Below are 57,671 nucleotides of genomic sequence, written 5' to 3'. Positions count from 1 at the left end.
TAACTGACCGGGGCCTAATGAAATAACCGGATTATTACGAACCGAAAGAAAAGTGGAAAAACGATCCGGCAAATGCAGACTATCGTTAAACTGCTCCGACATAAGAACGAATACAGCTTCAAAATCAGATGTATTGGATTCATATTCCAATATTTGCCCCGGTAAAGTGATAGAAATAGCAGGTGCTTTCACACAATAAGGCATCAAGTCTATCCTTCCCCTTATTTCTCCTTTCAGACAAATACAACAAATTGTCTTATTTGCTTTGAAAGGATGGTTGAGCGGATTTATCAACGTATTCTTATACATATAAAAATCGTCATTTATAAAATCAGCCTGTTCTATTTCTCCAGGCTTAGCATGCCAATCCAAAGAGGTCACATTTCCCATATCCGTAAATTAGAACAACAAAGATAAATATTTCAACTGCATAAATTCATAAATCGGCATTTTCGTCCAACTTTCAATCTAAAAGACCTTTTGCCATCCTATCCCCCGCTCTACTTTTGCACAAGTTTAAAAACGAATAAATAAAACAAAAATGAGAAGACAGAAAATGTTAATGCTCGCGTTACTCCTGGCCGGAATAAACATGATATCCGGCAGTGCGCAAACTACGAACAATCAAAAGCCTGAAGAGGGAACACAAGAAGGCAAACAGAATAAAAAGATCGAAATATCCGGCGGAGTCCTGGTAGAAAGCAACTATTCCAGCTTCGTCCATTCCGGAATAGGGGGTGGAAAAAGCGTAATGAAGCCGGGCGTAACGACAGGAGGATTTCTGAATCTGGGAATTTCCAAACATTTCTCAATCCAACCGGAACTTTTACTCCACTACAAAGAATCTGAATTCGACCGTAACAACCAAAACGGCATTTATCGCTATTGGGGAATGGAAATTCCTATTTATGCGATGTATCACACTAAATTAAAGAATGGGCACCGCATCCACATCGGGATTGGCCCTTATACGGAGTTCGGCCTCGACGCTTCATTAAAAAGAGAAGGGGAAAAAATCGACCTCTACGAAAAAAATACAGAAAGCGGAACACCTGTCATGCGGGATTCAAACTCAGGCTTCGGTATTATAAACAGTTACGAGTTTCCTTTCGGACTTCTGATAAATGTAAGTTACAAGATAAGCATATCCAATCTGCTGGATGCGAATGAAAGTTCTGCGGCATTGCACCCACAAACATTTAGCCTGGGCTTCGCCTACTGTTTCCGGAAATAAAAGTAAACCAACATCCAAACACACAAAAGATGAAACTTAAGTTTTTATTTCTTTTTATTTTCTCCGCTTCTATGGCCATGCCTCTTTATTCACAACAAGATAGTATCTATATAGAGAAAAAGGACGGCGCTTTGAAAAAATACTGGAATAGCTTTATATATGGTAATGTAGACCGCACTTTTGAAAGAAAGATAGATATGAGTTATGCCGTAGCTCCCTCCTATACCCGCGAAGGCAGCTTTGGAGTCGGAGGAATGGCTACCGGATTATATCGTCTGGACCGTAAGGATTCGATCATGCAGCCTTCCGACATTACCCTGACAGGCAATATTTCTATAAACGGCTTCTATACACTTACAGCGACAGGCAACAACCATTTCAAAGGAAACAGGTCGCGCTTATCCTATAGTCTTGAATTTGCCCGTAAAACGCTTAACTTCTGGGGAGTTTCTTATGAAGGGTGTGCCATGAATCCTTTATCCGAATATACCCGGCAACAGATAAGATGGGAATCCGATTATGTTTATAAACTAAGTAAACAATTCTATATCGGAGCCGCCTTCAATCTCAATTATGCAGATTTATCCGATATAAAAGACATCTCTTACCTGGAAGGGCAAAAGCAGAGTTATTTTTTCACAGGTCTGGGTATTTCACTTCAGTATGATACCCGCGATTTTATACTAAATCCGAAAAGGGGCATTTATATCATGTTCAAAGAAGTGATATATCCTGAGTTCTTAGGCAGTTTCAATAAAACACTGTTCAGTACCAACTTTATATTCGATATCTATCAGAAAGTATGGCCCGGAGGTATAATAGCCGGAGATATTTACGGACAATTCAATAAAAAGAACACACCCTGGCCTTTACGGGAAGAACTAGGTAGCGGCGGTTTCCGTATGCGTGGTTATTACGGGGGACGTTACATCGATTGTAATCAGCTGACTGCCCAAGTGGAATTACGCCAACACATATTCAATCGCCTGGGTTGTGTGGCGTGGATTGGAACCGGCAGCGTATTTCCTGAACTGAAAAAATTCAACTGTAAGAATATCTTACCCAACTACGGGCTGGGATTACGAATCGAATTTAAACATAATGTAAATGCCCGTATAGATTACGGTTTTGGGAAAGATACAGGAGGATTTGTATTCAACTTCGCAGAAGCTTTTTAAGAGTTTTATAAACTTAAAAAAGTCACCACAAATCACAAACACTCAAAAAGTAAGAGCCAGGCATGCATCTGTGCTTGGCTTATTCTCTATTGTCATACACCAAAGCGACAATTAACAAAATCAGGAAACATTTATTAACTAAACCGACACACAAACATCATTTTTAAGACCAAAGAAGCAATAAAAATCAAAAGGAATAACTCAGATCGAAAAAAAGATTATATTTGCCCAGTTTTTTAAAAATTTCATATTGTATTGTTATGAAATCTAATATGCGCCTCAACACGATTTTAGCAATTTTTGCAGGCTTACAGCTTGCCTGCGCTATAAATTTAGTTGCCCAAAATTCAGATTCCAATAAAGATTATTTATTGGTTCTGAACAGTTACACATCCGATGCTACCTGGAGTAATGCACTCATTACCCCTATACAACAGGAATTGGTAGCAGGTTCAAATCTTGATTTTTATGTCGAGAATATGAACATGTTAATGATCGATGATTCTACTAAACTGAATAAATTTAAAGAATCTTTTTTCCCCAGATACACACATGCGCCCAAAGCCATTTTACTGCTGGGAAACAGTTCGTTCATAATGTGTGACGATTGCAAAAAACATTGGGGCGATGATATCCCTCTGGTTCTGTGTGCTGAATTGCCTTATTTAAGCCCAATCGAAAACTACATAAAAAAACGTCCGGTAGAAATCACCATGCAAGTACCATTGGAACAATTAACGGAAAGTTACAACCTTACAATGCTGGAAACCAAAAACTACTTGCCTGAAAATGTAGACCTGATGCAAAAAATAATCCCCGGTATGAAAACATTGACTTTTATCGGAGACGGACGTTATATCAATCAGCAACTAGATCACGATCTGCGTCTTTTATTAAAAAAATCATATCCGGATTTAAAGTACGAATTCCTCTCTGCTGCACAAATGACGACAGATTCTTTGCTACATAAGCTTAACTCTGCTGATATAAACACTACAGGAGTCCTCTTTTCTTCCTGGTTCACCCGCCAAACCTTTGCCGGAGGAGACCTGTTAATGGCAAATACATTTCAGGTAATCTCCAATACGACCATTCCGATCTTTGCATTAGGAGATGCAATCATGCCCAACAGCAGGATGATCGGCGGCTATTTTTATCAGCAACAAACATTCAACAAGCAGTTAAAAGCGACATTGAATGCTGTCCTATCCGGCAAAGCACCCAGAGACATACCTTTTTATATCCCCGACGGAGAACCTATATTTGATTATCCGGCACTTTTGCAAAAAGAAGTGAATACATATTTGTGTCCTGCCGGTTCTATTTTTCTGAACCTTCCAAAAACAGCACTGGAAAAGTACAAGTATCACCTGGCAGCCCTCGGTATCTTATTTATTATATTGATATTGTATACACTATATCAGTTCAGCCGCATAAAATCTCTTAAAGCGTTGAAGACTGCCCAGCAAAAAGAGATTGAAGCCAATGCGGAATTAAGCAATCTTTTTGAGAATATGCCGGTACTTTATTGTAAAGTACGCTTGATACGTAATCAGACAGGAGAAGTGGTTGACGCCATCATTCATAAAGTGAACAACCGATATCTGAATGCAATGCACCAGGGCAAAGATATTATCGGTCAAAAGATGAGCAATCTCCCCGACGATGAGTTGACAATGTTTATACGTTATTTTCAACTCATGGAGACAGAGAAAAAAACAATCAGTTTCACTTACTATCTCAAGCAATCTTCCACCTATTTCAACATAATACTAACTTTCTCTATCCAGTCTGACTACGTGGATATTTTTGGTGTCGATTGCACCGACCTTCATCACACGCAAGTGAAACTGGATTCAATCAACCATAAACTTGCAATGGCACTCGACATTGCAAATATCGTTCCCTGGAAATGGGACCTGCGTGAACATACGATCCTGTGTGACGTAAATCGCCAGGTTGAACTCGCGATTACAGATAATGAACAGAGTGAAAAGCTGTTGTCTGTTCCCGAGTCGCAATACTTCGCAAAGATATATAAAGAAGACCGCCAGCGGGTACAACATTCCTACAATGACCTGATAGAAGGTAAATGCACAAAGGTAAAAGAAGAGTATCGTGTAGTCAGCCACACAGATCGGGGCATTCAAGTGGATTGGGTCGAGGCTCAGGCTGCAGTAGACAGCCGCGATGAAAATGGACTCCCTATTACATTGGTCGGATCGTCCCTGGTAATTACCCAACGTAAAAAAATGGAGAACAGTCTGCTCGATGCGAAAAACAAAGCCGAAGAATCAAACAGATTGAAATCTGCCTTCTTAGCCAATATGAGCCACGAAATCCGTACGCCGTTAAACGCGATCGTAGGTTTCTCCACATTACTCCCTTCGGTCAAAGAACCTTCCGAACAAGAAGAATATATCAACATTATCGAGAACAATAATACACTGCTGCTACAACTTATCGGAGATATACTTGACCTATCAAAGATAGAGGCAGGTACTATGGAGTTCAATTATACAGAATTCGAACTGAACCAGTTAATGCAGGATTTAGAGAACAGTTTAAGATTAAAACTCCATAACGACAAAGTACACCTGGTTTTTGAACCCGGAAATCCTCAATGTTGTATCCATGGAGAAAAAAACAGAATTTCCCAGTTAGTGATTAATATGGTAAACAATGCAATCAAGTTTACAAAAGAGGGATATATCCGCTTTGGCTATGAGATCAGAGATAAAAGACTGTATTTCTTTATCAAAGATACTGGAATAGGAATTCCTGCAGAAAAAAAGAATGATATCTTCGAACGATTTGTTAAATTAAACAGTTTCGCTCAGGGAACAGGACTGGGATTATCTATTTGCCGGATGCTCGTAGAAAATATGAACGGACAGATAGGTGTTGAAAGTGAGGAAGGTAAAGGTTCCATCTTCTGGTTCACATTACCTTATGAACCAGTCAAGCAAACAATAAAGATTGAAGAAAAACAAAAACAGGTCAAATCCAAAACAAAACATCTTACAATCCTTATAGCAGAGGATAATGACAGTAACTACAAATTATTCCAGACTATACTCAAAGATGACTATTACCTCATACACGCATGGAATGGAAAAGAAGCAGTAGATATGTTTAAAAACGAATCTCCTGATATCGTACTGATGGATTTGAACATGCCTGTCATGAATGGATACGATGCCACTTTGGAAATACGAAAAATAGATCCTCTTGCCCCGATAATCGCTATTACGGCCTTTGCCTATGCATCGGATGAACAGAGAGTCATGACAAACGGATTTGATGGCTATATGGCTAAACCTGTACAAGCGAATAAATTAAAGGAACAGCTATCCGATATCATACAATCGAGAATGATCCTGCTGTAATCGGCCTGTCAGACCGGTATGTATAAAACGCAAAAAAGGCTATCCATCACGGACAGCCAATCTTCATTGTTAACCTTAAATCTAATACCATGAAAAACACAGTGCAAATATAGAGGTTTTATGTTATGCAGCATAATGTTTTGCTTGTTTTTCTCATCTATTTAATACAGTTTAACAAAAACCTGCTGCAAAACATATTTTATAAGCATAAAGCATGAGCATAAGACAAGGAACCCTATAAACGCAAAAAAGGCTATCCATCACGGACAGCCAATCTTCATTGTTAACCTTAAATCTAATACCATGAAAAACACGATGCAAATATAGAGGTTTTATGTTATGCAGCATAACGTTTCACTTGGAAATCTCATTTATTTAACCACGTTTAACAAATACATGCTGTAAAACATCTTTTTAGAGCAGTCTTACGCCCTATATCCCTATTTCATTCGTGCATCGGCTCCCCACATCAACTTCTCGCGAAGTGTCTGATAGAAGGTATGATTATATCTTTTTATCACTTTCGTGGTATAATCGGCTTTCGTTATCGTCAACTGGATGCCTGTCGGAAAGATTTCCGAACGGCCGTCCAAGGAGATCAGAAAAGATTTGTTCCGGCTTTCCACCCCTAGCGTGATCGTATAATTATCCGGAATGATCAGTGGGCGCACATTCAGAGAATGAGGCGCGACCGGACTCAATACCAGATTCTTGCTTTGAGGAATGATGATCGGGCCGTTCACACTCATGGAATATGCCGTCGAGCCAGTCGGCGTTGCGATCAGCAGACCGTCGGCCTGATAAGAAGCCAGGTATTCATCATTCAGAGAAGTATGGATCGTGATCATCGAAGAGGTATCGCGCTTTAAGATCGCAATCTCATTCAGGGCATAATTATAACCGCGAAACACCCGCCCTTCCGTATGAAGCCGCAACAAGGTGCGCTCTTCTATCTTATAATAGTTCTTGAACAATTCGTCCAGTGTATCCTCGATGTCATTTCCTCCCACATCGGCAAGAAACCCCAACCGTCCGGTATTAATACCCAGGATAGGGATATCCTGACGGTTCACACGGGCAGCCGTCCGCAGGAACGTACCGTCGCCACCTACACTCAGGGCAACATCGAGATCAAAATGATCGTCCGTCAGCAATCCCGCAACGGGAGGTTCATAATTCAGACCATCAGCCAGAAAATTATAAAAACGGACATCCACATAGATCTCCGCCTCCTGCGATATCAACTTTTCAAACAGCCGTTTTATCTGGCTTTGTTTCTCAACCTGATACTCGCTGCCAAAAATACCTACCTTCATAAAACAGTCTTTTAAGTTGACAGTTGACAGTTGACAGTTGACAGTTTTATATTGTTCTTCTAATAAACTGTCAACTGTCACTTGTCAACTGTCAACTGATTAAATGTTCATATAATGCAACAACTCGTTCATCCGCTGCTGCAACAGATCATCCACCATCCCTTTTTCCATAAAATAATACAGGACGGTATAATTGAAACGCTCGAAACTACGGATCACCGGCGAAGCATCCTCCAGGTCGATCTTAATAATAAGATGCAACCTTCCGGTATCTTTATCCGTGTACGAAAGCAGATTCAATACATGTGCATTGTTCGATTCGACCAAACGCGCAATATCCGTCAGCGAATAATCCTGCGGCATCACCTCGAGGACAAACACACTGCCTGAAGTCTCGGCATTACACAATTCCGAAAGAATATCGATCAGTTTCTCTCTCGTAATCGCTCCCCGGTATTCACCCTCCGGACTGACCACCGGCAGCAGGCTCAACTGATAGCGGGCGATCAGTGCAAGCGCCTCATGGATATGTGTATTCTCCATCACACTGGGAGCAAACAGAACCGGCTCGCCAATCGTTGCCGCAAGATCAGGCATAGCCATCAGATCCTTTTCCGAGATCAGGCAACGGTATATCCCTTCGCTCAACAAAGGCAGATGTTTTAACTTAAAATCATCCATCAATGCTAATGCGTATTCCCCTGTGTCAAAACTTTTTAACACGGGAAGTTCCTTCGTTATGAAATCTTTCACCAACATTATTCTGTTAATTCCCTTAATTCTGCTAAATTTGCCGATACTTTTGTGCAAATGTAATGAAAGAAAAAAGATATAACGATATACGATGACAAATTTAAGTGTAAACATTAACAAGGTTGCAACCATCCGTAACGCACGCGGAGGTAACATGCCTGACATTTTAAAAGTAGCTCAGGATTGCGAAAATTTCGGTGCACAAGGAATTACGGTCCATCCACGTCCGGACGAACGACATATCAAATACAGTGACGTGTACGCGTTGAAACCTCTTATCAGGACAGAATTTAACATTGAAGGGTATCCCTGTAACAATTTTATAGACCTGGTATTAAAGGTGAAGCCGACACAGGTAACACTGGTTCCGGATGCACCCGATGCCGTCACCTCCAATGCCGGCTGGGATGTAAAGGCAAACTTCGACCTGCTGAGTGAACTGGTCGATACGTTCACCGCACAGGGAATCCGCACCTCTATCTTCGTAGGAACCGACCTGGCCAACATCGAACTGGCGGCAAAAACAGGCACCGACCGCATCGAGCTGTATACAGAGCCTTATGCAACCAATTACCCGGTGAACAAGGAAGAAGCCGTCGCTCCTTTCGTTGCTGCCGCACAACTGGCAAAGAATCTGGGAATGGGAGTCAATGCAGGCCATGACCTGAGCCTGGAAAATCTGGCCTGGTTCAGTCAGAACATACCTTGGCTGGAAGAAGTATCCATCGGCCATGCCCTGATCTGCGATGCGTTGTATCACGGATTACAGGAAACCATTTCATTATACAAAGCATGCTTGCAACAATAATAACGAACTAATATTAACGAATAAGTATACAAATCTATGAGCATTTTACTTTCCCTACAAGCAGTAGGGGCACAGACAGCAGAGCAGATGCCGGATCTGACGGCAGTAACAGTCCCCACTGAAGCAGAGATCAATGTAATAGACCTTGCGTTCAAAGGAGGGTGGATCATGATTGTACTATTGCTGTTATCCTTAATGGCAGGTTACATCTTTATCCAGCGTTTATTAGTTATCCGCCGTGCGGGTAAAGAAGATCAGAATTTCATGAACCGTATCAAAGACTATATCCACGAAGGGAAAGTCGATTCGGCACTGAATCTGTGCCGCAGCACCAACACCCCTTCCGCCCGTATGATCGAAAAGGGTATCACCCGCCTGGGCCGCCCGATGAACGATGTACTCGTTGCTATCGAAAACGTGGGTAACCTGGAAATTGCGAAACTCGAAAAAGGCTTCCCGCTGATCGCTACGACAGCTGCCGGAGCTCCTATGTTGGGTTTCCTCGGAACGGTAACCGGTATGGTACGTGCCTTCTTCGATATGGCGAATGCCGGAACGAACGTAGACGTTTCCTTACTGTCAGGAGGTATTTATGAAGCACTTGTAACAACCGTCGGTGGTCTGGTAGTCGGTATCATCACCCTGTTCGCTTACAACTACCTGGTTTCTCAGGTCGACAACGTGGTGAACAAGATGGAAGCCCGCACCATGGAATTTATGGATTTATTGAACGAACCGGCTAATTAACAAAGCGAATGGCACTAAAACGAAGAACAAAAGTAAACGAAGCCTTCAGCATGGCATCCATGACCGACGTCATATTCCTGCTGTTGATCTTCTTTATGGTCACCTCTACGGTAGTCATTCCGAATGCCATCAAGGTAACATTGCCGCAGGCGAAGAAGCAGACGGCAGCCAAACCGCTCACGCGGGTTACCATCGATGCCAACCTGAATTACTACGTAGCATTCGGTAACCAGCGGGAAACGCAGGTCACGTTCGACGAGATCACCCCGTTCCTGCAAGACAGTTACGCAAAAGAGCCCGAAATGTTCGTCGCCCTTTATGCAGACGAGACAGTTCCTTATAAAGAAATCGTAAAGATCCTGAACATAGCGAACGAAAATAAATTCAAGATGGTGCTTGCCACCCGTGCGCAGAAATAACAGATATGAAATTCAACAAAGATGACATATACAGTATAACCGGTTCGGTCGCATTCCACCTGGCGATCTTCCTGATCCTGTTGTTCACGGTACTACGTACAGAAATTCCAGAAGAAGACGGGGGTGTCCTTGTCAACTTCGGGAATGTAAACTCCGCCGCCGGTACCTTCGAACCGAAATACACCGGACAGGAACTGCCCCAGGAGACGACCACTCCTCCACCTCCACCCACTCCGCCGGTAGAAACACCGAAAGAGGAAGTGATCACGCAGGACATCGAAGAAAGTGTTGCCATAGCAGACGCTAAGAAAAAAGAAGAGCAACGCAAGAAAGAAGAAGAGCGTAAACGGAAAGAGGAAGAAGATCGCCGCAAACGGGAAGAGGCCGAAAAGAAACGCCTGGAAGAAGAACGTCGCAAGAAAGAGCAGGCCATCAGCAACCGTGTAGCCGGAGCATTCGGCATCGGCGGCGCTGAAGGGAACAGCCAGGGCGATGCAGAAAGCGGTACAGGTAACCAGGGAAGTCCGTTCGGCAACTCCGACCACGGAGCCAACGAAGGCGTAGGCGGTTACGGTTCATTCAACCTGAACGGTCGTTCTATCGGAGCCGGAGGCTTGCCCCGTCCCGCTTACACGATCCAGGAAGAAGGAAAGATCGTGATCAACATTACGGTAGACCCGAAAGGGAATGTGATATTTGCAGAAATAGGAAGAGGTACCAACATCGACAACGCTTCCATGCGTAAGAGTGCCCTGGATGCCGCCAAACGTGCGAAGTTCAATAGCATCAGCGGAGCGAACAACCAGAGCGGTACGATCACCTATGTATATAAACTTAAATAAAGGAAGTAATATGAAGAAAGCAATTGTATTTTTAGCCAACGGCTTCGAAGAAATGGAAGCCCTGGGCACAGTCGATATCCTGCGCCGCGGAGGTATCGAAGTAACAACTGTTTCCATCACAGACAATCCTGTTGTAACGGGGGCACACAATGTTCCGGTTACTGCCGATACGACGCTGGGAAAAGCAGACCTGGCCGGAGCCGATGCACTTGTACTGCCCGGTGGCATGCCCGGAGCATCCAACCTGAACGACTCGGAACCGGTAAAAGAAGCCTTATTGCAGCAATACCGTGAAGGCCGCACCATAGCCGCCATCTGTGCAGCTCCGATGGTACTGGGTGGACTGGGCCTGTTGAAAGGTCGTAACGCTACCTGCTACCCCGGATTCGAACCGAAGCTGATCGGCGCCAATGCGACCGGCGAGATCGTGGAAGTTTCCGACAACGTCATCACCGGCAAAGGCCCGGGACTGGTCATGGATTTTGCCCTGGCTATCGTTACAGCCCTCAAAGGAGAAGCCGTAGCCGAAGAGGTTGCCGCAGGACTATTGATTTAATCATCTGAAATAATATTTAAGAGCCGTGATATTTCTATACATATCACGGCTTTTTTGTATGTTTGCAGCCGTTTTAGCAAAAGGTAAAAAGATGAACAATAATTTGAAAGGATTCGTATACGGCATTGCCACTTCGGCAACATTCGGTTTGATACCATTATTTACTTTGCCGCTTATGGCAAAGGGGATGCAGTTCGATTCGATCCTGTTCTATCGTTTTCTTTTTGCGTCGATAGCCCTTATCGGTATTATGGCAGTGAAAAAAGAATCCATGCGCATCGATAAAAGAGATATTCCCGTACTGATCCTGCTCGGCTTCTTTTACACGGCATCCGCCATGTTCCTTTTCTGGGGATATAATTTCATGTCGGCAGGGATAGCCACAACATTACATTTCACCTATCCGATATTCGTCACCCTTGTCATGCTGGTGTTTTTCCGCGAAAAGACATCGTGGGTCACGCTGCTGGCGATCTGCCTAGCGATCTGCGGGGTCGCACGCCTGTCTATCAACGAGGGGGAAATGAAGCTCAGCGCATTGGGGGTCTTTATCGTACTGCTGTCGGCTGTCGGTTACGCCCTTTATATCACTACGGTCAATAAATCGAGAGTACACAATATGACAGGGAGGAAACTGACATTCTATGTATTCATTGTCAGCACCCTCCTGTTTGCCGTTAAAGCAAGTACCAACGAAGGCATCCAGCCCATCCCCGACGCCGTGTCGGTCGTCAACCTGATATTGCTGGCCGTTGTCCCGACCGTCATCTCCAATATCACACTCGTACTCGCCGTCCATAATATCGGTGGGACACTCACAGCCGTACTGGGGGCAATGGAGCCCGTCACCGCCGTTTTCGTCGGCGTGCTGGTGTTCGGCGAGCCGTTCACATTCAATCTGGCTACCGGTATTCTGCTTATTATCATCGCCGTAACGATGATCATCCTCTCCAAAACAATACAAAAAACCTTGCGTAGTTTACGCAGGACGCTGATCCGTTAAAGACAACTTCCGGTCGTCTATAAAAAAATAAAAAGGGCAGTGTCATATAAAAGACGCTGCCCTTTTTATTTTATCTGTTTTTATCAGATTACCCTTTCACGATCTCTTCTTTTTCCTTATCCCAGTACATCGTACGTCCTTCCAGATAAGCATGTGTACCCATGTGGGCAGTCATGGCTTCCTGGAATGCAGCATCGATGTTACAGCTGGGTTGTTTTCCCTGGCGGATACATTCCAGCCATTCGCGGATATGGAGGTGAGTCGTGTCGTAACGCTTACCGCTTACATATGTATAAAGCAGACCGCGTTGAGCGAAGTACAACTCCGTAGGCGACGTAATGGCATCCACCGAATTTTGTCCCGGTATATAGGTATAGAACGGTTCGTTCGGTTTGATGATCCCCTTGTCGATCTTGTCTTTATAAATCTCGGAAGCAGGATCAGCCTTTAATGTGATCGTATTGGACAATTCCATCTGGGCATCGTGTCCCATGATCACTTTTCCACGCGGACGGTTGCTTGCCAACGTGGCACTATACAACATCGTCATATCGCGGTCGGGAAATTCAAAGGTGGTCTGCAATACATCCGGCACGGTACGTCCGTCCTTGAAGAAATAGACACCACCGGAAGAGGTAGCCGAATGAGGGATACCTACACCGAATATCTGGTTGATCGCATCATATTCGTGTGTCAGCAAGTCACCGCTCAGTCCCGTACTGTAATCCCACCAGCAACGCCAGCGGAAGAAACGTTCCAGGCTGAACCTGTCGCGGGGATCAGGACCGATATACCGCTGCAGGTTGTTCGATGTCATATAGTCGGTATATTCCTTGATACGTTCTTCCGGTCCCTCGAACTGTTTCCAGTCGATCGTATCGGGAGAAGCACCTTCTATCAGCGGATAGACCCAGGCTCCGTTCGGATCGTTACGGTTGGTACAAACCTCGATCAACGAAACTTTACCGATCAGCCCCTTGTCGATGATCTCCTTGGCACGGATATAACTGTCGGTCTGTCGTCCCTGATGGCCTAACTGGAACACGATACCGGTCTCCTTCACCACCTGACGAACCGCATACGTTTCAGGAACCGTCCATGAAAGCGGTTTCTCTACATAGACATGCTTACCGGCTTTGGCTGCTTCCATCGCCATCGTACTGTGCCAATGGTCGGGAGTAGCAATGATCACGGCATCGATATCGTCTGCCGCCAACAATTCTTTATAGGTTCTGTAACGTGTCGGACGTTTACCGAACTTGCCGTTCGAACCTTCCCTGTGAATATTAGAAGCCGTCAGTGCAGCCGCTTCGCCATACACATCGAAGATATCGCATACGCCGGTCACTTCGATATTCAGGTCGTCCTGTTCCAGGAACTGCTCGTAACGTTTATCTTTACTATCATTTTTAGCCCCTTCGATCAATCCGTCGATCCAGGAAGGTTCGGCAAAACCTGCCGCACGCATCAACTGTTTACCGCGGATACCGAAACCGATCATCCCGATACGTATCTTTTTCCCATCCGGCTGGGCGGGAATCATACGATGTTCCTGATCGAAACGGAAAGCGCTACCCAGGCTCTTCGCTTCCTTATCGTGTTTCTGTTTCCTGTAGACGCCATAACCCAACGCCCCCAGCACAGGGATGGTTGCCAATGTTTTCAGGGCATTACGACGGCCTTCCGATTCAGGCCCTTTATTATCTTTCGGAGTATTGTTATTGTTCTCTGTTGCCATGATATTACATTAATTTGAGTTTAGACAATAAGGGGATCGCCTTTTTCAGGTAACGGTCCAGCCCGATAATATGAGAGGTGGGGAAAGCCAACAGTACCGCCAGCGCAGCCATCTCGACCAGATTCTTGTCTATCCACAGATACGAACCTTCAAACGGCATCATATATTGTGCACCGATAAAAGAAGGGTGGGAAAGGTAATAAAACGCAAGCAATATCATTGCTCCGATAGAAGAGAGTTTGCTGAAAGCACCTGTTATCAGTCCGAGACCGATTAACAGCAGCGCCCATTCGTTCAGCGCATTAACCATGTTCATCATAGCCGGATCACTAGCCAATCCAGCAAAAAAGTCAGACATAAAACCTTTGGAATCCAGGAGGTAAGGAAGCGATGTCCATTTAGGATTCAGGATCTTCACCAGTCCTTCGTAGGCAAAATGCCAGCCAATGAATAATCGCAGGACAACCATCGCGGTCAGCTGCGCAGAAGTGTAAGAATCTTTCTGTATCATTTCATGTATTTGATTTAACCTCGCAAATATAGGGATAAAATCCGGAGATAAAAGAAATGAAAAGATTTATGATACTACAACTTGCTACATTTAACCAAAATTTTGCTGCTATCGGCTAGTGTCGTAGCAAAAAGATACACATTTCCCCCATCCGTTATCTTTGTTCGTTTGCGTAATTCTTCGACGGACAACGGAAAATTGCGGACAGTCATATTCGCCTGAGGGATGTCTTTGGATAAACTTTTACATAGTTTTCCGGAAAAAGGATAGACCTCCTCGACAACGAAACATCTGCCGGGAAAGTCTTCGACCACGGTATCCGAGGTGTAGAGATGGCTGCTTACATGCAGTTTCGCCAATCCAAAACGGACAGCCACACTCTTAAAAGCTCCGGCTTTCAGTAAAGAAGCATTGGGTTCGTAAAAGAAACGACCGATCTGATCCGCCAACTGTAAAACCTCGGAACGTTCATCCTGTAATGTAAAAGCAAAAGCCTCTTCCCTCCCGCTGCTATCATAATTAATACAATGGATAACCGGTAACGTAACAGCAGTCTCGCATTCCATAACAAATAAAAGTTCCTTACATTCATTCTTTACGGACAGGACATGTACCTCTGTCGTCCCAGGCAGCAATTCGAGGGTTTGCTGAATATCGGCCATGGGGGATAACTTCGCTATTACTTTGGGAGCATGCCGGAAGAGTTCGGGTAAAAGTGCCGGTAAATCCGGTTCGCAATCCTGCAAGGCATAAACACGCTTATTGCCTTCACCGCGACGGGCCGGATCAATATAAAAGGCATCGACCCGGGGTAAACGGGAAGCCAATTCCGAACTGTCGCCTTCCACAACAGTGATATTATCAACCCCAAGGGCGGAAAAATTATTGCGAGCCGCATCACAGTAGGCAGGGAAACGTTCTATATAGGTGATCTGGCGGGCTTTTCGGGAGAAATAATAACTGTCGATTCCCAAACCGCCGGTCAGATCGCATAAGGTATCGCTTTCAGCAACCAACCGTTGTTTATACAAAGCCGTCTGCTCGGACGAACACTGTTCGGCGGATATCTTCGAAGGAAACAACAAGGCATCGTTGGCATACCATGAAGGCAACTTCTCCCTGATCTGGCGGCGGGCAGCAATCTGGTCTGCCGCAAAAGGAACATCGATCGAGGGATAGCGGGAAGCACTCAACAAGAGACGAGTCAGATCATCCCCTGCATGCTCTTTTACAAATTTCCGGAACTCTTCAGTCTGTTTCATTCCGCAAAGATAAGAAGAATTACCGTATGTAGATTTTTTCAAAAAAAAGTAGCGAATCATTTGCAGTTTGTCAGAGAATATCTATATTTGCTGCCGTAATAACAAAAAAAGCAATGAGAACATTTATAGTAAATACATTTTGGTGGTGGCGCTCTTTACTCCTCAAACGGTCGTAAGGAACGCAGTCCTGTGTATATACTAAATCAAGATATCATAGAAAGGTCTGTCGCACTTGCGACAGGCCTTTTTTCTTTTAAAGCATTTTACGGAATACAATTAAAACAACATAGCAAAAAGATGAAAACGTATCAAGTTGACAAAAACGGTTATTATGGAGAGTTCGGCGGAGCGTATATCCCCGAGATACTTCACCAGTGTGTCGAAAAGTTACAGAACACATATCTGGAAGTACTGGAAAGTGAAAGTTTCAAACAGGAGTTCAATCTGTTACTCCGCGATTATGTAGGCCGCCCCTCTCCCCTTTACCTGGCCAAACGGTTAAGCGAAAAGTACGGCTGCAAGATCTATCTGAAACGGGAAGACCTGAATCATACGGGTGCCCATAAGATCAATAACACGATCGGGCAGATCTTGCTGGCACGCCGCATGGGTAAAACACGTATCATCGCAGAAACAGGCGCCGGACAGCATGGAGTAGCAACTGCTACCGTCTGCGCCCTGATGAACATGGAGTGTATTGTCTATATGGGTAAAACGGACGTGGAACGCCAGCATGCCAATGTACAGAAGATGGAGATGCTCGGTGCAACGGTCGTTCCGGTCACTTCCGGTAACATGACCCTGAAAGATGCGACGAACGAAGCGATCCGCGACTGGTGTTGTCATCCTTCCGATACGTATTATATCATCGGTTCTACCGTAGGTCCTCATCCTTATCCCGATATGGTTGCACGCCTGCAATCCGTTATCAGCGAAGAGATAAAAAAACAATTACAGGAAAAAGAAGGACGGGATCATCCGGATTATCTGATCGCTTGTGTAGGGGGAGGCAGTAATGCTGCCGGGACTATTTACCATTTTGTCGATGACGAACGAGTGAAGCTCGTGCTGGCGGAAGCCGGAGGAAAAGGGATTTGTTCGGGTCAGAGTGCTGCTACCATCCAATTGGGAAAGAAAGGTATTATCCACGGGGCACGGACCCTGGTGATGCAAAACGAAGACGGACAGATAGAAGAACCTTATTCGATCTCCGCCGGACTGGATTATCCGGGCATCGGTCCGATCCATGCGAATCTTTCCGTTACTCACCGGGCTTCTATCCTGGCAGTCGACGACGATGAAGCGTTGGAAGCGGCTTTCGAGCTGACACGGCTGGAAGGGATCATTCCTGCATTGGAAAGTGCGCATGCGCTGGGAGCGCTCAGTAAGGTGAACTTCAAACCGGAAGACGTAGTGGTATTGACCGTTTCCGGACGTGGAGATAAGGATATGGATACGTATATTGAATACAAAAACAGAAAGTAACCGATGAAAAATTATCATTTCAAAACTATAAGCAAGCAGGTATTAGGCGACCTGCATACCCCCGTAAGTATTTATCTGAAAGTACGGGATATCTACCCGGAGTCGGCATTACTGGAAAGTTCCGACTTTCATGGAAATGAGAACAGCCTTTCTTTCATTGCTCTCTGTCCGCTAGCCAGTATCGGTATCAACAACGGTGAGAGTACAGCGGTTTTCCCCGACGGAAGCCGGGAGGTTACCCCTCTTACCGAAAATTACAATGTGGCAGATGCGATGAATGCCTTCCTTAGCCGTTACAGCATTGAAGGGGCGGATAAAAAAGTTTGCGGATTATTCGGTTACACGGCATTCGATGCAGTCCGTTACTTTGAAAATATCCCGGTGATGGAAGCTCACCACGAAGAGAACGATGCTCCCGATATGCTATACATTTTATATAAATACATCCTCGTATTCAACCATTTCAAAAACGAACTGACACTGGTCGAACTGTTGCAGGAAAACGAACAAAGCAACCTGCAGGAAATAGAGACACTGATCGAAAACCGTAACTATGCCTCCTATAACTTCCAGACTTCCGGACCGGAGACGTCTCCCATCACCGACGAAGAATACAGAGCATCGGTTCGCGAAGGGATCAAACATTGCCTGCGCGGCGATGTCTTCCAGATCGTACTCAGCCGTCGTTTCGAACAACCGTTCAAAGGGGATGATTTCAAAGTATATCGTGCATTGAGAAGTATCAACCCTTCGCCTTACCTGTTCTATTTCGACTTCGGCGGCTTCCGTATCTTTGGTTCCTCTCCTGAAACGCATTGCAAAGTAACGGATAGTCATGCTAGTATCGACCCGATCGCCGGAACAGCTTTCCGTACCGGAAATGTAGCCCTGGATAAACAGCGTACCGAAGCACTGCTTGCAGACCCGAAAGAGAATGCCGAACATGTGATGCTGGTAGACCTCGCCCGCAACGACCTGAGCCGTAATGCTCACAACGTACAGGTCGATTTCTATAAAGAAGTACAATACTACAGCCATGTGATCCATTTAGTTTCCCGTGTCAGCGGTGAAATAAACATCGACAGCAATCCGGTGAAAACATATATCGACACCTTTCCGGCAGGAACCCTCAGCGGCGCCCCGAAAGTACGTGCCATGCAACTGATCACGGATATCGAGAAACACAACCGGGGAGCCTACGGCGGTTGTATCGGATTTATCGGCCTGAACGGCGATCTCAATCAGGCGATCACCATCCGTACATTCGTAAGCCGCGGCAACGTATTATATTACCAGGCAGGTGCCGGTATCGTAGCCAAAAGCAACGACGAACGGGAATTGCAGGAAGTGAACAACAAGCTGGGCGCTTTGAAAAAGGCAATCGACCTGGCAGAAAAACTGAAGAATTGAAAACAAACAACATTATGAGCAAGATATTATTATTCGATAATTACGATTCCTTCACTTATAATTTATTACACATTCTGAAGGAACTAGGTGCAGATGTTGAAGTACACCGCAATGATAAAATATCACTGGAAGAAGTGGACCGTTTCGACAAGATACTCCTTTCACCCGGTCCCGGCATTCCCGAAGAGGCAGGTATCCTGCTTCCTCTGATCCGCAGATATGCCCCGACAAAAAGCATCCTGGGTGTTTGCCTGGGTGAACAAGCCATCGGCGAAGCTTTCGGAGCAACCCTGATCAATCTGACAGACGTACACCACGGTGTTTGTTCCGATATAAAAGTAATAGCTAAAGAACCGCTGTTCGCCGGACTGGAACCCGGATTCCGTGCCGGACGTTATCACTCATGGGTCGTATCACGCGAGAATTTCCCTGATTGCCTGGAAATAACAGCCGAGGATATGGAAGAGAAACAGATCATGGCTTTACGCCACCGTACTTACGACGTAAGGGGTATTCAGTTCCATCCGGAATCCGTACTGACTCCCAAAGGAAAAACTATTATAGAAAATTGGTTGAACACATAATAAACGGAATCAACGGATAAAGTATTCCCCCCATTTTCTATGCTAGAACAAATTGTTTCACTATGAAGAAACACTTGTTTCTACAATATGAAACAGTTGTTTCATTAAGGTGAAACAAACAACACCTCTAGAGATAATTTATAAAAGAAGAAGAGTTATGAAAGATATATTATACAGATTATTCGAACATCAGTATCTGGGACGGGATGAAGCACGGCAGATACTTCAAAATATGGCGGCCGGACAATATAACGATTCACAGATTGCCAGCCTGATCACCGTCTATCTGATGCGTAACATCGCCGTAGAGGAATTGAGCGGATTCCGCGAAGCACTGCTCGAAATGCGGGTTCCGGTCGATCTGTCGGATTACAAGCCTATCGACATTGTCGGGACAGGCGGCGACGGTAAAAACACGTTCAATATAAGTACAGCCTCCTGCTTTGTTGTTGCGGGAGCGGGTTACAATGTGGTAAAACATGGTAACTACGGAGCAACTTCCGTCAGTGGGGCAAGTAACGTCATGGAGCAACATGGCGTGAAGTTCACGAACGATATCGACAAACTGCGTCAGAGCATGGACGCCTGCCATATCGCTTATCTGCATGCTCCGCTGTTCAACCCGGCATTAAAGGCTGTAGCTCCGGTACGTAAAAGCCTGGGAGTACGTAGTTTCTTCAATATGCTCGGCCCGCTGGTAAATCCGGTAATGCCTGCTTATCAGCTGCTAGGTGTATATAACCTGCCGTTACTCCGCCTGTACAGCTATACTTATCAGGAAAGCGGAACACGCTTTGCAGTCGTTCATAGCCTGGACGGGTTCGATGAAATATCGCTGACGACAGAGTTTAAGGTTGCTATGCCGGAGAAAGAAAAGCTTTATACACCGGAAATGCTGGGCTTCACCCGTTGTACGGAAGCGGACCTCGACGGAGGCCAGACTGTCGAAGATGCCGCCCGCATTTTCGATAGTGTAATGCACAACACGGCAACCCCGGCACAAAAGAATTGCGTGATCGCTAATTCCGCTTTTGCCATCCAGGTAATCTGCCCTGAAAAGAAGATAGAAACCTGTATCGACGAAGCCCGCGAATCGTTGGAAAGCGGTAAGGCTCTAGCAACATTAAAGAAGTTTATTTCATTAAACAATTAACTATGAAAGATATATTACAAGATATCATAGCCAACAAACGTATTGAAGTAGACCGCCAGAAACAAGCCGTCCGTCTTCAAACTCTGCTGGCATTGGGCGGTGAGCGTCTGGAACGTACCACCTACTCGATGCGTGCGTCACTGGCGGCTTCCTCATCCGGTATCATCGCCGAGTTCAAACGCAAAAGTCCGTCAAAGGGGTGGTTACATCCTGATGCAGCCGTTGCAGAGGTAATCCCTGCCTATAAGGAAGCCGGGGCATCGGCCTGTTCTATCCTCACCGACCCGCAGTTCTTCGGCGGTTCGCTGGGCGACCTGTGCGCGGCACGTAAACTGGTCGATATCCCACTGTTGCGGAAAGATTTTATCATCGATGAATACCAGCTTTATCAAGCCCGCGTCATGGGGGCCGATGCTGTTCTGCTGATCGCCGCCTGCCTCACACCGGACCAATGTCTGGAGCTGGCAGAACTGGCACACACACTGCAACTGGAGACCCTGCTGGAAATCCACAGCGAAGCAGAGTTGGATTATCTGAATCCGCATATCGACATGCTGGGGGTGAATAACCGTAACCTCGGAACCTTCCACACGGATGTAGCGAACTCTTTCCGCCTGGCAGAGAAAATGCAGGAGATAGTCAAAGAAAAGGACCTTGCTCCTCTTCTGGTCTCAGAAAGTGGTATTTCATCTACAGAGACAGTCTCTCAATTACGTGAAGCCGGTTTCCGAGGCTTCCTGATCGGCGAAACATTTATGAAAACCGAGCAACCGGGCGAAACCCTGGCTGCCTTTATCGGAGGTCTGCCATGCTGATCAAAGTCTGTGGCATGAGGGATCCGGAAAATATCCGGCAGGTGGCAATGACAGGGATCGATTGGATGGGATTCATCTTTTACGCTCGCTCCGCTCGCTCAATTGACAGTAGACAGTGGACAGTGGACAGTTTAAAGAAAACTGACAGCCCCTCCAACTGTCATCTGTCAACTATCATCTGTCAACTGCCTACTGTCAACCGTCAACTTAAAAGAGTCGGTGTCTTCGTCAATGCGACTCCCGAATACATGATGGAAACAGCCAATCTGTATAAACTCGACTATTTACAGTTGCATGGTAATGAATCACCTGACACATGTTACGCACTGCAAAAGCGGGGTTATGCAATCATCAAAGCATTCTCTATCGCTTCGGCCGATGACCTGACTTCCACGACCGAATATGAAGGACGTGCCGACTATTTCCTGTTCGATACCAAATGCAACAGTTATGGTGGTTCCGGTAAACAATTCGACTGGTCGATACTCGCTTCCTACAAAGGAAACACACCGTTCCTGCTCAGCGGTGGCATCGCTCCTGACAGTGTAGATGCCGTCAGGAATTTCCGGCATCCCCAACTGGCAGGCATCGACCTGAACAGTGGGTTTGAGACCGAACCGGGCATGAAGGATGCAGAAAAGATAAAAACGTTTATAGATAAGATAAAGAAATAATAAAAAGATAAGGATATGAATCGTATTACAAACTTATTCGAAACAAAAAAGAACGGCATCCTGTCCGTTTATTTTACAGCCGGTTATCCGCAGTTGAACGATACGGTAACCATTCTGAAAGAGTTGGAAGCAAAAGGCATTAATATGGTTGAAGTGGGTATCCCCTTCTCCGACCCGATGGCTGATGGTCCTGTGATCCAGGAAGCTGCAACCCAGGCTTTGTGCAACGGCATGTCACTCCACCGCCTGTTCGACCAGTTGAAGGATATACGGAAAGAAGTTCAAATGCCACTGGTATTGATGGGATACCTCAATCCTATTATGCAATTCGGCTTCGAGGCGTTCTGTAAGAAGTGTGTGGAAGTTGGTATAGACGGTGTGATCATCCCCGACCTCCCATTCGCCGATTATATGTCCGACTACAAAGAAACAGCCGATCACTACGACCTGAAACTGATCATGCTGATCACTCCGGAAACTTCCGAAGACCGTATCTGCCTGATCGACGAACATACTTCCGGCTTTATTTATATGGTATCGAGTGCCGCCACTACCGGAGCACAACAGAGTTTCGACGATCAGAAGCAAGCATACTTCCGCCGTATCAACGCAATGAACCTGCAGAACCCCCGTTTAGTTGGTTTCGGCATCTCCAACAAAGCAACTTTCGATGCAGCATCCTCCAACTCTTCCGGTGCCATCATCGGCAGTAAGTTTATTCAATTGCTGAAAAGTGAAAAGACTATTCCCGACGCGGTAGATAAATTGCTGGAAGCATTAAAGAAATGATAAGACAGTCACCAAACATGAAACCGACAGAAATCGCTTTATAAACGATAATCTGTCGGTTTTTATCTTCTACGGTTATTTTAATCTCTACCTTCCACAACCTTTTCAATCCTTGTTCTACAGTTTTTAATTTTTCCCGTCATGAACTCCGGAATATTATATGACCGATCCTGGAAAAGATAATAAGAACTGCTTTTCTGAGGTAATAAAAAAGGCTTTCCGGCAATACCATTCGTATCGATATGAGCAATATAAGGACGGGTATATAATCCATCTCCTCTACGGCTACTAAAAATAATCCATCTGCCGTTAGAAGACCAGGAGTGATAACTTTCGGCTTCCGAGGAGTTCACAATTTCAATATCGACAGGATGTTTTTTTTCCAAATCATACATTTTTAAATCGGCCTCTCTGTGCCAAATGGAAAAGTTTCCATACTTATGCCAGGTATAGAGTAAAAAACGACCATCCGGAGACAATCGGGGAAAAGAAATACTATAATCATCCTCTGATGCTTTTATAACAGTATCTACTCGTTGCCCAAATATCAAATTATCCATATCGACTTCAATCGAACAAAGATCGTATTTAAGCCTTAAAAGAGAATCCGGCAATTGCATCGAACGAGCCGAACAAAAATAAAGAGTCTTCCCATCCGGAGAAAAAGACGGAAATGTTTCAAAAGATTCTTCAGACATCAAAGAAGGAGTAGTAATCAATGTATTGTTTCTAATATCCACTATCACAATATCAGAATATGCATCCCAAACTTCAATACGATTCGCATCTGCCGAATGAATACTTTGCACAGTTTTATTAACCGAAAAAGCAATATAATTACCCGATGGGTGCCAGGACGGATACACTAAAGCCGGTATTTTCTCACTGTAACAAGTATTTAATTTTTGTACAGTTCCCCCTTTGACCAATATCGTACCACTGGGTTTCGGACGTTGATGGAAAATAAACTCTTCCGGATTTCCCTTATTAGCCGTATGGCAATTCACACAAAAATGACTCATCGTGTTGTTTTCGTAAACTGGTGATTCTTCAAAGGAAGACAGGCTACGTTGATAAATACCCATGCAATTCCACACTTCATAGCCGGGCGCTATCAACCGATAAGTTATATACGGATCAATTTCATCAGCAGATATATGGAGCAAAAAAGAATAAAAAGGCTCCCATTTCGCTCTTTCTTTAACTAAAATATCGACCTGTACCTTTTCTTCGGAACGCAAAAGTTTTTTCCATTTACGGGTAGGAACAACCACCTCTTTACCCTTTACGGTAACTGAATAATCTTTTGTATGAAATATCGTCTTCACCTCCTTTTTCTCCGTACCGACCCGGAATGAAAGCGAAGCAATATTCCGAGGAATAGTTACCCCGGAATAATCCGGATAAATAAATGAGTTTGAAAGATATACAGGCATACAGGCCGGTGCATAATCGCATGCATATACAACCATTAACAAAATAACGGATAGTAACAGGCTTAATTTATTCATTGTTTATTTACATAATGGAAGTAAAACCAATAACTATCGGCATGGTACAAAGAAAGCCTGTATTTCCGTTCCTTCAGGTCTTTCGCACTCCGATAGATCAAATTGTACATCTCAAAATCGTTCTTGACAGAATCCGGTATCCGGTAACGATCCAACACTTCAGGTATATCAATAGAACATACCATCAGGGCTTCATAATATACATCGGGTATATCTTCATATTCCGAACTTGCATAATAATAGTTAAACCATTCGAGGAATCCTGCCAGATCTTTCTCCAATAAATAAAAGCATAATACAAAATTCCTTAATTGCCGGTCATCTTTATTTCTGCTTGCCAGCATCCGAAACTCATTCGAGAGAACAAAATGATTCTTTTGCCACAAAAATTGCCGTTTTCCTGCATATTGAGGATCCTCTTCTACAGCGTCCGGGACCGACAAATAACGACACTGACGGTCAGCCCAATCTTTATAAAAACTCGTCTGCTGTAAGTAATAGATATATTTCGCTGCCACACGATATTCTTTTTGAAGAAGATTTGTACGTACAAGCATTTTCATTGTTTCCGGAAATCCCCTTGATGTAGAACACACATTTCCTTCAAAAGCATATTTCTGAGCAAAAGCTATATTACCGTAGTAATAACAAACTTTCTGTAAAACAAAAGCTGTATACACAGTTCTATCCCAGGGAGCAAACAAACCTTTTCCACCTTTTTGGTTGTATGCAAACAAAGAATCAGTCAATATACCTTTTTTTGCAAGAGCCAGATTCTGATAATTCAAACACCTAAAATCTTCCGGGGGATATTTTTTGCAGTAATCGAGTATTTCATCCCATTTTTCGTTAACAGCATAATGATTCAGTCGTTTATACGGGAGAGATCCTCCATCGTCATACTTCGGCAGAACAAATATAAAAATCACCATTAACATAGACATTTGTATGATCCTTATATGATAAATATTTCCAATCTTCCCTACCAACTTATTAAACAACGGCATTAAAAGTACGGCAACCGGCAATAGTACCCATGATACATATTTTGTCCAACCGAGAATAATCTGGAAAGAACAAATCCCATCCGGAAGCATATAGATCCGGCATACTCCATTCCCTCCCCAATAATAAACGGAACAGACTATTACTCCGGTACATATAGGCCATATTAAACTCCTCCCTTTATTAAAACCATGTTCCTTCAATTCCAGACAACCAGCCGTAATCAAAAACAATGTTTGAAAAGGCGCCGCAATCCAGAATAAAGCGCATCCCAACCCTATTCCCCATAGGAGTCGAACAGAAAATAAACGGTTTTGTATCTGTCTATAAACATAAAGACAAGCTATACAAAACAAATAACCTACCATCCCCCGCAAAAAGAAAGCAATATCCAAAATATTCAACAACAAAAAGAACACGATAATGCCTTCAAATAAGAAATAAATATCCTGCTCCCTTTTCTCCTTCAGTAAACAATGAAGAAGCCATCCTATCAACAACAGAATAACCGCAATACTGACACATCCGACAAAATCAATGTGAAAGAACTGAACACAATATTCACTTATATATTCTATAAATCCTCCCGGTCTGGACAATAATTCTGCAGCATATTCTTTTCCTTCTAAAAATAATTGATATTGTTCAAGGAAGAACAGATGAAAAACATATCGATATTGTAACAAACCGACAATAAAACATCCTTCCGTAATGATTAAGATCAACCCGAATGGTACATGTATATCTAATTTCTTCATTACTTCGTATAAAAGAATTACCCAGACAGTTACCAGCTGCCTGGGTAAAGCATTTACTCTAATTCTTCTTTCTTAAAACGCAACATGTTTTCACGAACAGTCTTCCATTCACCCCATTCCTCATCCGGTGTCGTACGTACCCGGTAACGATAGGCGTAATAAAAACGACTCTCTCCAGCTACATCCCTACGGTATTGGTTGTTGTATTCTTCATCATCAAACATTTCCAATTCCATATAATCCGGATCATAGGCAGATAAAACCAATGAATTATCCGCCTTTATTTTAATGACCATACAGCGGGTAGCGATAGAAGCAATAGTCGCTTCGAATGTTTCAGTACCAACCGTCGTGCGAATTTCATCTTTAGAAAGAGGTAACACGGTCTTATCGAGAACATACGGCATCGATTCATCGAATGTTACACTTGCTGAATATCTCGTTGCCTCCTCCTGATCCGCAAAACGATTTTTGATGTATATACGATACATGACATGATCGTTCTCAACACTTATACTGTCAAGCGAAGAACTCTTGATCTTCAGCGGAACATAATAGGTGGAATCAGGTGATAACCCTTCCGGTTTGACATTGATCGTTAGAAATCCCCGAGGAGGATTGTCAGCCGGATCGATTGTCGTGATCATCGAAGGTATTTCGATATGTGGGTTTGTCAGATCCATATAAACATTCGGTGTGGTCGCACCTTCCTTTTTCCGGTATTCCTCCACCGTTTCCGCATCATATTCGAACTCAACGGTAACCAGCTCTGTCACAGGTTCCGTGCCAGAAACCGCAACAACGACGCGCCCTGTCGAAACGAGGCTATCCAATGAATGCACTTCATAAAATTCATCGTTTTCAGCCAACACATATACAATCTTCTCATATAATTCTTTCTCAAAAATTTCGTAACCTTCACAGGATGTCAGCAAGAGACATAAGAAGGCAGCTGCTATCTTTATTAATTTCATACCTTTTCGTTTTATAAGTTATTATCTTGTCCAACCCGGATTCTGGTCCAACAGAGGCATTTTCCTCAACTCATTTTTCCAGATAGGAAGTAGAACCAGTTTTGGTGCAGTGATACGTGTCCTTACATTCACGTGGCGAGGCTGAACCCGACGGAAATAAGCGTCGCCTGCACCTTCGATGTTCATACCCATTATCGGTTCCGCATCCACTTTATCATAAATACCCCAACGCCGTACATCATAATAACGACGGTTTTCCAGGAAGAATTCGACCATCCGCTCCCGCTGTATCAATTTATTGATTGCATCTTTCGACAAACCTTGTGGAATGCCTGGTAGTCCGGCACGATAACGAACCTGGTTAAAACACCGGGCGATTTCATTGTAATCACGTGTATAGCTACCTGACTGTCCAAGGGTATCGGTCACCGTATAAGATCCTTCGATGTTATTAAGTGCTTCCGCATAAGAAAGCAGAATCTCTGCATAACGAATAATCGGAAAATACTTTTGTGTCTGGGTTGCGCCATTTCCCGTATAGGCATCATCATCATGGGTATATTTTACTGACAGATAGCCGGTCAGCGGAAAATCGGTAGGCGACGGTAATGCTTGTAATTTACCACAATTTCCATCCAGAGCGAAATTAGCTACAAAATTTCTCTTTCCATTATCTGTCGTAGAATTACATATCCATAGGCGGTTCTGAAAACCAATGCTTGCATAAAAACGCATTTCTCTATTATTATACATTTCCGATGTACCCGCCAATAACTGATAACCGGAGAATGCTTTACCGGCTCCTATCTTCGCCTGTTCATCGACCCCGGCAGCCGTATATTCTGTGCCATCAGCCATATAATAAGCATCCACGACCTTCTGAGTGATACCCAGTCCACCCCATCCGCTAAGCGTTCCTACCGGAAAGCTATGACGGACATAATTCCTGACACTCGCAGAAGTCATCGCCCAGATAAATTCTGGATTTTTATAGCCGATAGCTTCACCCGAAAACATGTCTTTATAGGATTTATACGGATCGATATCCCCGGCGCCATCCGGAAAATTAGCATTCGAAACGTTAGACGGTAACTCGGGTGTCAACTCGTCGCGTGGCACTGTATGAAGTGTATATCCTTTATCAATCAATCGTTTGGCTGCATGGGCAGCAACAGCCCATCGTTTATTGTCTTCAGTTTGCGAAACATAGTCCACCCCGTCTGTCTGTCGTTTCCAACCCGAAAAATAACGTCGTGCAGCTTCTCCTCCGTTATATGCTTCGCTGGCATGTAGCAGGCGCAAACGTGCCACCAAGGCATAAGCGGCATCGCGGTGAGGGCGTCCGAACTGGTTAACGGCCAAACTACCCCGATCCGGCAGATACCTCGCTGCTCTTTCAAATTCAGTACATACATATTCGACCGATTCGTCAAATGTAGACCGTGCCCGGTCGTAATATCCCATTTCCTCATTCATCGCAAGCACATCGTCGTCGAGAATCAGCAACGGCCCGTAATCCACCAGTATCTGATAATAGGCATATGCCCGCATGAAGTAGGCATACCCCAACATTTCCGATTTCTTCTGTGTCGACAAGTCAGGAACCTGCCCGATGTTCGCCAGGATCACATTGACTTTACGGACCACCCTGTACATATTGATCCATGTATCAAAAAAACGAGTCTGGTTATCTGCGGTAATCAGTCCACGGGCATATTTAGTACCCAGAAACTCATCTGTATCCCAGGTCGGTATACATTCATCGGTAGCTCCGACACCGGGAGTGCGACAATTACCGAAAACTGCTCCCTCATCATCAAAATAGGTAGGGATTGTCCATAAGTAACGTTCCACATTGACCTCACTGGCGAAAATAGAATCATAGCTAAACGTATCCAGGAAATAATCGTCGACGTTCAGATAATTACAGGAACTGAAACATCCCCATACGGCAACTATAATGGTCAGTAATACATGCTTTATATATTTCATATTCGAATCTCCTCTTTTTTAAAAGTTTACATAGATTTGAGCGGCATACCGTGCCGGAATAGGATACGATTGTCCGTTTCTTTCGGTCTGTTCAGGATCGAATATATTTACCTTTTGTTTATCCCATACGAACAGGTTATATCCGATTAACTGAAAATCCATTGAACTTACCCCCAACGACTTGAGAAACCGTCCCGATTTCAAACGATAGGTCAGGCTGACCTCTTCCAGGCGCAGATAGCGGGCGTTGTCCATCCAAAAAGTGGATAACTTTGTATTGTTCTCATTTCTTCCGTAACTCAGGCGAGGAAACATGGCATTGGGATTTTCGGTAGAAGGATCGCCTGAATAAGAAGCGGGAGTCCAACGATTAGCCTGATCATTCACGATGCTCAGAACATTCCCCGTTTTCCCTTCATTAAAAGGAACCCATCCCTGATCGTTCAACCTGCCGTTGCCATCAGCCACTCCCGTCCGGAAAATATCGACACGTCCCGTCCCTTTGAAGAGTACATTGAGACTCCAATTCTTATAACCGAACTCGCCACCGAAACCGTACATAAACCGCGGATAGTTAGAAAAAGAAAGAGGCACCTTATCATCGTCATTGATCACACCATTACCGTCCACATCTTTGTATTTAATATCTCCAGGACGCACTTCACCGAACTGCTTAGGACTATACTTCACATCGGCCTCATCTTTGAACAATCCCAAAGAGATAAAACCGCGCGTTACATTATGAGGCCATCCTTTTCGGAACAAATAATCGTAAGGAAGATTCGTTTCCTCCCATTCTTTCACCTTATTATTGGAGTAGGTATAATTGCCACGGAGCGTAAAATAGAAATCTTTTCCTACAGATTGAGTAAAGGAGATATTGCCATCGGAACCATAGCTCTTCATCTTTCCAACGTTACCATAAGGAAATCCGACCGGAATACCGACATAATCGGGGATATTAGTGCGTTGTTGGAAAATACCGTTACGTTTATCCTGAAAGATATCGACAACGAAAGAAACCTTTTCATTGAAAAGTCTCCCCTCAATACCCAGGTCAGCCTTAGTGGCACGCTCCCACTCCAGATTGTCGGCTCCCATTACACTTTCTGAAACACCGATCATATTGGCTCCCCATCCGGTACCAGCCAATGGATTCATCTGTGTCAGATACGGGAAGCGTTTATCCGAAATACGGTCATTCCCCACACTACCGTAAGAGGCTCGTATCTTGAGGAAGTCCAGCCAAGGAAGTGCTTTCTTTACGAATTTGTACTGTGAGGGTGCCCAACCGACAGAGACGGAAGGGAAGAAACCGAACTGCCTGCCCGGCTCGAAGTTTTCGGAACCAGTATATCCGAAATTACCATCCAGGAAATAGGTATCCTTCAACCCATAAGTAATTCGTGCAGAAATCCCCTGATAACGGCGCGGGATGGCTTTCAGGGATTCTTCCATTTTATATCCTGTATCAGTTTCATCACTCATATAATAATAAAGCAATCCTGTGAAACGATGGTCATTGGCTACCAGCCGTTCATAATTGACCATAGTCTCAAAATGTAATTTCCTGTAGAAATATTTTTCTTCTCCATACACGACAGGCTGTGCTTCGATAGTTTTGACTAACACCAGATCACCATTCACATCACGTTCGCTCGCATTGTACATTTCGGGCCATAACCGGCGATATTCCTCCTTGTTCGCAGTCGTATTCAATGCCCCTTGCACACAGACTTTCAAGCCGGGAGTAATCATCGACAAATCCTGGTTCAATGCCAGGGTCACCATATTCTTATACTCTTCCTTTTTTCCGAACCCGGTATGGTTCAACACGATATAAGGAGAATACATATTTTTGTCATATGACGGGAAAATACCTCCGGAATACATTGTCGGGATTGTCAACGGGGTAAGAGAAGATTGTGCATACCAGATATAATCAGTATTCGCACCTCCCGGATAGCCTGTAGAAGAGATGAAGCCGTCTACACCCAAATATAAATCGGTTGTTTTGGTCACACTGATATCCAGATTCGAACGATAACCATAGGTTTGATAAGCCACATTACTCTTGTATTTTGAACTCGGATCCTGCTTATAAGCCGATCCTTCATTCGAAGCATTCAAACTGATAAAATACTTGGCTACATTACCTCCCCCCTGCGCGCTGACATAATAAGTCTGCTGCAAGGATGTCTTATTCAATATCTCGTCCTGCCAGTTTACATCCGGATAGAGGTCTGGATCCAACCCGTACTGGATCAGGTTCAAGGCTGTTTCATCGTACAACGGAGTCATTCCCGAAACCACGCGTGCTTCGTTAGCCAGCTTCGCATAATCATAAGCTCCCAGGTATTCGGGCAGATGCTTCAATTGAGAAACGGTAAAGTTGACACGTGCCGTAACACGTAAACGGTCGCTCTTTCCGCGCTTGGTAGTCACCAGCACAACCCCATTAGCTCCACGCACACCATATACTGCTGTAGCAGAAGCATCCTTCAGGATGGAGAAACTCTCCACATCCGCCGGATCGATATCGCTCAAACGGCCTTCCAGTCCGTCAATCAGTACCAAGGCACTGCTGTTGGCACCAAATGTACCGATACCGCGTACCCAAAACTCGGAGATATTCTTCCCTGGCTCGCCACTACTTTGCATGGAAATCACACCGGCAACACGGCCTCCCAGCATATTGTTGAGGGATGTGGCAGGCGTCTGGAGCTGGTTCACATCCACAGCCGTGATAGCACCCGAAACACTGATTTTTCGTTGTTTACCCATACCGACAACTACAGCTTCCTCCAGTTGCACGGAAGAGGTCTGCATCTTCACGACCAGATTCCCTTCACTTTTCATGACAATATGTTCGTAATTGTCGTAACCCAGATATTTAAACACAATCACATCGCCTTTTTTTGCCTTTATATTAAAACGTCCGTCTGTATCGGTAGAAGTACCGACACCCGGTTCGTCACGCAGGTATACGTTTACCCCGATCATCGGTTCATCATCCAAGGAGGTATCCAGTACAATACCCGAAAGAGTCAGCGTCTTACCACCTGACTGAGCATGCAACGACATGCCCACACACAACATTATCAGCTGTATTATTATAAATTGTTTCTTCATAATCAATGCATAAAAAATAAATACTTCATTTATTCGATCGAAAGTTTGCGGATACAATTATTATCGCGATCGGCTACGTAAACCGTGCCTTCGCTGTCTACCGCAACTCCGGAGGGCCACTTGAACAGGGCCTCGGAAGGATCTCCGTCTTTATAACCGGCATCTTCGTTAGGCAGGCCGACAACCGTGGTGACAATCCCATCGGGAGAAATTCTCCGGATGCATCGGTTTCCAGCGTCCGCTACATACAGATTGCCGTCTGCATCAAAAGTGATCTGTTGCAATTCTTTGAAACGTGCATCCTTTATGTCGCCGTCCTGATAACCGTAGATACCATTCGAATACTGTTTATATTCTTTCGTCTGCACATTGAAGATTCCGATTTTCTTACTGTTGTACAATGAGATATACAATAGTTCCGGCTTTGACGGATGGAATGCCAGGAAGGAATCATTACCAGTTTCGATATCTTTAGACACCAGCCAGGCTTTTTTAGTTTTTGGATCGAACTTTATAATTTCGCCTGCATGCGACCGGGTATACATCATGCCGTCTATCTGGCAAGAAGCGACTCCATGTTTCCATTCACATGTAAAATTATCCGAATCATCAGCCTTTAACATTTCAAACTTCTTAGCTTCCCACAAGCGTTCCGGATCGAATTCATAAAAGGTAAATTTAGAGTCCATCGGCACAATCACGACTTTGCCGTCAGAGTCAACGTCCGGGGCATTCGGCGATCCGCCAATCATGCCTCCTTCCCCTATCAAGGTCGTAACTTCTCCCTTTTCCATATTAATGCGCCGTATCGCTTGGTTACTCCATTCGCATACAAAAATATTATCCTGTGCATCAATGGTTAAAAAACGCGGATCTTTGAATGCTGCAGAAATCAGCAACCCGTTGGCTACGGAATCACGATCGGGATGACCGCTGATAGTGGTCACACGAGTAGTTGTAAAATACCTGAAACGATCATCCAGGGAAACTGAATCTTTCCCTATTACCACTGAAATCACACAAGTATCTCCCGGCAGACGTGGAGTTATGGCATACAACATATCCCCACGGGTAGAAACTACGGCTGCCTGTTTTTTATTGAAATAAACTTTAACAGCTTTCGGATCGTTACCCAGATTTTCACCTCTGATAATCATTTCCGTGGTCATTCCTCCCGAGTCGGGAGTAAAAGATGTGATTTTCACAGGAAGACTCGGATCGTATGGCTTATCCCATTTGTTTCCGCCATTACCATCATCCGAACAAGCAAAAATAAGGCCCAACACACCCCCTATAACACAGGGGAAACACAACCTTTGCAATAAGGCAAGGATTTTCATCCGTTTTTTCATGTTTGAAAGATTTAAATTATTAACTATGATACATTGGAAAATTAGAATTCAGATAATAAGGTTAACCAGGAACAGACTCCACCTCTTCCCTAGTACAGACTCCGGTGCGGAGTCAATACTAAGGAATGTCCGGAGTCTTCTTGGTCTAAAAAAGTTATTCGATTTCAGGTCTGTCACCACCTCCGTTACCGATACGACCTGCGAGATCAAGGAGCAGTATTTTACCATTAAAGTCCTCTGTAACACAGTTTGGGATAATCCAACCTTTTAATTTGTTTTGCATAAGTATTAATTTATTAGATGAGAACTTTCATTCTCCAGGTTAATTATGTGCTTTTTTATAATGACTAGAAAAAAGGATCGTTTTTTCTAGTCATTTTTATAGATCATCAGGTGTGTTAATTTATTTAACACACCTGCTTATATAATCTTATTACTTAATGGATAAGTGAGTTTTTATAAATAGAAAAAAATTATCATATTTGTTTTGAAATGCAAATTTTTTAGTTACTTTTACGGCGAGAAAAAACGATCCTTTTTTTTAGTCATTTATATCTATCATAAATATCTATATATAAACACATTACAAACAAAAATATATTATTTACTAATAATAACGACTCGCCTCCTAACTGCCATACAACAATTCCGATATCCTATAAATATCAGAGCCGGACAAGCTTTAGAGGATAATTTATTTTAACTGTTAATAAAAAAAAGCTCCAGTTTATAATAAACTGGAGCTTTTTTATTCTAAATTCTATTCTCACAATATTGCCATCATTTGGCTAAGACAAGCGGAAAGCGAGGGATTCGAACCCCCGGTACAGTTACCCGTACACCGCATTTCGAGTGCGGCCCATTCGACCACTCTGGCAGCTTTCCCGGTCGTTTGCGTGACAAATGTATGAAAAATTTCATACCGTTATCCTCCGGAAGCTCTTTTTTTCAATAAGAATACTACTGTGCTGACTGGTGCAACACTATAATACTATGAATACTAGCCTTATAGTGTCAAGGGGCATAACACTACTGACCTAAAAAGACAGATACTATAATGCAAAAAGGGAGTAGCCTCCCGGTACTCCCCTCCTATCGTGTTAACGAATTATACGTTATTATTTGAAATAACGATTATATAAACCTTCGAAGCCTTTACCATGGCGAGCTTCGTCCTTACACATTTCATGTACAGTATCGTGGATAGCATCCAGGTTCTGCTGTTTAGCTAACGTTGCAATACGTTTTTTGTCTTCGCATGCACCAGCTTCAGCTTCCATACGTTTTTTCAGGTTCGTTTTTGTATCCCAAACAACGTCACCCAGCAATTCTGCGAACTTAGCTGCATGTTCTGCTTCTTCCCATGCGTAACGCTTGAATGCTTCTGCTACTTCCGGATAACCTTCACGATCAGCCTGACGACTCATAGCCAGATACATACCAACCTCAGTACATTCACCCATAAAGTGAGCGTTCAGCCCTTCAAGGATAACAGGGTCAACACCTTTAGCTACGCCTAATACATGTTCGTCAACAAACTGCAAAGCACCTGTTGTTTCTACCAGTTCTTTGAACTTGCTTTTCGGTTGTTTACATTGCGGACAGAATTCAGGAGCTTCATCACCTTCATGAACATAACCACATACTGTGCAGATCCATTTCTTTTTCATCTTTGTAAAATTTTATTGGTTGTAAAACTATTAGTATATATAATCATTGTTATTTGCTGCGACAAAATTAACCAAACAAATCTAAAAGGCAAATGATCGCCGATAGATATATTCTATCTGTTAATTGATAAAAACTATGGAACTTATTTCAAACGGGAAGTGTTAGATTATAAAACTTACATATATTATGGATACATCAAAGATTAAAAGCCTGTTAGGCGACAAAGCGGAGTATTTACTTGGTCATACCTGCAAAACGATTGACAAATCGCTGATACATATTCCATCTCCTTCAACAGTGGATGATATCTGGATCAATACCGACAGAAATATTCAGACATTAAATAATTTACAGAGGATGTTGGGAAGCGGACGCCTGGCCAATACCGGCTATTTGTCCATTCTTCCGGTAGATCAGGATATAGAACATACGGCAGGTGCTTCATTTGCCCCCAACCCCATCTACTTCGACCCGGAAAATATCGTGAAGCTGGCTATCGAAGGTGGTTGCAATGCAGTAGCTTCCACATTCGGAAACTTAGGAGTAGTGGCACGTAAATATGCACACAAAATCCCGTTCCTCGTAAAGCTCAATCATAACGAATTGCTTACCTATCCGAACAGTTACAATCAGGTGATGTTCGGCACGGTCAAGGAGGCCTGGAATATGGGTGCCGCCGCCGTTGGTGCTACGATCTATTTCGGTTCTGCCGAAAGCCGTGACCAATTGGTTGAAATTGCAGATGCATTCGAATATGCCCATGAGTTGGGTATGGCAACTGTCCTCTGGTGCTATTTAAGAAACAATGATTTCAAGAAAGAGGGTGTCGATTATCATGCGGCAGCCGACCTTACCGGACAGGCAAACCATCTGGGCGTTACCATCAAAGCCGATATCGTAAAACAGAAACTGCCGACAAACAACGGAGGTTTTACTGCCATCAACTTCGGCAAAGTGGATAAAAAGATGTACACCGAACTGGCAACCGAACATCCGATCGACCTTTGCCGCTACCAGGTTGCAAACGGTTATATGGGACGTGTCGGACTGATCAACTCCGGCGGCGAATCACACGGAGCTTCCGACCTAAAGGATGCCGTTACTACAGCCGTCATCAATAAACGTGCCGGCGGTATGGGCCTGATCAGCGGACGTAAGGCATTCCAACGCTCCATGAAAGATGGCGTCGAACTGCTACACACCATTCAGGACGTATATCTGGACCCGGAAATTACAATCGCATAAGTAATAACGATTAAATAGAACACCCGGAAAACTCACCATTGATAATGGAATGTTTTTCGGGTGTTTTTTTATTACCTTTGCCCATGTTTTAATGAAGGCAAAATGAAATCAGCAGCTTATAAAGGACACCTGGCCATGCTGGGAGCCAATATTTTGTGGGGATTGATGTCACCGGTATCAAAAGCCGTATTATCAGCAGGTCCTATCAGTGCATTATCGCTTACTACCTTTCGCATGGTAGGGGCGGCAATCGTATTCTGGCTCGCTTCCCTCTTTACGAAAAAGGAACATGTCAATCATCAGGACCTGATGAAGCTATTCTTTGCAGCGCTACTGGGGATCGTACTGAACCAGGGGTCATTCATCTTCGGAGTCTCCCTGACTTCACCGATCAATGCCTCTATCGTCACGACCACAACACCCATCATCACAATGATCATTGCAGCCTTCTACCTGAAAGAACCTGTGACAGGGAAAAAGGTTATCGGTATATTTATAGGAGCTGCCGGAGCGTTATTGCTTATCCTAAGCAGCCAGGGCACCGGTACCGGCGGAGGGAAAAGCAGTAATATATGGGGAGACCTGCTCTGCCTGCTCGCACAGTTCAGTTTCTCATTCTACTTCGTGCTATTCAAAGGATTGATCGGCAAATATTCTCCGATCACATTGATGAAATGGATGTTCACATATGCAACTATCTGTACGATACCGTTCTCCTACAACCACATTGCAGGCATCGACTTCCTGCATCTTCCTACTGAATTATATATGGGTATCATCTATGTCGTACTGGGAGGAACATTCCTGCCCTACTTATTTATCCCTATCGGACAAAACCTGTTGCGCCCGACAGTAGCCTGCATGTATAACTATGTACAACCGATCGTGGCATCCCTGATAGCCGTACTTTGGGGAATGGATACGTTCGGGGTAATGAAAGGTATCGCCGTTGCTCTGGTATTTTCCGGCGTATATATCGTGACACAGAGCAAATCGAGAGCACAACTGGAAGGTTATCAGGCCGCACAGGGCAAGCCTGAATAACCATACCTTATTTATTCGTTCAGCAACCGGCAATAACCATAAATTGCCGGTTTATTTATATCTCCCTGCTGATATAATCCCGGACGGGAAATACGGTCCCAACGGACAAGAGACCTTACAGCCTCCGGCGAAAGCGAGTACTCCAATTCTTTCCATTTCCTGCCGTCTTCACTATAGGAGAACGAACAATGGACACCGTCTTTCACACTCATCCGGAGATACAAAGAAGAGGCAGGTTGTTTCATATCCGCCAGAACCATCTCCTTTCCGTCATTCACAGCTTTCAACTTCAGACGGTCCGCTTCACAGCCAAGTGTAAGCATGTTCTTGTCATCTCCATACATAACAACCCCTTTCCAACTCTCATTCCGGTTTACAACAGCCGTCTCCAACGTATAATCGGCTGTCACCGGACGAAGGCAAAGTGCATTCCCCGTACCTACACCCTGTTTAGGAGAACCGCTCAAAAACAAATTTCCCGCTTTCAGTTCCGCTTTCACATCTGCATACGGATAATTCCAACTCCATTCGGGACGAAGAGCGGTCGCAGTAAAATCATCGGCAAAATCAAAAACCGGTTTTTGTACACAATCGGTAAACGGCATCGGTTGTACCATGCTGGCATATTCACCCGTAACAAAGTAAGGCCAGTTGTCGCCCCCCATCCTCATTTCCTGCAGATGCGGCTGACGTCCCTGATAAAAATTATTCCCATTGCTGTATGCATGGCAAAGATAAAACATACGCCCGTCAGGAGTTGTCGTCAGCGTACCATGTCCGATAGACAGGATATCTTTTCCTCCATGCAGAATGGGATTACCTTCATACTTCTCATACGGGCCAGCCAGCTTTTTGGAACGTGCCACCGCTACCGCATAATCACTATCCGGACCGCAACATCCGTTCACGGAATATATAATGTAATAATACCCGTTCATTTTAAACCAGTGCTGTCCTTCCATACCCCGTCTTTCGTCATCCCGGAGCAAACAGAAAGGTTCCCCATCCAAACGCAGACCGTCGTCGGTCAGTTTACAGGCGAGCAACTCAATCGGACGCTGGTCCAGCCCGTATGCCTTCCAACTGATATAAAGCTGCCCGTTATCTTCCAGGATAAAAGCGTCGATCGCTTCCTTGCCGAACTCGACAACCGGACCGAAATCTTTGAACTCTCCCGTCGGAGAATCGGCTACAGCCACCCCGATACACGATATATTATCAGACTCTTTACGGGCTGTATAATAAACATACACTTTCCCTTTGTGGTAATACCACTCCGGAGCCCAGAAAGAAGATTTGGTCCAGTCCGGCTTCCGGTCGAATACATGTCCCTCCGGTTTCCAGTTGACCAGATCGGAAGAAGAGAATACCGGATAATAAGGAGCCCATTCCGAGGAAGTTCCGGTTGCATAATAAGTCTCCCCGATCCGCATGACAGATGGGTCTGCCAGATCTCCGTGAATAACAGGGTTGGAAAAATAAGTCTGCTGCTGTGCCAGCCCGAAAGTAGCGGATGCCGAGCACAATAGTATTGTCAATAGCTTTTTCATGGTCTATTCATTAATTAATAACACATAACGGAAAACAAAGATAAAAAAAGAAGCCGTATTCAAATGAGTAAATTCATATTGAATACGGCTTTTTTTTATTTTATCTCTTTTTATTCCGCTATAACCTCTCGGATATACTTTTCCATAAATTATCGTCAGGCACGGGAGCTATGATCTGTATGTTTTGTTTAGATACCGGATGGATAAATTCGGCACTACGGGAATGCAAGCTGATACCACCGTCTTTATTCGAACGGTCCGCCCCATATTTAAGATCCCCTTTGATCGGACATCCCATTTTAGCCAGCTGGCAACGTATCTGGTGATGGCGTCCTGTTTTCAGGTCTATCTCCAGCAGGAAATAATTATCCGAACGGGCAATCACCTTATAATGCAAAATCGCTTTCTTGGAATCCGGACGTTCGGTATCGTAAGCGTAACTCTTGTTCTGTTTCTCGTTACGGACCAGCCAGTCTACCAACTCGCCTTCTTCCGCAGGAGGACAGTTTTTTACGATTGCCCAGTACGTCTTTTTCACCTCTCCCAGCCGGAACATTTCATTCAGACGGGGCAATGCCTTACTTGTCTTGGCAAACAGAACGACCCCGCTAACGGGACGGTCCAACCGGTGAGTTACACCGATATAAACGTTTCCCGGTTTACAATACTTCTCTTTCAGCCATGCCTTGAGCATTTCCGAAAGAGGAGTATCACCGGTTTTATCTCCTTGTACAATCTCACGGCACGTTTTATTTACCGCGATGATATGATTGTCTTCGTAGATAACTTCCATATTACATATTCATGCCGCCATCTACCTGGATCACCTGGCCCGATACATAAGCAGACAGGTCAGAAGCAAGGAATGTAGCCACATTTGCCACATCTTCGGTAGTACCGCCACGACGCAAAGGAATCTTCTTGTTCCATTCTTCTCTCACTTCTTCCGGCAGTTTTGCTGTCATATCCGTAATGATGAAGCCCGGAGCGATCGCATTCGCACGGATACCGCGTGAACCCAGTTCCTGAGCGACCGATTTAGCCAGACCGATCATACCGGCCTTTGAGGCAGAATAGTTGCTCTGGCCTGCGTTACCATGAACACCGACAACAGAAGACATATTGATAATGTTACCTGCACGTTGTTTCATCATGATCGGAGTACAGGCATGGATGAAGTTGAAAGCAGATTTCAGGTTCACATTCAGAACAGCATCCCACTGGCCTTCGCTCATACGCATCATCAGACCGTCTTTCGTGATACCGGCGTTGTTTACCAGAATATCGATACGACCGAAGTCTTTCGCGATCTCTGCCACTACATTATGAGTATCTTCAAAATTGGCTGCGTTAGAAGCATAACCTTTTGCCTTTACACCTAAAGCTTCGATTTCTTTCTGTGTTGCTTCACCGTTTTCATCGATAACCAGGTCTGTAAATGCAATATTAGCACCTTCAGAGGCAAACTTCAAAGCGATGGCTTTACCGATTCCGCGTGCAGCACCGGTTACAATAGCTACTTTTCCTTCTAATAATTTCATACTATTTCTTTTTACGTTTATATTAACACTGTATCAGACAAGCACCGGCAGAATAACCGCCACCGAATACCGTCAGGCAAACCAGGTCGCCTTTCTTGAATGAATGATCGTTCTGGGCATACACCAAAGCAGAACTTACAGAACCGGTATTACCCAACTCTTCGATATTATGCAGGAACTTTTCTTCCGGCAACCCCAGTTGTTTGGCAATATTCGACATGATGCGCATATTTGCCTGGTGACCGATGAAGTAAGTCAGGTCATCCAGCTTAAACCCGTTCTTTTCCAGCAGATACAACGCATTCTTAGGCATATAGGTACAAGCCTGGATAAAGACGTCGCGACCTTCCGGCATCAGGATACCACCGTCGCGGGGACGTAGCTGGACACCTTCCGGACCTTTACTCAAATGTCCCAGGCCCTGTGTAAATATCTCAATGATATGAGGATCATTCTCAGTCACACGCTCTTTAGAGATAAAGAATGCCGCTGCCGCATCTCCCCAGAGGTGACCGGCTTTCGGATCTGTCTCGTTATAATAAGCTGAATTCTTATCTGCCGAAAGGATCAAAGCCTTTGTCGCCTTGCCCATAGCAAAATAACCTTCCACAACTTCCAGCGCATTCAAAAAAGAGGAACATGCGGAAGACAAATACAGCGCTTTCGCCTCTGTAATATTGAACTCACGCTGCGTATAATGAGCCGCTGTAGCAACTGTATCGTACGGAGAATAGGATGCCGAAATAATCAAGTCGACTTCCGTAATATCATACGGCAATTTTGGCAGTGCATTACGTACGGCTTCTATACCCATTGTACAAATATTCTCTTCCGGTTTGGCCTTGGACCGGGTTTTAATACCCGTACGCTGTTCAATCCACTCACTTGTCAACCCGTTTAATTCCAAAAAATGTTGGTTGTGCACCCGCTCTTCAGGCACATAAAACCCTGTTGCATTAATAAACATCTCTGGTTTACTTTATCTTTATTCCGTTGAATATTAAATTCATTACATTATCTCTCCGCTTAATCCGCTGGCTGATATTATCTCCCATAATACCCCTTATATAAGGAACTTCCAGTCCCTTCAAGGCATGATGTAGCACAACTGCTGTAATTTCCGTATCCGGCATTGCAAAAATGCCTTCCTTTACTCCTGCATCCAAAATTCCCTTCAATAATTCTGTCTCACGTATATCGAAGCTCTTACGAACCTTCTCTACCCGCCATATATCACGGAAAAAGTTTGCTTTCAGTGTACCGTTACGAAACACGAGTGCCTTGATAGCATCCAATCTGGAATAGATGAATGTCATCAACTTCTCATCAGCTGGCAAATCCTTTCCGGCAACATCAAGCAGCATTTTATATAATTGATCCAGCTCCGATTCTACCACGGCCAGATAAATCTCATTCTTACTCTTGAAATACGTATATAACGTACGTCTGCCTTTCTTGGAAGCCTGTGCAATATCGTTCATTGTCGTATTATCAACCCCCATGCGGGCAAACAATTGCCTGGCCACATCCACCAACATATCGCGTGTTTTAGAAACTGTCATCGGCATTGTATTGCACATTTTGATTAAAACTGTGCGCAAAGTACCTAAAAAAGATTGGTTTTACCAAGTATATTAAAAAAAACTTGCAATAAATTTGTTTTGTAAGAGAAAATCCATACCTTTGCACTCGCAATCACGAAATAATTGTAAACAATATCGCGGAGTGGAGCAGTGGTAGCTCGTTGGGCTCATAACCCAAAGGTCGTAAGTTCGAGTCTTGCCTCCGCAACTATCCAAAAAGGCTTTCAGTAAAAACTGAAGGCCTTTTTCTATTTTTCATCTTCTCTAATCTTTATTAGCCAAAATTAAAAGATCAAATTACCCCCCGGCATGTTTATTGTAATGTAGATGTATGGATATCAACCGACAAAAGATTTAACAATATAAATAATATGGCTTATATAGACTATTACAACATTCTTGGGGTGAACAAAGGCGCTTCGCAGGACGATATCAAAAAGGCGTATAAGAAGCTAGCCCGTAAATATCATCCGGACCTGAACCCGAATGACCCGGATGCCCACCGGAAATTTCAGGAGATCAACGAAGCCAATGAAGTTTTGAGCGATCCGGAAAAACGAAAGAAATACGATCAATACGGTGAAAACTGGAAACATGCCGATCAATTCGAGGCTCAACAGAATCAGTACGGGCAGTACCAGGGTGGCTTCGGAGGTTTTGGCGGTAACGGCGGAGGTGCCCAGTGGAGCGCTTCAGACGACGGAAGCGGTTTCTCTGACTTCTTTGAGTCCATGTTCGGCGGAGGCGGTCGAAGCGGCGGCAGAGGCAACTATGCATTCCGTGGCCAGGACTATAATGCAGAATTGCATGTCTCTTTGGCAGATGCTGCCAAAACGCACAAACAGGTCATTACCGTTAACGGCAAGAACCTGCGTATCACCGTACCGGCCGGTATAGCCGACGGACAAACCATCAAGCTGAAAGGCCAGGGTGGTCCGGGCGTAAACGGCGGACCGGCAGGTGACTTATACATCACGTTCAGCATAGGTGAAGACGGCCGCTTCAAACGGGTTGGCGACGACCTGTACGTAACAGCTCCGCTGAACCTGTACACCGCCATCCTGGGTGGCGAACAGATCATCGAAACGATGGAAAGTAAGGTCAAACTGAAAGTGGCTCCCGGTACGCAGAACAACAGCAAGGTACGGCTGAAAGGCAAAGGATTCCCCGTCTATAAAAAAGACGGACAATTCGGCGACCTGATCGTCACCTACTCTATCGAGATACCGACGAATCTGACGGAAAAACAGAAAGAGTTGTTCCGCGAAATACAGAGTCTTAATCAATAAAACACGAGTACTATGCAAACAGATTTAATTATAGTCAACGAATATTGCCGGATATGCCATATCGAACCTTCTTTCATCTTCAGGCTGGAAGAAGGCGGACTAATTGAAATCCGCATCGTCGAAGGTGAGAAATATTTGAAAGCGGAACAATTGTACGACATCGAAAGGTATACGCGTATGTATTACGACCTGGCGATCAACTTCGAGGGAATCGATGCTATCCACCATCTACTGAACCGTATCGAGTCCATGCAGCAGCAGATCGGTCATCTGAAGAAGATGCTCCATGTATATGAGGCAAAAGATTTTGAAGAAAATGAATTATAAAACAAAAACGACACATCTACCTTACATTCAACCTGGTAGATGTGTCATTTTGTTACCAAAATCATCCTCATTCCTCAGTTTTCAACCGAAAAGGAAAAACTTTTTGTAAAATAATTTGGATTATAAGAAATAATTCATACCTTTGCACTCGCAATCAGGAATGATAGCAACTATATCGCGGAGTGGAGCAGTGGTAGCTCGTTGGGCTCATAACCCAAAGGTCATAGGTTCGAGTCCTGTCTCCGCAACAATTTGAAGAATAAGCATAAAAGGCGACGTACAGTCAATGTACATCGTCTTTTTTATTTTACAGAAAATCTACCCAGATTTACTCTCCCTCGAAATTTACTCTAAATAGCTTATTTATAACTATTATATTACCATCCATTCCTCTTTCCTTTTTTTAATCTTATCTTTGTGGTAAAGATAAAATCTAAACTCAATTTTTATGAAACATTCTACAAAAAAAATTTCCAAACTATTCAAAGTCTTTTGTATCGGACTAGCATTTACACCGATAGCAATATTTGCCGATCCCATCTTTCCTGTCGAAAACACAGATGAGGAGGGTTTTGTTTCTATTTTCGATGGTAAAACATTAAACGGATGGAAGGGAGATCCCACATACTGGAGTGTCAAAGACGGTGTTCTCACCGGAGTCGTAACTCCTGAGACTTTACTGCAACAGAATTCATTTATCATCTGGCAGGGAGGAACACCTCGTAATTTCGAATTAAAAATGCAGTACCGCGTTTCAGACAAAGGAAACAGCGGAATCAATTACCGAAGTGTCTCCTATTCTCCAAAGGGACAAAAATATGCACTGAAAGGTTATCAGTTAGACATTGACGGTGAGGGTGCCTGGACTGGACAGAATTATGAAGAAAAAGGTCGGGAATGGCTTGCTTTGAGAGGCCAAATGACCCAAATACGTACCGGAAAAACGCCTCAAGTCATTTCACAACTAGGAGATAAAGATGAAATGTGGAATACTATAAACAAGAACGGTTGGAACGAAGCTCACATCATTGCCCGAGACAATGTCATCATACATCTTATCAACGGAAAAGTTATGAGTATAATCATAGACGATGATCCTGACGGCCGAAGAATGGATGGTTTAATAGGTGTACAGGTTCATGTCGGACCTCCCATGAAAATTGAATATAAAAATATACGTTTAAAAGAGTTGAAATAACAATCAAAAAAGCCTGTTCTCCTTACCAATGTAGAACAGGCTTTTTATAAACATTCATTTAAACAGAAGTGCTTTAACAAGTCCCGGCTATTTACTTCTCTGAAGAACTAATCTGAACGTTTTGTACAATTCCTGTCATTTCAGCTCTAGACATCATCTGTTTAACAGTACTTTTATAAGTGTATTCTTTTGCTTCCAACAAAGAAGAGTGGCCAACAGTCATTCTTTTAGCAATTGGTCCTCCTTTATACTCTTCTATTATATTCAGCGCCTCTTGTTCCGACTTTATCCCTTCTAAAATACAAATATTTCTATCCATTTCTAATTTACCACTATACTTTATTTTCACACCATCAATGTCAATAAAACCATCTTCACAGTGCTGATAAAATATAGACACTACTGTAACCTTTGAATTAGCAGGTAAATCAAATGAATAATCAACCGTTTTTGTTAACATATTTTTCTCTTCTACATGCTTCTGCTTTGATAGTTCCTTCGTCAACTCTGCTGAAAAACTTGTACCAACTCCAAAAAAAGAAGCGTCAATCGCCACACCTGTTTTTGCTGTTGTAGCACTTTTCAAATCAACAATATATCCCTGATGATATGTATGTTTAAAGCAGTCTTTAACTGTTATTTTCGAAGAACTTTCATTTATAAACGGTTTTACATATATTCGGTCTATGATTTCATATGATTTAGAGGGGGCTGTCGTAAATTGTCCTAGCGGTATATCTTTTACAACAGACAGGTTTTCTTTTTCCAACCACGAATAAATATCCACTTTCCATGTCAGGTTCCTATTTTTATCTGTGATTGCTACATAATCAACAAACCAACCTGCATTTCTCCCTTTATTATTATGAAAAAGCTTAATTTTACGTAAACGACCTACATCTTCTGTTTCAATAGTAAATTTATCCAACATGTTTTTCTCAAAATTATCTTTTGAGTCATCCAATTCTATTTCACCGCTGATGCCTTTATCACCCGTTAATTGGATAAATACTCCAGCATCAGTTCCTGCGTTATCACGCCCCCCTGTTTTTACTTCAATTACATACTTGTTCTTTCCCATTTTTGTTCGTTTTAATTAGTTATCAAAATATAATCAAATATCATTCATCTCTTACTAACGATCATAAAATTATCGAAAAAACATAAATTGATAAAATTTTATTTGTAGACAACCTTTATTGCACGATAAAATGCAAAATAAAGAATATAAACGTATATGTCATGCCCATAAAATCAGGGGGAGCAGATTTATTCCACCGGCAAATAATCCTCCTCTACTAATTTATTTTTTTCAAACATATCCTTTACAAACAAATACCCGATTCCCCCAAACAGAGCCAGAAAGACAAAGCCAACCAGTATCAGGGATTTCTTAGGTGAAGCAGGCTTTAACGGTACCGTAGCCGGGCTGATCACCGTATAAACAGGAGTTTGTTCCTGGACACGGAGCTTATCCTGTTCCAGCTTCTGAGCTAATGTATTGTAAACATTGAAGGTCAGCGTCATTTCATTCTTCAAACGCTCCTGTTCCGTACGGTAACTGGCAGAGATGATGTTTTTGTTCGCATCTTCGAAAGCGGCATACGCACGTTGAGCTTTGTAATAAGACTCACGGGCTTCGCCGAATACTTTCTCTGTAAACTCCAGGTCCTGTTTGGCCTTCTGCGTACGATAATTGGTTATGTACCCCTGAAGCTTTTCCAGGACTATCTGAGTAAGGCTTGCTGAGATCAATGGATCCTGCATCTGAACGGAGACAGTTATTACCAATGTCTTTTTATCCACGGAGGCAGAGATACGCTTCTGCATATCTTTTATCACATCTGCCTGTTCTTTTGTTAACCTGAAAGAAGTCAATTCTCCATTACTATTTATCTCTTCTTTCAAAAACAGATCTTTTATCCAGCCAAGTAGTTTGAAAGGAGCCTTTATCACATAACTCCACCACGCACTTTTCTGATGCTCATCCATATATTCGTACAATGTCGATGAGTAATCGCCTTTTTCACTCTTAACCTGTACCGGAAACAACTCCAACAGAAAAGGAATACTCTGTACCACATCCGGATAAAGATCCGGAGAGATGGCATCCGAACCTGCCGAAGAACCCAAGTTTATGCCTGCCATTGCTGCCAAACCACCCAGATTCCCCATCTTCTTAGACGGGTCAGACGTTTCAGGTGCCAGCTTCACCGTCGTACTATATTCTTTAGGGATGCTGAAAGCAACAACCAATCCTACAACTATCGCGACTCCACAGCATTTGAACAAGAACTTACGTTCCCCCCATAACCGTTTAGCTAACTCTATTAAATCTATCTCCTGCTCGTTAGTATCCATATCAGGAGCGTTCATTTGAATCATGTCCACCTTGTTAATTGAAAATTAAAGATTGAAAATTGAAAATTATTTCAGTGTATTGATGATAGAGGTAACCATGGCAGCCATCGATGTCGTTGAACTGGCAATACTCAGGACTTCAGCCAGGCTGGTCTTACGGTCACGCTGTGTCTTGCTCGGAACTACGATCTCGCAGCCGGGCTCTACCTTCGGATAACGTTTGAAGAAGATAAAAGTCTTTTTCGTGGTTGCTACCTTTCCGTTCATGTAGATCACGATCGGATATTTACGGGCGATATCGTTATAACCTCCCGCCTGAGAAAGACATTTACCCACTGACATACCCTTTGTGTAAGTGACGCTGTTCGGATAAGTTACCGCACCGTTTATCTTCACCGTACTCTGTAACTGCGGGATATAAAGGGCATCCCCGTCACGCAGGACCACATCATGTGCACTCCCGGGATTGGCCAATGCCTTCTCCAGATCGATACCCACTGAATAGTCCTTGATATTAGCCAGCGACAATGCCACCGAGTCACGACTCTCCTTGTTCGAACTCAATTCCAGCAAGGTCTCCAACCGCCGCATCTCATCTTCAGTCAGCTGACGCTTCAGGCTCGCTCCTTTTATATAGGCATCTGGAGTGACCCCACCGGCCTTAGCGATGATATCACTCAGGCGAGAATTCTTTTCTGCAAGCACATAATCACCCGAGAAAGTGATCTCGCCATCTATACGTACCACCTGCTGTTCCTGATAACCCGGAGAAAAGCGGACATATACCTCATCGAACGGCTCCAACGTAAAAACAGTATCCGTTGTCTTTCCACCGGCAGGAACCAACCCCAGGTTATCGTTCAAAGTAAAGTTAAAGACATCAGCCGTACGGTTACTGTTCTCTTCTGTTTTAGGATCTTTGATGCGGCGAGCCACTTCCACATTCACGGTGGCTGCCGATTCCTTCAAACCACCGGCCATCATTATAGCATCTTCCACCGTCAGGTTATTCCGGTAAGGAAGAACCGTATCAACAAAATTCACAGCACCGCTAACCTTGATCGTATAAGGCTCACGAAGATCGAATAAAGAAAGGACATTCAACTGATCTTCCGGCTTCAATTCTATATCCGCAGACGTTCCGTTCAGTATTCCACGGATATCCACTGCGATCAATGTCGTAGTAAAGTCCGGATTCAGACGGGTGATCTGCGCACGACCCGCAAACTCATCACCTTTCAGACCGGCTGCCTGATCGACCAGCTGTTTCACAGTATGTACCGACGGATTCAACTCATATTCGCCCGGACGCCAGACAGCACCCAGGATCGTTAAACGGTTTTCATAAAAAGGAATGACCGAATCCACCAGCAAAGAATCACCGTCCATCATGGCAAAGGTAGGATAAGACTCTTCCTTTACCGTGGCGATCTGATACCGACTGCCTGCTTTACGCTTTACGCGAACATCTTTCGTATAAGCATCTCCCGTAAAACCTCCCGACATACGAAGTAACTGTTGCAACGTCTCCCCTTTCTTCATTTCAAAGATACGGTTGCGTTTTACCTTTCCCTGCACTACCGCCAACTGGTCATATGTCGGTACTATTATCATATCGTTCTCTTCCAGGCGGATATTGGTCTTGTATTTACCGTTTAACAAGTAATCGTACACATCGAGGCTGGCTACCTCTTTACTGTTTCGATAGACTTTGATACCACGAAGCGAACCGATCTCATTTACACCGCCTGCAGCATACAGCGCATTGAACAGGGTAGCAAAAGAAGGTAACGTATAGGTTCCCGGAGCAACGACCTCGCCCACTATATTTACTTTGATGCTGCGTATCTGGCTTAAGCTGACAGAGACAAACGTATTTCCTCCGTCCGTATTACCGGACAACGTGGCCATGATCCGTCCCAACTCCTGACGGATACGGCTTTCCGCTGCTTCGATCGTAAGGCCGCTAACCGATACAGGTCCCAGATTAGGGATCAGGATAACCCCTTCGGCAGAAACTTTCAGTTTCAGGTTCAGTTCGGAATCTCCCCAGACATTGATCAGTAATTCATCTCCTGCAGACAATATATAATTCTTGGGTGTCGGCAGATTGAGGTCAGGCTCGAAAGACAGGTTCTTGTTTGAAAAGATCTCACGTCCGAAAACGGTTTCTTTCAAAGCCTTTTCCGGACGGTTCATATCGCGCTGCTGCTCCAGGGGAAGGACTTCCTTTCCCGGGGTAGTAGCAACGACACGGTCGGTAACGACTGCATCAGAGGCTGCCCCGGTTGCCGGGGTCGTACCCGATTGTCCCATTCGCTTATTTATCTCCTGACGGATCTGGTCATCCGTCATACCAGCGGCTTTCGCCTTGTCAATCACATCCTGGGGTACCTGTGCAGCCAGTGGTACAGCCAGCCACAGTAATCCCCCTAATAATACATTTCTGATTACGGTATTCATATTGTTATTTGTTTTTGTTATTTCAAGATTAGAAAGAAGTGAACCTATCTGAGCATAAGTCTCAGTCATCAATAAGACATACTTAGTTACAGGTTCATTTGCCGTCTGCTTCAGCTGACGGATTGGTAAATGATCTATCTCATTGGACTTTAGTCCCATTTTAAACGGTCTCGCTATTTAAGAGAAATGCGGCTAAAGCCAAAAAAGGGATACAATCTGTAGACCGTTGGTTAAAACCAACGGCAAATGAACCTGTAATAGTCATGTCACTTTGATTATAGGATAGTTCAATTTTGATAAATTCTGAATCAAAACTTTCTGAACTCCAACCGAGCATAATCCGATTGTAATACCAGATGTTTCGACGTTAATTCTTTTACTCCGAAACGTTGCTTCGTATCATTCATGCCGAAAGGCAATAGATCTTCAATTTTACTGACCGGCATTTCGACAAATAGCGAATCTCCGGTATATTCCATATTTCCTGTTTGGCTCGTAACACCGACTTGCATCAGGTTGATCGTATGCAATGCCACACTATAATAAGCCCGTTCCGGTGTTTCTTCTTCTCCGGAAACATATTCTATCTTCATAATTTGCCAACGACCATCCAGGTCTCCGTTAATCGGCATTTTTCCGCAAGCGCTAACTATCAACATTAGTAGCACGGCTATTATATATCTTTTCATCGTATCCATCCTGTTTTTCTGATTGTTAACATTCCACCGACACTTTTACCCAACATAGCACCTCGGTCTAGTCCCAATGATGCGGTAAAATCCCAGCCTTTCAACTTATGGGGAGTATATTTTAATTCGGCTAAAGCGTTTCCGTTCTTTTTGATTTCATAAAATGGCAATGCATAGGTTCCCCAATTACGTGTAACGGATAAAAGGACACGGTATTGCAAATCGGCACAAGGATTTCCCATTATTCCCAAATGATGTCCTTGCATACGTGAACTTTTAAAACTGATGCTCCCATCCTCATTATATATAGGAGACATTATAAGAGGATTTCCAATACCCATTCCCCAATGTTGCCAGCCGGTGTAGATACCATGATTATAATAATTATCAGATCCACTCACCTGTTCCGGTATCTCCGGTGTATGATCCCAATAAACAGGACCTGTCTGATCCTTTGTTGAAATATATTCGTAAACAAAACTGCTAACGATAGGATTTTCAGGAAACGTTATTTCTATCCCAGCCAGGCAGTCCTTCCAGCCATATTCCCCGAACATCTGTGAATGATCCTCAAAATAATGTTCATAATAAGGGCGAACCGTCCAGTCCTGCGGAGCATACCAGGTGAGTGAAAAATTCCAACTACCCAAATGGTTGCCATAGATATTCGTTTGCTCTCCCATTGGAGTATCACTACCACCTCCGCTCGGAATAAACACTTTAAAGAAATCCTTTATCCCATTCGGCATATCAATCTTTTCATTCCCTCTAAACGCATTCCCTCCAAACTGTGCAGCCATCTCCAGTCCTCCTTCAAAGATCAGTGGGAGTTTCTCCCGATTGCCAACCTTCACATACAGATCTTTGGAATGATAAAGCACATGTTCCGTATATTTATTCCCCGGAACTACGAAATCCTTCTGCCAACCATCATCCGTAAACATGCCATAAGCAACATGCCCTTTGAAGGCCAGCCACCCTTTCGTCCCCGGTACAACGGTATATTCCGGAATACCGATACGCACTTGCGGAATCGGTCGGGCATTCCCCGAAAACGTCAATCCCCCGCTACTTAAAAGCGGATTATTGAATTCACTATACCGTTCCTTACTACCTATACTCAGTCCCAGGCAGCGATATTTCAAATCGGCATATAATTGCTGAACAATGAATGTCGACGTAAAATTATAGGCTACAGCCAGATCCGCCCCGAAAGCATACGAAAAGCGTTTATCCTCTTCCATCTCCCGGAAAATCCCGGCACGCAGATAACCGTTATTCTTTTCGATAGAGGAAAGACCTTGTTTGTTCGCTGTCAGCCAGAAAGGTGTATGTTCCCCTCCGCTAAAACTGACGCCAGTCTCCGCCCGGTAGCTCAAACCTTTGGTAAACTGAGCATAAGAAGTTAAAGGAAGTATACACATACTTCCCAAAAGAATTAAGTCTGATATTATTTTCATTTATTTCAGATATAAAATAAGATGCTGATTATCTCCTGCCCAATTCACAGGAGACGCTACTTAAATAATTTCGTTGATACTGTAAATCAGATAATAAAAGAACACGCGACTCTTCATCGGCAAAAGTATGGGATAAACGATAGAGGTCCTGCCGGACACGGTCAACCAGGCGTACCTCCAAATAACCCAGAAAAAGATAACGGACCAATTCACTGCGACGCACCCGGTCACTATGCAGCGGATCCGTATGCAAAGCATACTGTTTATCCAGCTCTTTATCCTCCGCCCGGAGGCTTTGCAGTTCTGCATCAGGCAAAGATACCAGACTATCTCCCGGTAACAAATCGTCACAGGAAAGAATCTTCCGGATACTATCCACATAAAGAACTTCTTCCCCTTCTTCCGTCAGGCAACATGTATCCGGCCAACGGTGACAGGCAGCAACCAACAACGACTCCGCTCTCCGTCTCGCCGGAGATAGCATCCCTTTTTTCACCCACCGGATAAATACCTCACGCCCCATCAGGCGGAACATCTCATCCGCATCCTTTCCGCTTTCCGGAAGTATATCCACCACTTGCAAACCGGCTTTATACAGTTTTGGAATAACCTCCGCCACCGTCTTCCGTCCTGCTTCGTCGGCATCCAGAAACAAACAAACCGTAGAAGTCACCTTCCGAAGCATGGCAATATGATGTTCCGACAAATTCGTGCCACATATAGCAACCGTATTAGTAAAACCAGCCGCATGCATCGCCAACGTATCCTTATATCCTTCAGTCAGGAAAACCACTCCTGTTTCACGCACAGTCTCTACCGCTCGGTGCCAACCATAAAGTAATTCATCTTTTTTATAAATAGTACAGGTCTCACTATTCAGATACTTTGCGATCTTTTTGGAAGGCAATTCCCCCTTGTAACGGGCTGCAAAAGCGACCAATTCCCCTCCGGCATTATGAATCGGGAAGACAATCCGCCCGCGTGTAAACTTCCAGGCATCCGGCACGACAGCCGGTGCAATACCCACTCCAAAAGCAACATACGTCTTCACCAACTCTTCCATCCCCGGATCATACAGCAGTAACGTCTGCCCATACTGTCGATTCTCTTCAACCGTAGGAGCAACAGCCTGCCTCTTCACCAGATGTGAAACCGCACGGGAACTATCCTTTCCGGCCGGTTGCTTTACCAGCTTCCGTACTCCCGCATCAGGTACGGGAACGGACAAACGACAGATATCCGCACAGATACGGACCGCCTCACTAAAACCGCATCCTTCCTTTTCCTGTACAAAACGAAAAACGTCCCCTCCTGCCCCGCAACTAAAACAGTGGTATACCCCTTTTACCGGATCTACCCGCAACGAGGGATGATGATCGTCATGGAAAGGACACAATCCCAGATAAGCCGCCCCTTTCTTTTCGAGTGTCAGGAAATGGCCGACCACCTTTACCAGATCAACCCGTTCCTTGAATGATGAAATTTCCAGTCTGTTCATCAATCTTCAAAATGTAAGTTACCACCCGGATTCACAAAAGACGTATAGGTATCATTCCTGTATAGTTCGGCAATACCTGTCGATCCGTTACGATTTTTCAGGACATACAACTTGACCAGGTGTGAGGCATTCTCTCCGTATTTGTCCAGATTCTTCTCGAAACGTTCCGGACGATTGATGATCACCACACAATCCGCCACAAACTCAATGGCTCCCGAATCACGTAAATCGCTCATCATCGGAACAAAACCATTCTCAGCACGTTTCAACACCTCGCGGTTCAACTGCGAAACGACCAACATGGCACAATTAGCCTCCACTGCAATACGTTTCAATGCCGTTATGGTATTACGGATCACAGACTCCTGCGTCTCCCCCTTTTTCGTCGGTGGAGCAAGTGTATGCAGGTAATCGATCACGACAGCATCGCATTCGCCCTTCCGGCTCCGGAGCATCACCTCCGCCCGCAATGCCTCGAGGCTCATAGAAGAAACATTCGCAAAATAATAAGGCATTCTTTCCATACCGGAGGCATACCGTTTCATCCGATCGATATCCTCCTCACGAAGTCCCCCGATACGCAGTCGGGCTGCCTCCACATCGGCATAACCGGCAAAAAAACGAGCGGCAGTCTGATCCCCGGTCATTTCAAAACTAAAATGAAGCACATGCTTCCCCTTGCAAGCCAAATTCATCGCCATAAACATCGCCAACGCCGTCTTTCCATCGCTCGGAAGACCGCCCAACACCAGCACTTCTTTCCGGTAAAGTCCTCCCGTCAGTCCGTCCAGCCCGCTGATACCGGTCAGCATGCGCACCGGATCGTCCTTATGGCTCATCCGGTCGAGATGAATGTCTATAGATTGTTTCATCACTTCACTAAGCGGCTGAAGCGAGTCTGACTCCGAATTATCCATTCGCAAACGCAGTAAATCGCGCTCGCAGTCTTCTATCACTTTCTGGTAGTCCGTACCGTATTGCAGGCATTCCGATGCTTTTTGTACAAACAGTTTGTGCATACAAGCCAACAGATAATGACGAAGGATTTCGCGCGCATACTCAACGGCATTATATTCCAGGCGAACCGTCTCCATTCCATCCGACAAGTACGCTATGCCTCCCATCTTCAGGTAACGCTCCGGGTCTTTCTTTTTCATTTCCTCTTCCACCAGGATCAGGTCAGGACGTTTATTCCGATTAAACAAATCGGTAAAAGCCTCGTAAATAAACCCATGATCCGGATCGGAAAACATCTCCGGACGCAACAACCCGACCACTTCCAGAATCGCCACCTGGTCCAGAAACAAAGAACAGAGCAAAGCCCTTTCAATTACATTCTTTTCCATATTCACAGCAGTTTTTTAGAAGGTCGGTACGAGGCACATTCCCGTGACTAATCTTCAGTTCGGCCTCCACTCTTCGCGCAGCTATCGCATCCGGCTCAACCGTTTTCTTTGTCACTCTGGTTCTCTTGCTCTCTTGCGGTATTTCCGCAGGGACATCCGAAGCCGTAAAACAGTTATAACCACAAACACGGAAGCAGCTACAGTTTGCTACCCGTTTCACTTCTATCAAAGATTCCTTTTCCAGCGAGTGGACATACCTTCTGACCGAACGGCTATCCACCATCATTAACCGGGCTAACTTTTCGTAAGTGATGATGCATTCTCCTCTATGGCAAACTTCTTGTTTTCCTTTGATCGACACATAGCCATCGGCATAATTGCAAAAACAAAACAGCAACCAATGTACTATTCCGATCATACGTTCACTATTATTGGATGAGGACATCCGTTCTATGATTACACGAGGTATTTTTAAATAAGATTTTCCAAAATAGATCAAGGCCTTAACATCCGTATAAACATTCTCATTTTCAGCTATTTCCATAATGCCGTTTGTTTGTCACACATAAAATACAGTAAATCAACCCTATACACCACCTCCTGCCTGAAGGTTGTCAAATCCCTACATTATATATAAGAATAAAAGAAAAAGGATTCATTCTTTTTATGCGTTTTGATTATTAAAATTTATCGATTAAATAAAATACAATTGTATTCAGTCACAAAAACAATTGTATTTGTAAGCAAAAACAGTTGTATTCGAAATCAAAAACAATTGTTTTTTTGCATACACAAGGTATTATGGTTCGCCTAAAAAATCCACAATAATTGCAACTTGCAAAGGAGAAAGAATACGGACTCCTTTAATCCACCCGGAACGTATCAGACGTTCGTACAGTTCTTTATTTATTATCACCCAATGTGTAAGTCTTCTCGATGCAGAATGAGGAGTTAATCCCGGAGCATAAAGGACGGCCAATTCTTGCCATCCGTATGCTTTTTGTTGAAATAGTTCTTTCATAATAATATGATTTTAAATTGTTTTATCACTCCCTAAATGTACAAAACAATCCTGACATACCAACTATATTATGAAATAAAATCAACAAAAAGTTCCCCTAAATACTCATTGAGTTCCATCCGGTTCATTCACCTTATATCAGCATCGTATATTTGTAATGAATTCAAGAGAAAACACCGGTTAATTCCTTCCGAATTCATCACTAATTTTCAATCTTCAATTATCAATTTTCAATTAAAAAGTTATGCCATTAAAGTATCGAATCGTCCTCAAAAAGGACATGAGCAAAGGAGCAGCCCAAGGCGCTCAGTTGTATTACGGTCAGATCCGTTCGATGGAGAAGACTACTTTCAAAAAACTGTGTAAACTGGTATCCGGTTATTGCACCGCCAAACCCGGTGAAGTAGAACTGGTTATCGATGGTCTGATTTATGTTCTCTGTATGCTGCTCGAAAGCGGCAATGTGATTCAAATGGGAGAATTCGGTAACTTCCGCATGGTAGCCGGAAGTAAGGGTTCCAATACCCTGAAAGATTTCGACCCTATGATGTTCAAGAAACCTCGTATCGTCTTTACCCCCGGCGCCATGTTACGCCAGCTGATCTCCGGTACAAGTTACGACCGCCTCGATGCCTTCTCCGACCCGGAAGAAAAGAAAGAAGAAGGTGGCAGTGACAGACCGGAAATCGAATAATCCCCTATAGGCTATGACTAAAAAGGATTTTATCACCAAGTATCTTCCCCTGGCCCAAAAGGCGGGGGAAGCTTTCCGGATCAATCCGGTTGTTATCCTGGCACAAGCGGCCATCGAAACAGGTTGGGGACAAAGTGACCTTTGCCTGCGGTATCATAACTTTTTCGGTATCACCGCTTACGGGAAAAAGAACGTCTGGTGGACAGGGACCTCCGCACAACTAAGTGCCGACTCCCTCTCCTTCCGTACGTATCCCGCCCCGTTACACTCTTTCATGGACTATGGTCGCCTGATCCGCCACGCCTACACCGATGCCGCCGACGTCAGCTACAAACCTGCAGCTTTTGCCCTCAAAATCGGTTACAGCAAATACATCAGCGAAGTAAACGGCGATAACCGGGAAGCCTACAGGCGGATGCTGGTCTCGATTTCTCAATCGATTACCAAGCTAACCGACTCATCTCTTTAATTTTCAATATTCAATTTATAATTTTCAATTAACATGAAGTACCTTGAAACGATCCTCACCTTCCTCACCCAGCTTGCCCGGATCATCTTTCCCCGCAAGCGAAAACCGGCAGCCGGTGACTGCCCCTGTCCTGATCCTATGCCTGCTCCTCCTGAGCCTTCTCTCCCTTCTGATGCGGGAAACGGAAGTGACCCTGACTTGCATCGGGGCGATACTATCGCTCTCGTCCAGGGAGACTGGGGAGACAAACACCATGTCGAACCTATAGAGATTGCCGGTTTATGCCTGATGGCTTTCGGAATGATCGGGAGTCTGTATAAATTGTTGATCGGATGAGCAAAAAAGTCTGTTATTTTCACAAAAGGGTGGAAATAGCAGACTTTCTGTTTATACAATACTAAAGATAGCTTATTTAGCCAAACTCTTTATCTCATCCACCACCCTGCAAATATCATCATCCGTCAGTGTCGGACCGGAAGGTAGACAAAGCCCTTTATCAAACAATCTCTCCGATGCCCCGTCACCATAAAAAGGTGATTGCTTAAATACCGGTTGCAGATGCATCGGTTTCCACAAAGGGCGTGTTTCTATATTTTCTTCTGCCAGATGTAACCGGATATCTTCACGGCTAAAGCCTGCCTTTTCCGAATCTACCAGAATACAGGTCAGCCAGAAGTTCGAATCGAAATCCTCCGACGGATTTTGCTGAACCGTAATTCCCGGAACATCTTTCAATAAATCCGTATACAACTGATGTATTGCCCTACGTCGTGCTATATGTTCATCCAGTACGAACATCTGTCCTCTACCGATCCCGGCACAAATATTACTC

At 44.1% G+C, this 57,671-nt stretch carries 53 protein-coding genes and 3 tRNA genes (1 of these 56 running past the window's edge); 26 read left to right on the top strand and 30 right to left on the bottom strand.

Annotation, left to right across the window (positions count from 1 at the left end; all coding sequences use genetic code 11):
* A protein-coding gene (locus IEY67_RS23165) for a helix-turn-helix domain-containing protein (protein WP_122374145.1) crosses the window boundary here: on the bottom strand, positions 1-390 show its start. It extends 471 nt beyond the left edge of the window; 390 of the gene's 861 nt are visible here — the first part of the coding sequence; its start codon is at positions 388-390; its stop codon lies off the left edge, out of view.
* Positions 391-541: 151 nt separating this feature from the next.
* On the opposite strand from IEY67_RS23165, the gene IEY67_RS23160 reads away from it, so the two are divergent.
* The 3 genes from IEY67_RS23160 (at position 542) to IEY67_RS23150 (ending at position 5,801) form a co-directional block, all read left to right on the top strand.
* Positions 542-1,234: a porin family protein gene (locus tag IEY67_RS23160; protein ID WP_122353075.1), complete on the top strand. Its 693-nt coding sequence runs from the start codon at positions 542-544 to the stop codon at positions 1,232-1,234.
* A 29-nt stretch (positions 1,235-1,263) separates the two neighbouring features.
* Complete coding sequence (locus IEY67_RS23155) at positions 1,264-2,412, top strand: BamA/TamA family outer membrane protein (protein ID WP_229801181.1); 1,149 nt, start codon at positions 1,264-1,266, stop codon at positions 2,410-2,412.
* 260 nt (positions 2,413-2,672) lie between these two features.
* Positions 2,673-5,801 (top strand): ATP-binding protein, encoded by a 3,129-nt coding sequence (locus IEY67_RS23150; protein ID WP_229801180.1) that lies wholly within the window; start codon positions 2,673-2,675, stop codon positions 5,799-5,801.
* Positions 5,802-6,241: 440 nt separating this feature from the next.
* Here the strand turns inward: IEY67_RS23150 and IEY67_RS23145 are convergent, their stop codons facing one another.
* Positions 6,242-7,117, bottom strand: coding sequence for an NAD kinase (locus tag IEY67_RS23145; protein ID WP_183670640.1), 876 nt, complete (start codon positions 7,115-7,117; stop codon positions 6,242-6,244).
* A 99-nt stretch (positions 7,118-7,216) separates the two neighbouring features.
* Positions 7,217-7,876 carry a CBS domain-containing protein gene (locus IEY67_RS23140; RefSeq protein ID WP_122353072.1) on the bottom strand — a complete coding sequence of 220 codons (660 nt, stop codon included), beginning with the start codon at positions 7,874-7,876 and terminating at the stop codon, positions 7,217-7,219.
* An 85-nt stretch (positions 7,877-7,961) separates the two neighbouring features.
* On the opposite strand from IEY67_RS23140, the gene IEY67_RS23135 reads away from it, so the two are divergent.
* The 6 genes from IEY67_RS23135 to IEY67_RS23110 all read left to right on the top strand — a co-directional run bounded on the left by IEY67_RS23135 (position 7,962) and on the right by IEY67_RS23110 (position 12,245).
* Positions 7,962-8,678, top strand: a complete 717-nt coding sequence (locus IEY67_RS23135) for a pyridoxine 5'-phosphate synthase (protein ID WP_122374142.1) — start codon at positions 7,962-7,964, stop codon at positions 8,676-8,678.
* A gap of 36 nt (positions 8,679-8,714) precedes the next feature.
* Positions 8,715-9,425 (top strand): MotA/TolQ/ExbB proton channel family protein, encoded by a 711-nt coding sequence (locus tag IEY67_RS23130; RefSeq protein ID WP_122353070.1) that lies wholly within the window; start codon positions 8,715-8,717, stop codon positions 9,423-9,425.
* An 8-nt stretch (positions 9,426-9,433) separates the two neighbouring features.
* On the top strand, positions 9,434-9,844 hold the full coding sequence (locus IEY67_RS23125) for an ExbD/TolR family protein (protein WP_007658774.1): 411 nt from the start codon (positions 9,434-9,436) through the stop codon (positions 9,842-9,844).
* A gap of 5 nt (positions 9,845-9,849) precedes the next feature.
* Positions 9,850-10,686, top strand: coding sequence for an energy transducer TonB family protein (locus IEY67_RS23120; protein WP_183670642.1), 837 nt, complete (start codon positions 9,850-9,852; stop codon positions 10,684-10,686).
* Positions 10,687-10,696: 10 nt separating this feature from the next.
* Positions 10,697-11,242, top strand: coding sequence for a DJ-1 family glyoxalase III (locus IEY67_RS23115; protein ID WP_183670645.1), 546 nt, complete (start codon positions 10,697-10,699; stop codon positions 11,240-11,242).
* Positions 11,243-11,333: 91 nt separating this feature from the next.
* Positions 11,334-12,245 (top strand): DMT family transporter, encoded by a 912-nt coding sequence (locus tag IEY67_RS23110; protein WP_183670647.1) that lies wholly within the window; start codon positions 11,334-11,336, stop codon positions 12,243-12,245.
* Between the two features lie 88 nt (positions 12,246-12,333).
* Here the strand turns inward: IEY67_RS23110 and IEY67_RS23105 are convergent, their stop codons facing one another.
* The 3 genes from IEY67_RS23105 to IEY67_RS23095 all read right to left on the bottom strand — a co-directional run bounded on the left by IEY67_RS23105 (position 12,334) and on the right by IEY67_RS23095 (position 15,756).
* The gene (locus tag IEY67_RS23105; protein WP_183670649.1) at positions 12,334-13,983 is read right to left on the bottom strand and encodes a Gfo/Idh/MocA family protein; all 1,650 of its coding nucleotides are present in this window, start codon (positions 13,981-13,983) and stop codon (positions 12,334-12,336) included.
* Positions 13,984-13,987: 4 nt separating this feature from the next.
* Entirely contained in the window at positions 13,988-14,494 is a 507-nt protein-coding gene (locus IEY67_RS23100; RefSeq protein ID WP_183670651.1) for a DoxX family membrane protein, read from the bottom strand.
* Positions 14,495-14,568: 74 nt separating this feature from the next.
* The gene (locus IEY67_RS23095; protein ID WP_183670653.1) at positions 14,569-15,756 is read right to left on the bottom strand and encodes a THUMP-like domain-containing protein; all 1,188 of its coding nucleotides are present in this window, start codon (positions 15,754-15,756) and stop codon (positions 14,569-14,571) included.
* 297 nt (positions 15,757-16,053) lie between these two features.
* Between IEY67_RS23095 and trpB the strand changes: the two genes are divergently transcribed.
* From trpB to trpA, 7 genes are all read left to right on the top strand, one after another.
* Positions 16,054-17,241 (top strand): tryptophan synthase subunit beta, encoded by a 1,188-nt coding sequence (gene trpB, locus IEY67_RS23090; protein WP_122353063.1) that lies wholly within the window; start codon positions 16,054-16,056, stop codon positions 17,239-17,241.
* Positions 17,242-17,244: 3 nt separating this feature from the next.
* Positions 17,245-18,651, top strand: a complete 1,407-nt coding sequence (locus IEY67_RS23085) for an anthranilate synthase component I family protein (protein WP_122353062.1) — start codon at positions 17,245-17,247, stop codon at positions 18,649-18,651.
* Positions 18,652-18,665: 14 nt separating this feature from the next.
* Positions 18,666-19,235 carry an anthranilate synthase component II gene (locus IEY67_RS23080; RefSeq protein WP_122353061.1) on the top strand — a complete coding sequence of 190 codons (570 nt, stop codon included), beginning with the start codon at positions 18,666-18,668 and terminating at the stop codon, positions 19,233-19,235.
* A 157-nt stretch (positions 19,236-19,392) separates the two neighbouring features.
* Positions 19,393-20,388 (top strand): anthranilate phosphoribosyltransferase, encoded by a 996-nt coding sequence (trpD, locus tag IEY67_RS23075; protein ID WP_122353060.1) that lies wholly within the window; start codon positions 19,393-19,395, stop codon positions 20,386-20,388.
* A 2-nt stretch (positions 20,389-20,390) separates the two neighbouring features.
* Positions 20,391-21,203: an indole-3-glycerol phosphate synthase TrpC gene (gene trpC, locus IEY67_RS23070; RefSeq protein ID WP_122353059.1), complete on the top strand. Its 813-nt coding sequence runs from the start codon at positions 20,391-20,393 to the stop codon at positions 21,201-21,203.
* On the top strand, positions 21,197-21,877 hold the full coding sequence (locus tag IEY67_RS23065; RefSeq protein WP_183670655.1) for a phosphoribosylanthranilate isomerase: 681 nt from the start codon (positions 21,197-21,199) through the stop codon (positions 21,875-21,877). The genes trpC and IEY67_RS23065 overlap by 7 nt, the downstream gene beginning before the upstream one ends.
* Before the next feature lie 15 nt (positions 21,878-21,892).
* The gene (gene trpA, locus IEY67_RS23060; protein ID WP_183670657.1) at positions 21,893-22,666 is read left to right on the top strand and encodes a tryptophan synthase subunit alpha; all 774 of its coding nucleotides are present in this window, start codon (positions 21,893-21,895) and stop codon (positions 22,664-22,666) included.
* Between the two features lie 80 nt (positions 22,667-22,746).
* Here the strand turns inward: trpA and IEY67_RS23055 are convergent, their stop codons facing one another.
* The 9 genes from IEY67_RS23055 to IEY67_RS23020 form a co-directional block, all read right to left on the bottom strand.
* Positions 22,747-24,177, bottom strand: coding sequence for a TolB family protein (locus IEY67_RS23055; protein WP_183670659.1), 1,431 nt, complete (start codon positions 24,175-24,177; stop codon positions 22,747-22,749).
* Positions 24,174-25,940: a DUF6057 family protein gene (locus IEY67_RS23050; protein ID WP_183670661.1), complete on the bottom strand. Its 1,767-nt coding sequence runs from the start codon at positions 25,938-25,940 to the stop codon at positions 24,174-24,176. The genes IEY67_RS23055 and IEY67_RS23050 overlap by 4 nt, the downstream gene beginning before the upstream one ends.
* 53 nt (positions 25,941-25,993) lie before the next feature.
* Positions 25,994-26,914, bottom strand: coding sequence for a BT_3987 domain-containing protein (locus IEY67_RS23045; RefSeq protein WP_183670663.1), 921 nt, complete (start codon positions 26,912-26,914; stop codon positions 25,994-25,996).
* A gap of 21 nt (positions 26,915-26,935) precedes the next feature.
* On the bottom strand, positions 26,936-28,906 hold the full coding sequence (locus tag IEY67_RS23040) for a RagB/SusD family nutrient uptake outer membrane protein (protein WP_183670665.1): 1,971 nt from the start codon (positions 28,904-28,906) through the stop codon (positions 26,936-26,938).
* An 18-nt stretch (positions 28,907-28,924) separates the two neighbouring features.
* Complete coding sequence (locus IEY67_RS23035) at positions 28,925-32,038, bottom strand: SusC/RagA family TonB-linked outer membrane protein (RefSeq protein WP_183670667.1); 3,114 nt, start codon at positions 32,036-32,038, stop codon at positions 28,925-28,927.
* Between the two features lie 29 nt (positions 32,039-32,067).
* Positions 32,068-33,390 carry an IPT/TIG domain-containing protein gene (locus tag IEY67_RS23030; protein ID WP_183670669.1) on the bottom strand — a complete coding sequence of 441 codons (1,323 nt, stop codon included), beginning with the start codon at positions 33,388-33,390 and terminating at the stop codon, positions 32,068-32,070.
* A gap of 154 nt (positions 33,391-33,544) precedes the next feature.
* Positions 33,545-33,673: a hypothetical protein gene (locus tag IEY67_RS25360; protein WP_262893042.1), complete on the bottom strand. Its 129-nt coding sequence runs from the start codon at positions 33,671-33,673 to the stop codon at positions 33,545-33,547.
* Between the two features lie 515 nt (positions 33,674-34,188).
* Positions 34,189-34,275 (bottom strand) — tRNA-Ser (locus IEY67_RS23025).
* Positions 34,276-34,508: 233 nt separating this feature from the next.
* A complete protein-coding gene (locus IEY67_RS23020) occupies positions 34,509-35,060 on the bottom strand; it encodes an NADH peroxidase (protein WP_007652517.1) in 552 nt (183 codons plus the stop codon).
* A gap of 187 nt (positions 35,061-35,247) precedes the next feature.
* Between IEY67_RS23020 and IEY67_RS23015 the strand changes: the two genes are divergently transcribed.
* Positions 35,248-36,306, top strand: a complete 1,059-nt coding sequence (locus IEY67_RS23015; protein ID WP_122353054.1) for a class I fructose-bisphosphate aldolase — start codon at positions 35,248-35,250, stop codon at positions 36,304-36,306.
* Between the two features lie 102 nt (positions 36,307-36,408).
* Positions 36,409-37,350: a DMT family transporter gene (locus IEY67_RS23010; protein WP_183670671.1), complete on the top strand. Its 942-nt coding sequence runs from the start codon at positions 36,409-36,411 to the stop codon at positions 37,348-37,350.
* A gap of 11 nt (positions 37,351-37,361) precedes the next feature.
* Here the strand turns inward: IEY67_RS23010 and IEY67_RS23005 are convergent, their stop codons facing one another.
* The 5 genes from IEY67_RS23005 to IEY67_RS22985 all read right to left on the bottom strand — a co-directional run bounded on the left by IEY67_RS23005 (position 37,362) and on the right by IEY67_RS22985 (position 42,003).
* A complete protein-coding gene (locus IEY67_RS23005) occupies positions 37,362-38,900 on the bottom strand; it encodes a family 43 glycosylhydrolase (protein ID WP_183670673.1) in 1,539 nt (512 codons plus the stop codon).
* A 118-nt stretch (positions 38,901-39,018) separates the two neighbouring features.
* Positions 39,019-39,693 (bottom strand): RluA family pseudouridine synthase, encoded by a 675-nt coding sequence (locus IEY67_RS23000; protein ID WP_183670675.1) that lies wholly within the window; start codon positions 39,691-39,693, stop codon positions 39,019-39,021.
* A gap of 1 nt (position 39,694) precedes the next feature.
* A complete protein-coding gene (gene fabG, locus IEY67_RS22995; RefSeq protein ID WP_122353044.1) occupies positions 39,695-40,441 on the bottom strand; it encodes a 3-oxoacyl-[acyl-carrier-protein] reductase in 747 nt (248 codons plus the stop codon).
* A 22-nt stretch (positions 40,442-40,463) separates the two neighbouring features.
* Complete coding sequence (locus IEY67_RS22990) at positions 40,464-41,408, bottom strand: 3-oxoacyl-ACP synthase III family protein (protein WP_122353043.1); 945 nt, start codon at positions 41,406-41,408, stop codon at positions 40,464-40,466.
* 7 nt (positions 41,409-41,415) lie between these two features.
* Positions 41,416-42,003, bottom strand: a complete 588-nt coding sequence (locus tag IEY67_RS22985) for a TetR/AcrR family transcriptional regulator (RefSeq protein WP_305036997.1) — start codon at positions 42,001-42,003, stop codon at positions 41,416-41,418.
* 157 nt (positions 42,004-42,160) lie between these two features.
* Between IEY67_RS22985 and IEY67_RS22980 the strand changes: the two genes are divergently transcribed.
* The 5 genes from IEY67_RS22980 (at position 42,161) to IEY67_RS22960 (ending at position 44,838) form a co-directional block, all read left to right on the top strand.
* Positions 42,161-42,232 (top strand) — tRNA-Met (locus IEY67_RS22980).
* Between the two features lie 163 nt (positions 42,233-42,395).
* A complete protein-coding gene (locus tag IEY67_RS22975) occupies positions 42,396-43,313 on the top strand; it encodes a DnaJ C-terminal domain-containing protein (protein ID WP_122353041.1) in 918 nt (305 codons plus the stop codon).
* A gap of 12 nt (positions 43,314-43,325) precedes the next feature.
* Entirely contained in the window at positions 43,326-43,640 is a 315-nt protein-coding gene (locus IEY67_RS22970) for a chaperone modulator CbpM (protein ID WP_122353040.1), read from the top strand.
* A 176-nt stretch (positions 43,641-43,816) separates the two neighbouring features.
* Positions 43,817-43,888: transfer RNA gene (locus tag IEY67_RS22965), tRNA-Met, on the top strand.
* 200 nt (positions 43,889-44,088) lie between these two features.
* A complete protein-coding gene (locus tag IEY67_RS22960) occupies positions 44,089-44,838 on the top strand; it encodes a 3-keto-disaccharide hydrolase (RefSeq protein WP_183670677.1) in 750 nt (249 codons plus the stop codon).
* Positions 44,839-44,929: 91 nt separating this feature from the next.
* Here IEY67_RS22960 and IEY67_RS22955 read toward each other — a convergent pair whose 3' ends face one another.
* The 9 genes from IEY67_RS22955 to IEY67_RS22915 all read right to left on the bottom strand — a co-directional run bounded on the left by IEY67_RS22955 (position 44,930) and on the right by IEY67_RS22915 (position 55,676).
* Entirely contained in the window at positions 44,930-45,919 is a 990-nt protein-coding gene (locus IEY67_RS22955) for a PLAT/LH2 domain-containing protein (RefSeq protein WP_122353038.1), read from the bottom strand.
* A 188-nt stretch (positions 45,920-46,107) separates the two neighbouring features.
* Entirely contained in the window at positions 46,108-47,223 is a 1,116-nt protein-coding gene (locus IEY67_RS22950; RefSeq protein WP_183670679.1) for a GNVR domain-containing protein, read from the bottom strand.
* A gap of 42 nt (positions 47,224-47,265) precedes the next feature.
* Entirely contained in the window at positions 47,266-49,662 is a 2,397-nt protein-coding gene (locus IEY67_RS22945; RefSeq protein ID WP_183670681.1) for an SLBB domain-containing protein, read from the bottom strand.
* A gap of 308 nt (positions 49,663-49,970) precedes the next feature.
* Positions 49,971-50,360 (bottom strand): lipocalin-like domain-containing protein, encoded by a 390-nt coding sequence (locus IEY67_RS22940; RefSeq protein WP_183670683.1) that lies wholly within the window; start codon positions 50,358-50,360, stop codon positions 49,971-49,973.
* Positions 50,348-51,811, bottom strand: a complete 1,464-nt coding sequence (locus IEY67_RS22935; RefSeq protein ID WP_183670685.1) for a capsule assembly Wzi family protein — start codon at positions 51,809-51,811, stop codon at positions 50,348-50,350. Before IEY67_RS22935 ends, IEY67_RS22940 begins: the two co-directional genes overlap by 13 nt.
* A 28-nt stretch (positions 51,812-51,839) precedes the next feature.
* A complete protein-coding gene (locus IEY67_RS22930; protein ID WP_183670687.1) occupies positions 51,840-53,309 on the bottom strand; it encodes a CHC2 zinc finger domain-containing protein in 1,470 nt (489 codons plus the stop codon).
* Entirely contained in the window at positions 53,309-54,655 is a 1,347-nt protein-coding gene (locus tag IEY67_RS22925; protein ID WP_183670689.1) for a replicative DNA helicase, read from the bottom strand. The genes IEY67_RS22930 and IEY67_RS22925 overlap by 1 nt, the downstream gene beginning before the upstream one ends.
* Positions 54,636-55,199 (bottom strand): hypothetical protein, encoded by a 564-nt coding sequence (locus IEY67_RS25275; RefSeq protein WP_229801178.1) that lies wholly within the window; start codon positions 55,197-55,199, stop codon positions 54,636-54,638. Before IEY67_RS25275 ends, IEY67_RS22925 begins: the two co-directional genes overlap by 20 nt.
* Positions 55,200-55,454: 255 nt before the next feature.
* Positions 55,455-55,676: a DUF4248 domain-containing protein gene (locus IEY67_RS22915; RefSeq protein WP_122353032.1), complete on the bottom strand. Its 222-nt coding sequence runs from the start codon at positions 55,674-55,676 to the stop codon at positions 55,455-55,457.
* 244 nt (positions 55,677-55,920) lie between these two features.
* On the opposite strand from IEY67_RS22915, the gene IEY67_RS22910 reads away from it, so the two are divergent.
* Genes IEY67_RS22910 through IEY67_RS22900 form a run of 3 tightly spaced genes read left to right on the top strand, consistent with a single transcriptional unit; the run spans position 55,921 to position 57,175 of the window.
* Positions 55,921-56,370: an HU family DNA-binding protein gene (locus IEY67_RS22910; protein WP_122353031.1), complete on the top strand. Its 450-nt coding sequence runs from the start codon at positions 55,921-55,923 to the stop codon at positions 56,368-56,370.
* Between the two features lie 13 nt (positions 56,371-56,383).
* Positions 56,384-56,839 carry a glucosaminidase domain-containing protein gene (locus IEY67_RS22905; protein WP_183670691.1) on the top strand — a complete coding sequence of 152 codons (456 nt, stop codon included), beginning with the start codon at positions 56,384-56,386 and terminating at the stop codon, positions 56,837-56,839.
* 33 nt (positions 56,840-56,872) lie between these two features.
* The gene (locus IEY67_RS22900) at positions 56,873-57,175 is read left to right on the top strand and encodes a hypothetical protein (protein WP_183670693.1); all 303 of its coding nucleotides are present in this window, start codon (positions 56,873-56,875) and stop codon (positions 57,173-57,175) included.
* 72 nt (positions 57,176-57,247) lie between these two features.
* On the opposite strand, the gene IEY67_RS22895 is transcribed toward IEY67_RS22900, so the two are convergent.
* Positions 57,248-57,671 (bottom strand): DegT/DnrJ/EryC1/StrS family aminotransferase (locus tag IEY67_RS22895; RefSeq protein WP_189086833.1); only part of this gene is annotated, 424 nt, incomplete at its 5' end.

The sequence above is a fragment of the Parabacteroides faecis genome (genome assembly GCF_014647375.1).
Lineage (GTDB): Bacteria > Bacteroidota > Bacteroidia > Bacteroidales > Tannerellaceae > Parabacteroides > Parabacteroides faecis.
The sequence above is the reverse complement of the archived record's forward strand: the minus strand, read 5'-3'. Positions and strand labels throughout refer to the sequence as shown.

What these genes read in the sequence shown, in the direction of transcription:
- IEY67_RS23160 (WP_122353075.1), top strand. Translation starts at nt 542, where the DNA reads ATGAGAAGACAGAAAATGTTAATGCTCGCGTTACTCCTGGCCGGAATA.
- IEY67_RS23155 (WP_229801181.1), top strand. Translation starts at nt 1,264, where the DNA reads ATGAAACTTAAGTTTTTATTTCTTTTTATTTTCTCCGCTTCTATGGCC.
- IEY67_RS23150 (WP_229801180.1), top strand. Translation starts at nt 2,673, where the DNA reads ATGAAATCTAATATGCGCCTCAACACGATTTTAGCAATTTTTGCAGGC.
- IEY67_RS23145 (WP_183670640.1), bottom strand. Translation starts at nt 7,117, where the DNA reads ATGAAGGTAGGTATTTTTGGCAGCGAGTATCAGGTTGAGAAACAAAGC.
- IEY67_RS23140 (WP_122353072.1), bottom strand. Translation starts at nt 7,876, where the DNA reads ATGTTGGTGAAAGATTTCATAACGAAGGAACTTCCCGTGTTAAAAAGT.
- IEY67_RS23135 (WP_122374142.1), top strand. Translation starts at nt 7,962, where the DNA reads ATGACAAATTTAAGTGTAAACATTAACAAGGTTGCAACCATCCGTAAC.
- IEY67_RS23130 (WP_122353070.1), top strand. Translation starts at nt 8,715, where the DNA reads ATGAGCATTTTACTTTCCCTACAAGCAGTAGGGGCACAGACAGCAGAG.
- IEY67_RS23125 (WP_007658774.1), top strand. Translation starts at nt 9,434, where the DNA reads ATGGCACTAAAACGAAGAACAAAAGTAAACGAAGCCTTCAGCATGGCA.
- IEY67_RS23120 (WP_183670642.1), top strand. Translation starts at nt 9,850, where the DNA reads ATGAAATTCAACAAAGATGACATATACAGTATAACCGGTTCGGTCGCA.
- IEY67_RS23115 (WP_183670645.1), top strand. Translation starts at nt 10,697, where the DNA reads ATGAAGAAAGCAATTGTATTTTTAGCCAACGGCTTCGAAGAAATGGAA.
- IEY67_RS23110 (WP_183670647.1), top strand. Translation starts at nt 11,334, where the DNA reads ATGAACAATAATTTGAAAGGATTCGTATACGGCATTGCCACTTCGGCA.
- IEY67_RS23105 (WP_183670649.1), bottom strand. Translation starts at nt 13,983, where the DNA reads ATGGCAACAGAGAACAATAACAATACTCCGAAAGATAATAAAGGGCCT.
- IEY67_RS23100 (WP_183670651.1), bottom strand. Translation starts at nt 14,494, where the DNA reads ATGATACAGAAAGATTCTTACACTTCTGCGCAGCTGACCGCGATGGTT.
- IEY67_RS23095 (WP_183670653.1), bottom strand. Translation starts at nt 15,756, where the DNA reads ATGAAACAGACTGAAGAGTTCCGGAAATTTGTAAAAGAGCATGCAGGG.
- trpB (WP_122353063.1), top strand. Translation starts at nt 16,054, where the DNA reads ATGAAAACGTATCAAGTTGACAAAAACGGTTATTATGGAGAGTTCGGC.
- IEY67_RS23085 (WP_122353062.1), top strand. Translation starts at nt 17,245, where the DNA reads ATGAAAAATTATCATTTCAAAACTATAAGCAAGCAGGTATTAGGCGAC.
- IEY67_RS23080 (WP_122353061.1), top strand. Translation starts at nt 18,666, where the DNA reads ATGAGCAAGATATTATTATTCGATAATTACGATTCCTTCACTTATAAT.
- trpD (WP_122353060.1), top strand. Translation starts at nt 19,393, where the DNA reads ATGAAAGATATATTATACAGATTATTCGAACATCAGTATCTGGGACGG.
- trpC (WP_122353059.1), top strand. Translation starts at nt 20,391, where the DNA reads ATGAAAGATATATTACAAGATATCATAGCCAACAAACGTATTGAAGTA.
- IEY67_RS23065 (WP_183670655.1), top strand. Translation starts at nt 21,197, where the DNA reads ATGCTGATCAAAGTCTGTGGCATGAGGGATCCGGAAAATATCCGGCAG.
- trpA (WP_183670657.1), top strand. Translation starts at nt 21,893, where the DNA reads ATGAATCGTATTACAAACTTATTCGAAACAAAAAAGAACGGCATCCTG.
- IEY67_RS23055 (WP_183670659.1), bottom strand. Translation starts at nt 24,177, where the DNA reads ATGAATAAATTAAGCCTGTTACTATCCGTTATTTTGTTAATGGTTGTA.
- IEY67_RS23050 (WP_183670661.1), bottom strand. Translation starts at nt 25,940, where the DNA reads ATGAAGAAATTAGATATACATGTACCATTCGGGTTGATCTTAATCATT.
- IEY67_RS23045 (WP_183670663.1), bottom strand. Translation starts at nt 26,914, where the DNA reads ATGAAATTAATAAAGATAGCAGCTGCCTTCTTATGTCTCTTGCTGACA.
- IEY67_RS23040 (WP_183670665.1), bottom strand. Translation starts at nt 28,906, where the DNA reads ATGAAATATATAAAGCATGTATTACTGACCATTATAGTTGCCGTATGG.
- IEY67_RS23035 (WP_183670667.1), bottom strand. Translation starts at nt 32,038, where the DNA reads ATGAAGAAACAATTTATAATAATACAGCTGATAATGTTGTGTGTGGGC.
- IEY67_RS23030 (WP_183670669.1), bottom strand. Translation starts at nt 33,390, where the DNA reads ATGAAAAAACGGATGAAAATCCTTGCCTTATTGCAAAGGTTGTGTTTC.
- IEY67_RS25360 (WP_262893042.1), bottom strand. Translation starts at nt 33,673, where the DNA reads ATGCAAAACAAATTAAAAGGTTGGATTATCCCAAACTGTGTTACAGAG.
- IEY67_RS23020 (WP_007652517.1), bottom strand. Translation starts at nt 35,060, where the DNA reads ATGAAAAAGAAATGGATCTGCACAGTATGTGGTTATGTTCATGAAGGT.
- IEY67_RS23015 (WP_122353054.1), top strand. Translation starts at nt 35,248, where the DNA reads ATGGATACATCAAAGATTAAAAGCCTGTTAGGCGACAAAGCGGAGTAT.
- IEY67_RS23010 (WP_183670671.1), top strand. Translation starts at nt 36,409, where the DNA reads ATGAAATCAGCAGCTTATAAAGGACACCTGGCCATGCTGGGAGCCAAT.
- IEY67_RS23005 (WP_183670673.1), bottom strand. Translation starts at nt 38,900, where the DNA reads ATGAAAAAGCTATTGACAATACTATTGTGCTCGGCATCCGCTACTTTC.
- IEY67_RS23000 (WP_183670675.1), bottom strand. Translation starts at nt 39,693, where the DNA reads ATGGAAGTTATCTACGAAGACAATCATATCATCGCGGTAAATAAAACG.
- fabG (WP_122353044.1), bottom strand. Translation starts at nt 40,441, where the DNA reads ATGAAATTATTAGAAGGAAAAGTAGCTATTGTAACCGGTGCTGCACGC.
- IEY67_RS22990 (WP_122353043.1), bottom strand. Translation starts at nt 41,408, where the DNA reads ATGTTTATTAATGCAACAGGGTTTTATGTGCCTGAAGAGCGGGTGCAC.
- IEY67_RS22985 (WP_305036997.1), bottom strand. Translation starts at nt 42,003, where the DNA reads ATGACAGTTTCTAAAACACGCGATATGTTGGTGGATGTGGCCAGGCAA.
- IEY67_RS22975 (WP_122353041.1), top strand. Translation starts at nt 42,396, where the DNA reads ATGGCTTATATAGACTATTACAACATTCTTGGGGTGAACAAAGGCGCT.
- IEY67_RS22970 (WP_122353040.1), top strand. Translation starts at nt 43,326, where the DNA reads ATGCAAACAGATTTAATTATAGTCAACGAATATTGCCGGATATGCCAT.
- IEY67_RS22960 (WP_183670677.1), top strand. Translation starts at nt 44,089, where the DNA reads ATGAAACATTCTACAAAAAAAATTTCCAAACTATTCAAAGTCTTTTGT.
- IEY67_RS22955 (WP_122353038.1), bottom strand. Translation starts at nt 45,919, where the DNA reads ATGGGAAAGAACAAGTATGTAATTGAAGTAAAAACAGGGGGGCGTGAT.
- IEY67_RS22950 (WP_183670679.1), bottom strand. Translation starts at nt 47,223, where the DNA reads ATGATTCAAATGAACGCTCCTGATATGGATACTAACGAGCAGGAGATA.
- IEY67_RS22945 (WP_183670681.1), bottom strand. Translation starts at nt 49,662, where the DNA reads ATGAATACCGTAATCAGAAATGTATTATTAGGGGGATTACTGTGGCTG.
- IEY67_RS22940 (WP_183670683.1), bottom strand. Translation starts at nt 50,360, where the DNA reads ATGGATACGATGAAAAGATATATAATAGCCGTGCTACTAATGTTGATA.
- IEY67_RS22935 (WP_183670685.1), bottom strand. Translation starts at nt 51,811, where the DNA reads ATGAAAATAATATCAGACTTAATTCTTTTGGGAAGTATGTGTATACTT.
- IEY67_RS22930 (WP_183670687.1), bottom strand. Translation starts at nt 53,309, where the DNA reads ATGAACAGACTGGAAATTTCATCATTCAAGGAACGGGTTGATCTGGTA.
- IEY67_RS22925 (WP_183670689.1), bottom strand. Translation starts at nt 54,655, where the DNA reads ATGGAAAAGAATGTAATTGAAAGGGCTTTGCTCTGTTCTTTGTTTCTG.
- IEY67_RS25275 (WP_229801178.1), bottom strand. Translation starts at nt 55,199, where the DNA reads ATGGAAATAGCTGAAAATGAGAATGTTTATACGGATGTTAAGGCCTTG.
- IEY67_RS22915 (WP_122353032.1), bottom strand. Translation starts at nt 55,676, where the DNA reads ATGAAAGAACTATTTCAACAAAAAGCATACGGATGGCAAGAATTGGCC.
- IEY67_RS22910 (WP_122353031.1), top strand. Translation starts at nt 55,921, where the DNA reads ATGCCATTAAAGTATCGAATCGTCCTCAAAAAGGACATGAGCAAAGGA.
- IEY67_RS22905 (WP_183670691.1), top strand. Translation starts at nt 56,384, where the DNA reads ATGACTAAAAAGGATTTTATCACCAAGTATCTTCCCCTGGCCCAAAAG.
- IEY67_RS22900 (WP_183670693.1), top strand. Translation starts at nt 56,873, where the DNA reads ATGAAGTACCTTGAAACGATCCTCACCTTCCTCACCCAGCTTGCCCGG.